49 protein-coding genes, 1 tRNA gene and 1 pseudogene are annotated in these 57,223 nt (G+C 39.6%); 39 read left to right on the top strand and 12 right to left on the bottom strand.

The genetic code is table 11. The features are described 5' to 3' along the window. Positions 1–237: 237 nt before the first annotated feature. The 5 genes from ubiG to purE all read right to left on the bottom strand — a co-directional run bounded on the left by ubiG (position 238) and on the right by purE (position 4,225). The gene (gene ubiG / locus B0183_RS05260) at positions 238–948 is read right to left on the bottom strand and encodes a bifunctional 2-polyprenyl-6-hydroxyphenol methylase/3-demethylubiquinol 3-O-methyltransferase UbiG (protein WP_021110821.1); all 711 of its coding nucleotides are present in this window, start codon (positions 946–948) and stop codon (positions 238–240) included. Positions 949–1,015: 67 nt separating this feature from the next. After that, positions 1,016–1,525 (bottom strand): peptidylprolyl isomerase, encoded by a 510-nt coding sequence (locus tag B0183_RS05255; protein WP_005711608.1) that lies wholly within the window; start codon positions 1,523–1,525, stop codon positions 1,016–1,018. 93 nt (positions 1,526–1,618) lie between these two features. Then, a complete protein-coding gene (purK, locus tag B0183_RS05250) occupies positions 1,619–2,713 on the bottom strand; it encodes a 5-(carboxyamino)imidazole ribonucleotide synthase (RefSeq protein WP_012621760.1) in 1,095 nt (364 codons plus the stop codon). 51 nt (positions 2,714–2,764) lie between these two features. Then, positions 2,765–3,730, bottom strand: coding sequence for an asparaginase (locus tag B0183_RS05245; protein WP_005711605.1), 966 nt, complete (start codon positions 3,728–3,730; stop codon positions 2,765–2,767). Further along, the gene (purE, locus tag B0183_RS05240) at positions 3,731–4,225 is read right to left on the bottom strand and encodes a 5-(carboxyamino)imidazole ribonucleotide mutase (protein ID WP_012621758.1); all 495 of its coding nucleotides are present in this window, start codon (positions 4,223–4,225) and stop codon (positions 3,731–3,733) included. A 381-nt stretch (positions 4,226–4,606) separates the two neighbouring features. Between purE and aceE the strand changes: the two genes are divergently transcribed. From aceE to B0183_RS05220, 4 genes are all read left to right on the top strand, one after another. Then, complete coding sequence (gene aceE, locus B0183_RS05235; protein ID WP_078208454.1) at positions 4,607–7,264, top strand: pyruvate dehydrogenase (acetyl-transferring), homodimeric type; 2,658 nt, start codon at positions 4,607–4,609, stop codon at positions 7,262–7,264. Positions 7,265–7,413: 149 nt separating this feature from the next. Beyond that, the gene (aceF, locus tag B0183_RS05230; protein ID WP_078208453.1) at positions 7,414–9,015 is read left to right on the top strand and encodes a pyruvate dehydrogenase complex dihydrolipoyllysine-residue acetyltransferase; all 1,602 of its coding nucleotides are present in this window, start codon (positions 7,414–7,416) and stop codon (positions 9,013–9,015) included. A gap of 117 nt (positions 9,016–9,132) precedes the next feature. Continuing rightward, complete coding sequence (gene lpdA / locus B0183_RS05225; RefSeq protein WP_005711597.1) at positions 9,133–10,557, top strand: dihydrolipoyl dehydrogenase; 1,425 nt, start codon at positions 9,133–9,135, stop codon at positions 10,555–10,557. A 130-nt stretch (positions 10,558–10,687) separates the two neighbouring features. Continuing rightward, positions 10,688–12,997 carry a Tex family protein gene (locus B0183_RS05220; protein WP_078208452.1) on the top strand — a complete coding sequence of 770 codons (2,310 nt, stop codon included), beginning with the start codon at positions 10,688–10,690 and terminating at the stop codon, positions 12,995–12,997. 181 nt (positions 12,998–13,178) lie between these two features. On the opposite strand, the gene B0183_RS05215 is transcribed toward B0183_RS05220, so the two are convergent. Continuing rightward, positions 13,179–13,718 (bottom strand): dimethyl sulfoxide reductase anchor subunit family protein, encoded by a 540-nt coding sequence (locus tag B0183_RS05215; protein WP_078208451.1) that lies wholly within the window; start codon positions 13,716–13,718, stop codon positions 13,179–13,181. Next, positions 13,682–14,041, bottom strand: a complete 360-nt coding sequence (locus B0183_RS05210; protein ID WP_021118971.1) for a twin-arginine translocation signal domain-containing protein — start codon at positions 14,039–14,041, stop codon at positions 13,682–13,684. The genes B0183_RS05215 and B0183_RS05210 overlap by 37 nt, the downstream gene beginning before the upstream one ends. Positions 14,042–14,291: 250 nt before the next feature. Here B0183_RS05210 and B0183_RS05205 point away from each other — a divergent pair, with 250 nt between their 5' ends. The 11 genes from B0183_RS05205 (at position 14,292) to B0183_RS05155 (ending at position 29,232) form a co-directional block, all read left to right on the top strand. Continuing rightward, complete coding sequence (locus B0183_RS05205; RefSeq protein ID WP_021113580.1) at positions 14,292–15,185, top strand: DMT family transporter; 894 nt, start codon at positions 14,292–14,294, stop codon at positions 15,183–15,185. 3 nt (positions 15,186–15,188) lie between these two features. Further along, positions 15,189–15,896 carry a SanA/YdcF family protein gene (locus B0183_RS05200; RefSeq protein ID WP_062924515.1) on the top strand — a complete coding sequence of 236 codons (708 nt, stop codon included), beginning with the start codon at positions 15,189–15,191 and terminating at the stop codon, positions 15,894–15,896. Between the two features lie 97 nt (positions 15,897–15,993). Next, positions 15,994–16,566 carry a Der GTPase-activating protein YihI gene (gene yihI / locus B0183_RS05195; protein WP_038513875.1) on the top strand — a complete coding sequence of 191 codons (573 nt, stop codon included), beginning with the start codon at positions 15,994–15,996 and terminating at the stop codon, positions 16,564–16,566. Between the two features lie 5 nt (positions 16,567–16,571). Then, complete coding sequence (locus B0183_RS05190; RefSeq protein ID WP_021110807.1) at positions 16,572–17,021, top strand: DUF2489 domain-containing protein; 450 nt, start codon at positions 16,572–16,574, stop codon at positions 17,019–17,021. Positions 17,022–17,023: 2 nt separating this feature from the next. After that, positions 17,024–18,391: an oxygen-independent coproporphyrinogen III oxidase gene (hemN, locus tag B0183_RS05185; RefSeq protein ID WP_016527834.1), complete on the top strand. Its 1,368-nt coding sequence runs from the start codon at positions 17,024–17,026 to the stop codon at positions 18,389–18,391. 67 nt (positions 18,392–18,458) lie between these two features. Further along, positions 18,459–20,792 (top strand): LPS assembly protein LptD, encoded by a 2,334-nt coding sequence (gene lptD, locus B0183_RS05180; protein ID WP_078208450.1) that lies wholly within the window; start codon positions 18,459–18,461, stop codon positions 20,790–20,792. 85 nt (positions 20,793–20,877) lie between these two features. Continuing rightward, on the top strand, positions 20,878–23,112 hold the full coding sequence (locus B0183_RS05175) for an ATP-binding protein (protein WP_021113576.1): 2,235 nt from the start codon (positions 20,878–20,880) through the stop codon (positions 23,110–23,112). A 158-nt stretch (positions 23,113–23,270) separates the two neighbouring features. Then, positions 23,271–23,633 carry a diacylglycerol kinase gene (locus B0183_RS05170; RefSeq protein ID WP_021110803.1) on the top strand — a complete coding sequence of 121 codons (363 nt, stop codon included), beginning with the start codon at positions 23,271–23,273 and terminating at the stop codon, positions 23,631–23,633. Between the two features lie 46 nt (positions 23,634–23,679). Further along, on the top strand, positions 23,680–25,326 hold the full coding sequence (gene ushA, locus B0183_RS05165; RefSeq protein ID WP_078208449.1) for a bifunctional UDP-sugar hydrolase/5'-nucleotidase UshA: 1,647 nt from the start codon (positions 23,680–23,682) through the stop codon (positions 25,324–25,326). A 392-nt stretch (positions 25,327–25,718) separates the two neighbouring features. Next, the gene (locus tag B0183_RS05160) at positions 25,719–27,200 is read left to right on the top strand and encodes a TonB-dependent siderophore receptor (RefSeq protein ID WP_327078127.1); all 1,482 of its coding nucleotides are present in this window, start codon (positions 25,719–25,721) and stop codon (positions 27,198–27,200) included. Between the two features lie 238 nt (positions 27,201–27,438). Next, complete coding sequence (locus B0183_RS05155) at positions 27,439–29,232, top strand: ABC transporter ATP-binding protein/permease (protein ID WP_078208448.1); 1,794 nt, start codon at positions 27,439–27,441, stop codon at positions 29,230–29,232. Positions 29,233–29,255: 23 nt separating this feature from the next. On the opposite strand, the gene B0183_RS05150 is transcribed toward B0183_RS05155, so the two are convergent. Beyond that, a complete protein-coding gene (locus tag B0183_RS05150) occupies positions 29,256–29,573 on the bottom strand; it encodes a helix-turn-helix domain-containing protein (protein WP_021112352.1) in 318 nt (105 codons plus the stop codon). After that, the gene (locus B0183_RS05145) at positions 29,570–29,902 is read right to left on the bottom strand and encodes a type II toxin-antitoxin system RelE/ParE family toxin (protein WP_021118189.1); all 333 of its coding nucleotides are present in this window, start codon (positions 29,900–29,902) and stop codon (positions 29,570–29,572) included. Before B0183_RS05145 ends, B0183_RS05150 begins: the two co-directional genes overlap by 4 nt. A 345-nt stretch (positions 29,903–30,247) precedes the next feature. Between B0183_RS05145 and pnp the strand changes: the two genes are divergently transcribed. The 4 genes from pnp to tadA all read left to right on the top strand — a co-directional run bounded on the left by pnp (position 30,248) and on the right by tadA (position 36,221). Further along, positions 30,248–32,377, top strand: coding sequence for a polyribonucleotide nucleotidyltransferase (gene pnp / locus B0183_RS05140; protein ID WP_078208447.1), 2,130 nt, complete (start codon positions 30,248–30,250; stop codon positions 32,375–32,377). A 73-nt stretch (positions 32,378–32,450) separates the two neighbouring features. Beyond that, positions 32,451–33,374: a lipoprotein NlpI gene (gene nlpI, locus B0183_RS05135; protein ID WP_021115998.1), complete on the top strand. Its 924-nt coding sequence runs from the start codon at positions 32,451–32,453 to the stop codon at positions 33,372–33,374. Between the two features lie 380 nt (positions 33,375–33,754). Further along, positions 33,755–35,587 (top strand): DEAD/DEAH box helicase, encoded by a 1,833-nt coding sequence (locus B0183_RS05130; RefSeq protein WP_021118186.1) that lies wholly within the window; start codon positions 33,755–33,757, stop codon positions 35,585–35,587. 97 nt (positions 35,588–35,684) lie between these two features. Further along, on the top strand, positions 35,685–36,221 hold the full coding sequence (tadA, locus tag B0183_RS05125) for a tRNA adenosine(34) deaminase TadA (protein WP_043895712.1): 537 nt from the start codon (positions 35,685–35,687) through the stop codon (positions 36,219–36,221). Here the strand turns inward: tadA and yfbV are convergent. Further along, on the bottom strand, positions 36,203–36,637 hold the full coding sequence (gene yfbV / locus B0183_RS05120) for a terminus macrodomain insulation protein YfbV (RefSeq protein ID WP_078208446.1): 435 nt from the start codon (positions 36,635–36,637) through the stop codon (positions 36,203–36,205). The two genes, tadA and yfbV, sit on opposite strands and share 19 nt — an antisense overlap. Before the next feature lie 178 nt (positions 36,638–36,815). Between yfbV and B0183_RS05115 the strand changes: the two genes are divergently transcribed. The 5 genes and pseudogenes from B0183_RS05115 to B0183_RS13105 form a co-directional block, all read left to right on the top strand. After that, entirely contained in the window at positions 36,816–37,544 is a 729-nt protein-coding gene (locus B0183_RS05115) for a hypothetical protein (protein ID WP_078208445.1), read from the top strand. A gap of 8 nt (positions 37,545–37,552) precedes the next feature. After that, a complete protein-coding gene (locus tag B0183_RS05110) occupies positions 37,553–38,116 on the top strand; it encodes a septation protein A (protein ID WP_005711560.1) in 564 nt (187 codons plus the stop codon). Further along, the gene (gene yciA, locus B0183_RS05105) at positions 38,100–38,540 is read left to right on the top strand and encodes an acyl-CoA thioester hydrolase YciA (RefSeq protein ID WP_005711558.1); all 441 of its coding nucleotides are present in this window, start codon (positions 38,100–38,102) and stop codon (positions 38,538–38,540) included. The genes B0183_RS05110 and yciA overlap by 17 nt, the downstream gene beginning before the upstream one ends. Before the next feature lie 11 nt (positions 38,541–38,551). Then, positions 38,552–38,848 carry a YciI family protein gene (locus tag B0183_RS05100; RefSeq protein ID WP_021110790.1) on the top strand — a complete coding sequence of 99 codons (297 nt, stop codon included), beginning with the start codon at positions 38,552–38,554 and terminating at the stop codon, positions 38,846–38,848. A 92-nt stretch (positions 38,849–38,940) separates the two neighbouring features. Continuing rightward, positions 38,941–39,060, top strand: a pseudogene (locus B0183_RS13105) (NAD-dependent epimerase/dehydratase family protein); the annotation flags it as partial. A 140-nt stretch (positions 39,061–39,200) separates the two neighbouring features. Here B0183_RS13105 and B0183_RS05090 read toward each other — a convergent pair. Then, positions 39,201–41,477 (bottom strand): DNA internalization-related competence protein ComEC/Rec2, encoded by a 2,277-nt coding sequence (locus B0183_RS05090; RefSeq protein WP_043896234.1) that lies wholly within the window; start codon positions 41,475–41,477, stop codon positions 39,201–39,203. Between the two features lie 314 nt (positions 41,478–41,791). Between B0183_RS05090 and uspA the strand changes: the two genes are divergently transcribed. The 14 genes from uspA to B0183_RS05020 all read left to right on the top strand — a co-directional run bounded on the left by uspA (position 41,792) and on the right by B0183_RS05020 (position 53,801). Further along, positions 41,792–42,217 carry a universal stress protein UspA gene (gene uspA / locus B0183_RS05085; RefSeq protein WP_021112353.1) on the top strand — a complete coding sequence of 142 codons (426 nt, stop codon included), beginning with the start codon at positions 41,792–41,794 and terminating at the stop codon, positions 42,215–42,217. Positions 42,218–42,441: 224 nt separating this feature from the next. Further along, a complete protein-coding gene (alaS, locus tag B0183_RS05080; RefSeq protein ID WP_078208444.1) occupies positions 42,442–45,066 on the top strand; it encodes an alanine--tRNA ligase in 2,625 nt (874 codons plus the stop codon). 63 nt (positions 45,067–45,129) lie between these two features. After that, positions 45,130–45,315: a carbon storage regulator CsrA gene (csrA, locus tag B0183_RS05075; RefSeq protein ID WP_021109569.1), complete on the top strand. Its 186-nt coding sequence runs from the start codon at positions 45,130–45,132 to the stop codon at positions 45,313–45,315. 180 nt (positions 45,316–45,495) lie between these two features. After that, complete coding sequence (galU, locus tag B0183_RS05070; RefSeq protein WP_021112344.1) at positions 45,496–46,383, top strand: UTP--glucose-1-phosphate uridylyltransferase GalU; 888 nt, start codon at positions 45,496–45,498, stop codon at positions 46,381–46,383. 112 nt (positions 46,384–46,495) lie between these two features. Continuing rightward, positions 46,496–47,521 carry an outer membrane-stress sensor serine endopeptidase DegS gene (gene degS, locus B0183_RS05065; protein WP_078208455.1) on the top strand — a complete coding sequence of 342 codons (1,026 nt, stop codon included), beginning with the start codon at positions 46,496–46,498 and terminating at the stop codon, positions 47,519–47,521. Between the two features lie 9 nt (positions 47,522–47,530). Further along, positions 47,531–48,196, top strand: a complete 666-nt coding sequence (gene cmk / locus B0183_RS05060) for a (d)CMP kinase (RefSeq protein WP_010786906.1) — start codon at positions 47,531–47,533, stop codon at positions 48,194–48,196. 96 nt (positions 48,197–48,292) lie between these two features. Further along, on the top strand, positions 48,293–49,960 hold the full coding sequence (gene rpsA / locus B0183_RS05055; RefSeq protein WP_012621740.1) for a 30S ribosomal protein S1: 1,668 nt from the start codon (positions 48,293–48,295) through the stop codon (positions 49,958–49,960). A 65-nt stretch (positions 49,961–50,025) separates the two neighbouring features. Beyond that, the gene (locus B0183_RS05050) at positions 50,026–50,307 is read left to right on the top strand and encodes an integration host factor subunit beta (RefSeq protein ID WP_005711533.1); all 282 of its coding nucleotides are present in this window, start codon (positions 50,026–50,028) and stop codon (positions 50,305–50,307) included. Positions 50,308–50,371: 64 nt separating this feature from the next. Next, positions 50,372–50,656 (top strand): LapA family protein, encoded by a 285-nt coding sequence (locus tag B0183_RS05045; protein WP_005711531.1) that lies wholly within the window; start codon positions 50,372–50,374, stop codon positions 50,654–50,656. Beyond that, a complete protein-coding gene (gene lapB / locus B0183_RS05040) occupies positions 50,656–51,849 on the top strand; it encodes a lipopolysaccharide assembly protein LapB (RefSeq protein ID WP_021113561.1) in 1,194 nt (397 codons plus the stop codon). The genes B0183_RS05045 and lapB overlap by 1 nt, the downstream gene beginning before the upstream one ends. A gap of 15 nt (positions 51,850–51,864) precedes the next feature. Beyond that, on the top strand, positions 51,865–52,557 hold the full coding sequence (pyrF, locus tag B0183_RS05035; protein ID WP_021109565.1) for an orotidine-5'-phosphate decarboxylase: 693 nt from the start codon (positions 51,865–51,867) through the stop codon (positions 52,555–52,557). A gap of 31 nt (positions 52,558–52,588) precedes the next feature. Beyond that, positions 52,589–52,888 (top strand): stress response translation initiation inhibitor YciH, encoded by a 300-nt coding sequence (gene yciH / locus B0183_RS05030; protein WP_021109563.1) that lies wholly within the window; start codon positions 52,589–52,591, stop codon positions 52,886–52,888. Then, a complete protein-coding gene (moeB, locus tag B0183_RS05025; RefSeq protein ID WP_021109562.1) occupies positions 52,885–53,634 on the top strand; it encodes a molybdopterin-synthase adenylyltransferase MoeB in 750 nt (249 codons plus the stop codon). Before yciH ends, moeB begins: the two co-directional genes overlap by 4 nt. 91 nt (positions 53,635–53,725) lie before the next feature. Next, positions 53,726–53,801 (top strand) — tRNA-Asn (locus B0183_RS05020). Between the two features lie 123 nt (positions 53,802–53,924). Here the strand turns inward: B0183_RS05020 and argE are convergent. Beyond that, the gene (argE, locus tag B0183_RS05015; RefSeq protein WP_078208443.1) at positions 53,925–55,067 is read right to left on the bottom strand and encodes an acetylornithine deacetylase; all 1,143 of its coding nucleotides are present in this window, start codon (positions 55,065–55,067) and stop codon (positions 53,925–53,927) included. Positions 55,068–55,302: 235 nt separating this feature from the next. Here argE and B0183_RS05010 point away from each other — a divergent pair. Beyond that, on the top strand, positions 55,303–57,223 hold a 1,921-nt coding region (locus B0183_RS05010; protein ID WP_268762563.1), incomplete at its 3' end, for an ESPR-type extended signal peptide-containing protein.

Below are 57,223 nucleotides of genomic sequence, written 5' to 3'. Positions count from 1 at the left end.
AGAAAAGGTTTTATGACAGGACGAACAAAAGTACCTCTATTATTTTTCTTTCCATGCTTTTGGATATTGTTCTTAAGGCAAAAAGGACAGTTTTTTATTCATATTTCAAAAAGTGAGTTAAAGCCTTGTACTATAAGGCTTTAGCCCACTTTTTACCAACACTTTTGTCTACTATGCCTTTTATGCTATTGACTTAATACTGTATCATTTCTCTTTTTGCCATTACTATAGCTAGTTTTAGTTATTTTGTAGTACGGCAATATAATTACAATTTATATCCTTATTGATCCAAAAATTCTTTGTTAAAGGATTAAAATGGTATCCGACGATTTCTTTACATTCAAAATCTTCTTGAGAGCACCATCTTAGCAACTCCGAGGGTTTAATAAATTTTTCGAAATTGTGAGTGCCTTTAGGAAGCATTTTGAGAACATATTCTGCGCCTATAATAATCAACATGTATGCTTTCGCTGTTCTATTAATGGTTGAAATAAAGAGTAAACCATCTTCCTTTAATAAATTCTTACAACTCTGAATAATAGAATGAGGATTGGGTACATGTTCAAGCACCTCCATACAGGTAATAATATCAAATTTTTCAGTATCCGTTATACAATGTTGTTTTAGAAAGTCTTCTACAGTAATTTGCTGATAGCAAATATTTAAGTGATTAGATTCTGCATGTTGTCTAGCAACTAGTAGAGCATCTGCTGCCATATCAATGCCAGTGACAATAGCTCCTAAACCAGCCATTGATTCGCTTAGAATTCCTCCCCCACATCCGATATCAAGTACTTTTTTTCCAAATAGCCCATTTGTTTTGTCATTGATATAGGCAAGCCTTAGTGGATTAAGTAGATGAATAGGCTTAAAGTCTCCTTGAGGATCCCACCAAGTTTTTGCCATTTTTTCAAATTTCTCCACTTCTTGTTGATCAATATTATTCATAAATTACTCACGATTATTTTAAAGTAGAAAATAATTAGATTGAGAGAGGAATAGAGGACATTGTGATTTATTCAATACTTACAGAAGTAATGACTATATCATGTTTAGGGACATCAGTATGCCATCCATAATTATGTGTAGAGATAACTTTTATTTTATCTACAATATCCATACCATCTACAACTTCTCCAAAAACAGCATACCCCCATTCTTGAACTACAGTTTTGCCAAATAGTTCTTTTGTTCGGTAGTCTAAGAAAGCATTATCTACAACATTAATGAAAAATTGTGAGGTGGCTGAATGAGGATCTGCTGTACGAGCCATCGCAATACTACCCCGTTTATTACTTAAACCGTTACTTGCTTCATTTTTAATTGGTTCTCTGGTTGGTTTTTCTATCATTCCTACTTCCATGCCTCCACCTTGAATCATGAAATTATCAATAACACGGTGGAAAATAGTATTATTGTAAAAACCTTCTTTACAATAAGACTCAAAATTTGCAGAAGTAATAGGTGCTTTCTCAAAATTTAGCATAATTTTGATATCACCAAGATTAGTATGTAATATAACCATTTTTATTCCTTAAATATGAAATGTAAGTAGAAGTACAGTATATTATTATAAGTTTTGGCGAAATTACAAAAACTTTCTTAATGGCTAACGAAATTACGTATGTTCGATGATATTTTTTACCCAATCCAACCCCGAATAAAAATCCTCAGAGAGATAAGGTTTGAGTTTTTGCAAGTTTTCAATGATAACGGTTTTATCAGGGTGGCAAAGGTTAATATGCCCCAATTTTCTGCCTGCTCGAACTTCTTTTCCATACCAATGCAGTTGGCTAAATGGAATATCTAACCATTCATTATGATGTTCGATCCCAATAAGGTTCACCATTACACTTGGTGCAATAGGTTTAAGCTCTGGGGTTGGTAAATCAAGTAATGCACGCAAATGCAATTCAAATTGACTGATTGAACAGCCTAACTGCGTCCAATGTCCACTATTGTGTACGCGTGGAGCGAGTTCATTTATCAGCAGTTTTTCGCCTACTACAAAACATTCCATTGCCATTACACCAACATAATTGAGTTCGTGCATAATCGCAGAGAGCATTTGTTCTGCTTGTTGTTGGAATATTTGTTGATGGGGTAGCGTGATATCCGCAACGCTGTAACGCAAAATGCCGTTTTGTTGTAAGTTATGGGTTACAGGGTAGAAGTGAGTTTCGCCATTACGGAACCTTGCACCCACTAAGGAAACTTCGCCATCAAAGGGAATAAATTTTTCTGCAATTACGTCACCAAATAAATCAGAGGTAATTTGTTCGACATTATCTTTAGTGACAATCCACTGCCCACGACCGTCATAGCCCCCTGTACGACGTTTCACTACCACTTTTTCACCAATGTTTTCAAAGACTTGCTGCCATTGCTCAGGAGAACTTAATAACTGCCAAGGCGATGTAGAGAGATTAAGCTGATCGAGCAATGATTTTTGGGTAAAACGGTCGGCAAGTTGTCTGAAAACGGAAAGATTGACAAAGTTTTTATGGTTGCTTAATAAATTTGTTAAAGGCGTTTCTGCCCAGCGTTCAATTTCAGCGGTAATCAAACTGTTTTCTGCAAGATCGAATACGGGATCATCAAAGGCTAATGGCTGAACTTCAATGTCTAATGGCATACCTGCATAACGTAACATTCTGCCAAGTTGCCCGTTACCAAGAACATAAATAGGGGGGTAGAGTGTGCTTTTTTGCATAGTTATCCTTAATAGTAGGGACACACGCAGTGTGTCCCTACGTTTAATTATTTAAAAATATTCCGCCAACGGTTTTTCCAACGTTTGATTCAACAAAACCATCAACTTAATGCGAGCTTTCTGTCCGCTTAATCCTTGGGTGAAAATGACCCCTTGTTGTTTCAGTTGCTTACCGCCACCAAGATAATCATACACATCTTGCGTAATACCGTTAAAGGCACGGGACACCAATACCACTGGGATATTTGCATTTAATAGGGCGGAAATCCCCGCTAGACAAGATGGCGGTAGGTTTCCTGCCCCTAAAGCTTCAACCACTACGCCGTCACAACGGCTTTGAGCCAGTTGTTCTAGTAAGAAGCTATCCATACCGACATAGGCTTTGACCAGTTGAATGTTTGATTTTTCCAAACGATCAATCGGAAAGCGTTCGTAAGCGGTCAGATGTTGGAAATAAATTGCACGGTTTTTGGTAACCAAACCACAAGGCCCAAATGTGGGCGTTTGGAAGGTTGCTACGTTAGTGGTATGAGTTTTGGTCACAAATTTGGCATTATGAATTTCATCATTCATCACCACCAAAACACCTTTGTTTTGGCTTTCATCACTTAATGCCACCAAAATAGCACTTTGTAGGTTAATTAAACCGTCAGAGCCTAATTCATTGCTAGAACGCATTGCCCCTGTAATGGCAACGGGAACATTCACTTTCAAGGCTAAATCAAGGAAATAGGCTGTTTCTTCTAAGGTGTCTGTGCCGTGTGTAATCACGATGCCATCATAACCTTCGGCTAACACTGCCTGTTCGATCCGATCTTTTAGCAACTGCCAATGTGCCAAGGTAATATGGGGCGAAGGAACGTGCAAAATCGCTTCTTGATAAAGTTGAGCAGGGTGATTGAGTTTAGCTAACGCCGTTAAAAGTGGGTTTTGAGCTGAAGGCGATACTTTGCCGTCTTCGCCTTCGCTCATTGAAATAGTTCCACCTGTGTGGAGAATTAATAATTTTTTACTCATTTAAATTCGTGGGTCTGGATTGTCTAACACAGATTGTGTTTGTTCATTGCGGAAAGATCGTAATTTTAGTGCAATTTCAGGGTTAAATGCACCTAAAATTTGTGCCGCTAATAATCCTGCATTTGCAGCCCCAGCTGGACCAATAGCAAGGGTGCCGACAGGAATGCCTTTTGGCATTTGAACGATAGAGTAAAGACTATCCACGCCACTGAGCATTGAGCTTTTTACAGGTACACCCAAGACAGGAACAATGGTTTTCGCTGCAATCATACCAGGTAGATGAGCCGCCCCGCCAGCTCCTGCAATAATCACTTTGTAACCTTTTTGTTCTGCGGTTTCGGCAAATTCAAACAGTTTATCGGGCGTACGATGAGCTGAAACGACTTCAACGTGATAAGGAATGTTAAATTGATCGAGAATTTGGGTTGCTTCGGACATAGTTGCCCAATCGCTTTTTGAACCCATTACAATGGCGATTTCGATGTTGGTTGTCATTTTGTACCTTTGGATTGAGTGTAATACAAGCGGTGAGGAGTGTATCACAAAAAGCAAACGTTTGCCTAAAGAAATAATCTGTGATGAAGCTAACATTTTAGGCTTTGAAAAATAGACAAAATAAGTGGTTTTTGCTATCTTGAGGTCAAATTTGTCTATAAATTTTCAACAATTTTTGATAAATCAAAAAAAAGTCGTTGAAAATCAAGGCGATAGACGCTTTCCTAAAAGTAGCTCTACGAATATCAGTAGGGCTATTTGCCGTGTTTTATTGATCTAAAACAAAAATAAATAACGGACTTTTGGTTAAAGTTTCAACGGTTGGCAAAATTGTAACAATTTTGCAATGTTTTATTCATCAGAGAAAAAAAGGAAAAGACTATGTCAGAAATGTTAGCACATGACGTAGATCCATTCGAAACGCAAGAATGGTTAGACTCAGTAAACTCTTTAGTTAAAGAAGAGGGCACTGAGCGTGCTCAATTTATTATTCAACAAGTAATGCAACATGCTCGCACTCAGGGTGTAGGGCTTCCATCAGGCGTAACAACTGATTATGTAAACACCATTCCAGTGTCTGAACAGCCTGTTTATCCAGGAAATCAAGAAATTGAGCGTCGTATTCGTTCAGCAGTTCGCTGGAATGCGATTGCGATGGTGTTGCGTAGTCAGAAGAAAGATTTGGATCTCGGCGGTCACATTTCAACCTTCCAATCTGCTGCAACCATGTATGAAGTGTGCTTTAACCACTTCTTCAAAGCAGCAACAGATAAAGACGGCGGTGACTTAGTTTATTCTCAAGGTCATGCCGCACCAGGTATCTATGCACGTTCTTTCTTAGAAGGTCGTTTAACCGCAGAGCAATTAGATAATTTCCGTCAAGAAGCTTTTGCTGATGGTTTATCTTCATACCCACACCCGAAATTAATGCCTGAATACTGGCAATTCTCTACCGTATCTATGGGTTTAGGTCCGGTTAATGCGATTTATCAAGCACGTTTCTTAAAATATTTACAAAATCGTGGTATTAAAGATACATCAGGTCAAACCGTTTATGCCTTCTTAGGTGACGGTGAAATGGATGAAATCGAATCTAAAGGTGCATTAACCGTTGCAGGTCGTGAAAAATTAGATAACTTGATTTTCGTTATTAGCTGTAACCTTCAACGTTTAGACGGTCCAGTAAATGGTAACGGTAAAATCGTTCAAGAATTAGAAGGTTTATTTACAGGTACCGGCTGGGAAGTCATCAAAGTCTTATGGGGTAGCAACTGGGATAAATTATTCGCTAAAGATACGTCAGGTAAGTTAGCACAATTAATGATGGAAGTAGTTGATGGTGACTACTTAACCTTCAAATCAAAAGATGGTGCTTATGTACGTGAACACTTCTTCGGTCGTTATCCAGAAACTGCTGCATTAGTTGCTGATATGACTGATGATGAAATTTGGCACTTACGTCGTGGTGCGCACGATTCAGAGAAAATGTATGCCGCATTTGAGCGTGCGAAACGTTCAAATAAACCAGTGGTTATCTTAGCTCACCAAGTAAAAGGCTACAAAATCCCTGAAGCAGAAAGTAAAAATACGGCTCACCAATCGAAAAAAATGTCATTAAATAGCTTAAAAGGCTTCCGTGACTACTTCCATTTGCCATTAACGGACGAACAAGTAGAAAACTTAGAATATGTAACTTTCCCAGAAGGTTCAGAAGAGTACAACTACTTACACGGTCGTCGTAAAGAGTTAAATGGTTATTTACCAGCACGTAAACCGAAATTTACCGTAGAGTACAAAGTTCCTGCATTATCAGAATTCCAAGCATTATTAGATGTACAACCACGTGGCATTTCAACTACAATGGCATTCTCTCGTGTATTAAATATCTTATTAAAAGATAAAAATATCGGTCAAACTATCGTGCCAATCATTGCGGACGAAGCCCGTACTTTTGGTATGGAAGGTTTATTCCGTCAAATCGGTATTTATAACCCACATGGTCAAAACTATGTGCCGTCAGACCGTGATTTAGTGGCTTACTACCGTGAAGCAACAGACGGCCAAGTGTTACAAGAAGGTATCAACGAGTTAGGTGCAACGGCATCTTGGGTTGCAGCAGCAACTTCATACTCTGTAAACAACCAACCGATGATCCCATTCTTCATCTACTACTCAATGTTCGGCTTCCAACGTGTTGGCGATATGATGTGGTTAGCCGGTGACCAATTAGCACGTGGCTTTATGATCGGTGGTACATCAGGCCGTACAACTTTAAACGGTGAAGGTTTACAACACGAAGATGGTCATAGCCATATCCAAGCAGGCGTTATCCCGAACTGTATCACTTACGATCCAGCATTTGCCTTTGAAGTGGCTGTTATCGTTCAAGACGGTATCAACCGTATGTACGGTGAAAAACAAGAAGATGTGTTCTATTACCTCACGACATTAAATGAAATTACCGAACAACCAGCAATGCCTGCAGGTGCGGAAGAAGGTATCCGTAAAGGTTTATACAAATTTGAAACGGTAGAAGGTAAGGGTAAAGGTCACGTTCAATTGTTAAGTTCTGGTGCAATCATGCGCCATGTACGTGAAGCGGCACAAATCCTTGCTAATGAATATGGTGTCACTGCAGATGTCTTCTCAGCACCTTCATTCAACGAATTAGGTCGTGACGGTGCGGATGCTGCTCGTTGGAACTTATTACACCCAACAGAAACCCCACGCGTACCTTATGTTTCACAAGTGTTAGCAGATTTACCAACAGTCGCTTCAACTGACTATATGAAACTTTACGCAGAACAAATCCGTGCGTATGTGCCAAGCAAGCACTACCATGTTTTAGGTACAGACGGTTTCGGTCGTTCAGACAGCCGTGCAAACTTACGCGAACACTTTGAAGTAGATGCACGTTATGTTGTTGTTGCTGCGTTAAGTCAATTAGCGAAAGAAGGCACAGTAGAAACCAAAGTGGTTGCTGATGCCATTGCAAAATTTGGCTTAAATGTAGATCGTATTAATCCGTTATACGCATAATCAAATCGTCGAATAAATGTAGGGACACACTGCGTGTGTCCGAGAAATTTGGCTTCGATATTCAACGGACGCACGCAGTGCGTCCCTACAAGTGGTGTGATTAAGTAAATTTTTTACAAATTTCACCGCTTATAAGAAGGATTACAAAAATGTCAAAACAAATTCAAATTCCAGATATCGGTGGTGATGAAGTTACCGTAACCGAAGTGATGGTCAAAGTGGGCGATACCATTGCTGCTGACCAATCTATTATCAATGTAGAAGGTGACAAAGCCTCTATGGAAGTACCAGCACCAGAAGCAGGTGTGGTAAAAGAAGTTTTAGTGAAAGTGGGCGATAAAGTGACCACAGGTTCACCAATGTTAGTTTTAGAAGCAGCAGGTTCAGCACCAGCACCACAAGCGGTCGCAGAAGCTGCACCAGCTCCAGCGGCAGCACCGATAGCGAGTGCAGTTGTTGATGTCAATGTACCAGATATCGGTGGCGATGAAGTCAACGTGACTGAAATTATGGTGAAGGTGGGTGATACTGTTGCCGTTGATCAATCTATCATCAACGTAGAAGGCGATAAAGCCTCTATGGAAGTGCCAGCACCAATCGCAGGTGTGGTAAAAGAAATTTTAGTGAAAGTCGGCGATAAAGTTTCAACTGGCTCATTAATTATGAAATTTGAAGTCGCAGGTGCAGCGCCAGCATCTGCTCCAGCTCCACAAGCGGCGGCAGCGCCTGCACCAGTTGCAGTGGCGCCAGCACAATCAGGTAATGTATCTGGTTTAAGCCAAGAACAAGTGGTTGCAAGTGCAGTTTATGCTCACGCAACCCCAGTGATTCGTCGCTTAGCGCGTGAGTTTGGTGTAAACTTAGATCGTATCAAAGGTACAGGTCGCAAAGGTCGTATCGTTAAAGAAGATATTCAAGCTTATGTGAAAACTGCGGTTCAAGTATTTGAAGATGTGAAATCAGGTAAAGCTCCAGCAGCAGGCAATGGCGTAGCGAACGGTGCAGGTTTAGGCTTATTACCGTGGCCGAAAGTCGATTTCAGCAAATTTGGTGAAATTGAAGAAGTTGAATTAAGTCGTATCAATAAGATCTCAGGTGCGAACTTACATCGTAACTGGGTGATGATTCCACATGTTACACACTTTGATCGTACGGACATCACAGATTTAGAGAATTTCCGTAAAGAACAAAACAAACTGGCTGAAAAACAAAAATTAGATGTGAAAATCACGCCAGTGGTGTTCATTATGAAAGCGGTAGCGAAAGCGTTAGAAGCGTACCCACGTTTCAACAGCTCAATTTCTGAAGACGGTCAAAAACTTACCCTTAAGAAATATATTAATATCGGCGTTGCAGTAGATACACCAAACGGCTTAGTTGTTCCAGTATTTAAAAATGTGAACGAAAAAGGCATTGTTGAGCTTTCTCGTGAATTAATGGAAGTGTCTAAGAAAGCGCGTGAAGGTAAATTAACTGCAGCAGATATGCAAGGCGGTTGTTTCACCATTTCAAGCTTAGGAGGTATCGGTACAACCCACTTCACACCAATCGTGAATGCCCCTGAAGTTGCAATTTTAGGCGTATCGAAATCAGAAATGATGCCACAATGGAACGGTAAAGAGTTTGAGCCACGCTTAATGCTTCCGTTATCATTATCTTTCGACCACCGTGTAATTGACGGTGCTGATGGAGCTCGTTTCTTAAGCTACATTAACGGTGTACTTGCGGACATTCGTCGTTTAGTAATGTAATTGATATAAGCGGTCAGATTTGCAAAATTTTCTGCAAAAAAGACCGCTTATTGTAGGGACGCAATGCTTGCGTCCGCGGACACACGTAGTGTGTCCCTACATAAGAGGAAAAATTTTATGAGCCAAGAAATTAAAACACAAGTAGTGGTACTCGGTGCAGGTCCAGCAGGTTATTCTGCGGCTTTCCGTTGTGCCGATTTAGGTTTAGAAACAGTCTTAGTTGAACGTTATTCAACCCTTGGTGGTGTGTGCTTAAACGTAGGTTGTATTCCGTCTAAAGCATTATTACACGTTGCAAAAATCATTGAAGAAGCAAAACGCGCAGAGCATAATGGTATTACATTTGGCGAACCAACCATTGATTTAGACACAGTGCGTGCAGGTAAAGAAGCGGTAGTTGCAAAACTGACTGGCGGTTTAGCAGGTATGGCAAAAGCGCGTAAAGTGACTGTTGTTGAAGGTCAGGCAACCTTTGCTGATCCACATACGCTAGTTGCTCGTGACCGCGATGGACACCCAACAACCATTAAATTCGACAATGCGATTATTGCAGCAGGTTCTCGCCCAATTCAATTACCATTTATCCCACACCACGATCCGCGTATTTGGGACTCAACAGACGCACTTAAATTAAAAGAAATTCCGAAAAAATTACTCATTATGGGTGGTGGTATCATCGGTTTAGAAATGGGTACGGTATATCAAGCCTTAGGTTCAGAAGTGGAAGTGGTTGAAATGTTCGACCAAGTTATTCCAGCAGCGGATAAAGACGTTGTAGCAATTTTCACCAAACGCATTGAGAAGAAATTCAAATTAATGCTTGAAACTAAAGTGACTGCAGTTGAAGCAAAAGACGACGGTATCTATGTTTCAATGGAAGGCAAAGCGTGCAACGATACTAAACGCTATGATGCAGTATTAGTAGCTATCGGTCGTGTACCGAACGGCAAACTATTAGATGCAGGTAAAGCAGGTGTGAATGTTGATGATCGTGGCTTTATCGCGGTAGATAAACAAATGCGAACTAACGTGCCACACATCTTCGCTATCGGTGACATCGTGGGTCAGCCAATGTTAGCACACAAAGGTGTTCACGAAGGTCACGTTGCTGCAGAAGTAATTGCAGGACAAAAACATTACTTCGATCCAAAAGTGATCCCATCTATTGCTTATACTGAGCCAGAAGTAGCTTGGGTAGGTAAAACTGAGAAAGAGTGTAAACAAGAAGGCTTAAACTACGAAGTGGCGAAGTTCCCTTGGGCTGCTTCAGGTCGTGCGATTGCGTCTGAATGTGCAGACGGTATGACAAAATTAATCTTCGATAAAGATACACATCGTTTACTTGGTGGTGCAATTGTGGGTACTAACGGCGGTGAATTGTTAGGTGAAATCGGTTTAGCGATTGAAATGGGCTGTGATGCAGAAGATATTGCATTAACTATCCACGCTCACCCAACTCTACACGAGTCTGTAGGTCTTGCAGCAGAGGTATTTGAAGGCTCTATCACAGACCTTCCAAATCCAAAAGCGAAGAAAAGATAATTAGAGCGCAATAAAACCTCTCGGAATGAGAGGTTTTATACTAATATGTAACCTCTTTTTTCTCAGAAATTTTCCCATTTCCCTGCTAAAATATGCCTTGTAAATTTAATGTGTTTTTACAGGATACCCAATGACAGAACTCAACCACCAAATCAGCCAAATTATTGCCGCAGAGTTAGCGGTGCGATCTGAACAAATTTTTGCAGCGATGACTTTACTTGATGAAGGAAATACCATTCCGTTTATCGCTCGTTATCGTAAAGAAGTCACAGGCGGATTAGACGATACTCAACTTCGCCATTTTGAAACTCGTTTACTCTATTTGCGTGAGCTAAACGACCGCCGTCAAACTATTTTGAAATCCATTGAAGAGCAAGGCAAGCTCACCGATGAACTGCGTGAGAAAATTGAACAAACGCAGAGTAAAACGGAGCTTGAAGATCTCTATTTGCCGTATAAACCAAAACGCCGTACTCGTGGGCAAATTGCGATTGAAGCAGGGCTTGAGCCGTTGGCGGATAGTCTTTGGAACGATCCTAGCCAAGTGCCTGAAACAGTCGCTGAAGCCTATGTGGACGCAGAAAAAGGTGTGGCAGATGTGAAATCTGCACTTGATGGGGCAAGATATATTTTGATGGAACGTTTTTCCGAAGATGCAGATCTGCTTGCAAAATTACGTCAATATCTGATCGCTAATGCCACCCTTGAAGCCAAGGTGATTGACGGTAAGGAAGAAGAAGGCGAGAAATTCCGTGACTATTTTGCTCACAGTGAGCCGTTGAAAAATGTGCCGTCACATCGTGCCTTAGCGATGTTCCGTGGGCGTAATGAGGGTATTTTGTCGCTCAATTTGAATGCCGATCCTGATGCGGAAGAAGGTAGCCGTTCAAGTTATTGTGAAGAGATTATTCGTGAGCATTTAGGCGTACAACTTCGTCAGCAACCGGCAGACAGCTGGCGTTCGCAGGTGATTGCGTGGACATGGAAAATCAAAGCCTTGTTGCACCTTGAAACGGAATTAATGGGGGCATTGCGAGAAAAAGCGGAAGAAGAAGCGATTGATGTGTTTGCACGTAATTTATCCGCATTATTAATGGCTGCACCTGCAGGGGCAAGAAATACGATGGGATTAGACCCAGGTTTGCGTACTGGAGTGAAAGTGGCTGTGGTCGATAATACGGGTAAATTATTGGATACCGCCACGATTTATCCTCATACGGGACAGATGGACGTTGCAATGGTGACCATTTATAAGCTGATTAAACAGCATAATGTTGATTTAATTGCGATTGGTAACGGCACGGCTTCTCGTGAAACGGAGCGTTTTGCCAAAGAAGTGATTAAAGAGATCAAAGAGAATAAACCGCAAACTGTGGTGGTAAGTGAGGCAGGGGCATCGGTTTATTCGGCTTCAGAATTAGCGGCGGCGGAGTTCCCTGAACTTGATGTATCCTTGCGTGGTGCAGTGTCGATTGCTCGCCGTTTGCAAGATCCGTTGGCGGAATTGGTGAAAATTGAACCTAAAGCGATTGGTGTAGGGCAATATCAGCACGATGTCAATCAGTCGCAACTGGCGCGTAAACTTGATGCGGTGGTCGAAGATTGTGTAAATGCGGTAGGCGTGGACTTAAATACCGCTTCTGCACCATTGCTTGCGCGTGTGGCGGGTATGACGAAAACCTTGGCTCAAAATATCGTGGCTTACCGTGATGAAAATGGGCGTTTTAATTCTCGTTCTGACCTGAAAAAAGTTGCTCGCTTAGGACCAAAAGCCTTTGAGCAGTGTGCTGGCTTTATGCGAATTTTAGGTGGAAAAAATCCGCTTGATGCCTCAAGTGTTCACCCAGAAGCTTATCCTGTGGTGGAAAAAATCTTACAGGCAACCGCTTCTACCTTGGGTGAGTTGATGGGTAACTCAACGAAAATTCATAGTTTGAACGCCAAAGATTTTGTTGATGAACAGTTTGGCTTGCCAACGGTAAACGATATTTTCAAAGAGCTTGAAAAGCCAGGGCGTGACCCTCGTGGTGAGTTCAAAACGGCGATCTTTATGGACGGCGTAGAAGAAATCAGCGATTTGAAAGTCGGTATGATTTTAGAAGGCACTGTCACTAACGTAACGAACTTCGGGGCGTTTGTGGATATTGGCGTTCATCAAGACGGTTTAGTGCATATTTCAATGTTGTCGAACAGCTTTGTTGAAGATCCGCACCAAGTGGTGAAAACGGGTGACGTAGTCAAAGTGAAGGTATTAGAAGTTGATGTGGCTCGTAAACGTATTGCCTTAACGATGCGTTTGGACGATAAGCCAACGGATAAACGTGATACAAGCGGTGAGAAACGCAAAGAGTTTGGCAAATCCGACCGCTCGCAAAAGTCTGAACGTCAAAGTTTTGGCAACAATGCTTTTGCAGATGCGTTGAAGGGGTGGAAGAAGTAATCTACTTTTTTGGTCGGGACGATGACAAAGTAATTTGGAGCGTTCTTACCACCATCTCACTTTGCCTTTGCTTCTGTCAAATTTTTCTTGTTTAATTCAAGTATCTTTGACATGTTATCAGGTTATGCTATTCCACCTTCCCTCGTAAGAGGGAAGGGAAGTGAAAGAAATGCTATATAAGTTAGCCCCCTAACGCTTTCAATCCTACCGTCATATGTAATCCGTAAAACAAGGTTCTACCAAGTAATTCGCCGATCAGGATTAACGCAAATCCGCTGAAGCTGATGAGTGTAGTGCGTTTTTTCAGTGCTACTAGCAATAAGACAATATCGACAATAATCAATCCAAAGTGGATAAAGGTGATAGTGAGATAATCAGGTACGAGATCTAATGCAGTGAATATCGCCGTTTTTACCCCTAAGAGATATTGATAGTTCAAGTAGGTGCTAATTGCAGTGGCAATCGCCCCAACGATTGCAATACCAACCAAGGTTTTTTGTAAATACTCACCGCAACGTACCGCTTGTAATAAGCCGACTGCCAAAGCAGAACCAGCTAATATAACCGTTAAGAAAAACGATACTGGCGTATGGACGCTATTCCACGTTGGCACAGTTGGGATTAGGTAGAGTTTTGCCATTGCCCCGATAAAAATTAAACCTGAAATAGCAACCACTACACGCCCTAACGGTTGCCACGCTGTTGGTAGTTTGTGTTCAATAGATGAAACAAAGCTAACAAGCGGTAAGCACGCACTTGGTGGAAATCGCCGTAATTGTCTAAACCAAGATTATCAGTTTCTACATATTTAATCACTCCATCTTGAACGTGCATACGCAACGGGCAACGGCTGTGGCAGTTTACGGTACAAGCACTCCAAACAAGTTTTTCATTCGCTGTAGAAGCGGTTGGTTTTGGATTAGCTTTTGCAATTGGAATTTGAACAGCACTTGCTGCAAGTGCCGCCCCACTTAACGCAGCACCACCTTTGAGAAACGAACGTCGTTCTGCCGAAAAATGGCTGCTGTCTGATTGATGTTTCATATAATTTCCTCACAAAATAGAAAATTGACCCGATTAAGTCGTTCGTAGGGAATATAGAGATTTCCGTTGATGAAGTTTTGACGATTATCAAATTGCTCAGGAAGTTAGACGATAACGCTTTAGGTTGAGATTATTACGTTATTTACTATGTTATGTATCGATTGGTAATGTGTAACCTGAAAATCAAACTTGCAATTTATTATAGCTCGGCTATGCTAGTGGCTTATTTTGTTTTCATTTTTAAGTAGTTATGTCACATCACCACCCCGTCAAAGGCGCTATTGCAATTATTACCGCAGGCTTTTTATTTGCTTGTGTCAATACGCTTATTCCTAAATTAACTTCCGTTTCAACAATTGATGCCAGTGTTATTGCTCTGGTGCAATACCTTGTTGCTTTTGTCTTTTTAATGCCAAGTATGGCAAATATGGGCTTTTTTCAGTCGTTGAGGACGAAGCATTTTGGTATGCACTGTTTTCGGGTGTTTTTGTCGGCAATCGGTATTCAGTGTTGGACAATGGCTTTAGCTTATCCTATTCCCATTTGGCAGGGGATTGCGTTGTTGATGACATCGCCTCTGTTTGTGACTATTGGCTCAGGGCTGTTTTTGAAAGAGAAGGTGGATACAAAACGCTGGATTGCGACCTTCTTGGGATTTGTGGGGGCGATGATTATTTTAGAACCTTGGTCAGAAAATTTTGAGTGGGTGGTGTTATTGCCTGTTGCTGCCGCATTTTTCTGGGCGTGTTATTCGTTGATGGTGAAAAAGCTCTCTAGCGAAGATTCGCCAACCACAATGGTAGCCTATCTATTTATTTTAATTACCCCATTTAACTTGTTGATCGCATTGACGAATTTAAGCCCTGAAGGATTTAGTTTGCCATCATTTAGTGATTTTGGTTTCTTAATTTTATTGGGATTTTTTACCGCATTGGCACAGCTTGCTGTCGCTAAAGCCTATAGTTTGGCCGATGCTTCTTATATTCAACCTTTTGATTTTATTAAGTTGCCATTGAACGTTTTGGCAGGTTGGCTTGTCTTTAACTGGGTGCCGCCAGGTAAGCTATGGTTAGGGGCAGCAATTATTATTGGGGCGACGATGTATATTACACACGCCGAAGCGAAACAATCTCAGCAGAAGTAGATGATGGCGGAACAATCTCAAACAGAGCAATCGACAGCAAAAACAACGGGGAGACGTTGGGTAGCTCGCGTAAGCATTTGGCTGATGAAAGGCATATTGGGATTGTGCTTTCCTCTTTTTTTGCTGATGTTTGCTATTGATTTTGCAACAGGCTATTGGGTGCGAGATCAAATTTATATTGATGTACGACAATTACCCCAACGGGAATATGCGTTGGTTCTGGGAACCGCAAAATATTATCCGTCAGGCTCGCCTAATCTTTACTACAAATATCGTTTAGATGCAGCTAAAGCGGTATTTGAGCATAACAAGGTCAATTATTTATTAGTTAGCGGTGATAATAAGACCGCTTACTATAATGAGCCCAAAATGATGACCCATGATTTACGCCAAATGGGGATTCCGTGGCAGCGAATTAGACAGGATTATGCTGGTTATAATACGTTAGATTCGATTATTCGGGCGGATAAAGTGTTTCAATTACAACCCTTTATCATCATTTCTCAGCAGTTTCATTGTGAACGAGCCTTATTCATTGCAAAATTTCACCAAATTGAAGCGGTCTGTTTTACGGCAAAATATCCAGATGCTCACTATAAAGTGCGGATTCGTGAATTTTTTGCACGAAGTGCGATGGCGGTGAGTTTATTGTTAGGGAAAGAGGCGACAACCTTGGAACCTTCACAGATGAAGATGATAAAAAATAATTAAATTCCTGAGTATAGGCATGGATTGATTTATATCACCCTTTTCTATTTTTTCCAGTTAGTGATACAATCTGAATTTATTTTTATTCACTAATTACATTATGAGTCGTCAAAAGAAAAGTCGTCGTCTTACCGACATTATGCCTGCAAGAAAGGCAGATAAACCCTTACAACCTAAAGCAAAAGTGTCTAAGGGCCGTAAACCAACACGTTATGAATTAGATTTAGCTGCGCGTGAGGAAAAGAAAAAACGTAAACATAAAGGTTTGCCGTCAGGCTCTCGCACTAATGAAGGGAATGAGCAAAAACAAAAAGTAGAGAAAGAGGTAAAAGATCCGCGTATCGGTAGCCGTAAAAAAGTGCCGTTAATGGTGGAATTTATTAATCAACCAGAAAAAGACCGTGTTATTAAACCTGTGCCAATTGAAGTTGAGAAACCTCGTTTAAGTCCAGAGCAAGAGTTAGAACAGTTAGAAAATAATGAATGTTTAAATCAGCTATTAGACGATTTAGAAGCAGGTAAAACATTGTCTGCACAAGATCAGAAATTTGTTGATGAATGTTTAGATCGCGTTCACGAATTAATGACTGAGTTAGGGATTCAAGATGAAGAAGACGAATCAGAAGATTTGCTGCGTCAATTTGAAACGATGGACATTAATAATTTCCGTTAAAAATGATGATGCGATTTTTTCTAATTATTTTGGCAATTTTGATTGTGCTGTCGATGGCAGGTTACGCAATTTCCTTATGGCTTAAATTAAAAAAACAGAAAAAACAGTTAAAAGAGGCACAACTTAATCGCTATCGTTCGATTATCGAGAGCATTGATGTCATTGGACGAGCAATGTTAGCTGAGCAATGTGGTTTTTCTGAAGGGGTATTACGATTAAAACCATTACTTGATGTACTAGGCAAAAAATTAAGTCAATATCCAGCAATGTGGTCATTGTATCAAGTGGTTGAATCAATGCCAATTTTAGAGGCTCGTAAGGAATTAAAACGTAATGAGCGAATGAGGCTTGACTTAGAGCGTGAATCAAAAGAGGCAGAGTTATCTGAGCAGATTAAGCAAGAACTTCATCAATTATTAAGCGAAATAGAGCAATTTAAACAAGAGTTAAAATAACAATGACAGACATTATTTGGGATATTAATCTTATCCAAAAATATAATCAATCAGGACCTCGCTATACCTCTTACCCAACAGCGTTAGAGTTTAATGAGTCTTATAATGATGATGATTTCAAAGCTGCTGCTGCACGTTATCCTAATAAGCCACTTTCACTTTATGTGCATATTCCATTTTGCCATAAACTCTGTTATTTCTGTGCTTGTAATAAAATCATTACACGCCACCAGCATAAAGTCGATATTTATCTGGATTATTTAGAAAAAGAGATTAAATACCGTGCGGATTTATTTAAGGATAGAACAGTAACTCAAATCCACTGGGGCGGTGGTACGCCAACCTATCTTGATGAAGAACAGTCGCTACGTCTAATGGCGATGTTACGCAAACATTTTAACGTAATCGATGATGCGGAAATCAGTATTGAAATGGATCCGCGAGAGATTGAGTTGGAAATGCTCGATCATTTGCGTGAAATTGGGTTTAACCGAATTAGTATGGGGATCCAAGATTTCAATAAAGAAGTTCAGAAGCTGGTTAATCGTGAGCAAGATGAAGAGTTCATTTTTTCCTTAATGAAACGTGCAAGAGAGCTAGGTTTTACCTCAACTAATATTGATTTGATCTACGGTTTACCGAAACAAACAGTAGAAAGTTTTATGTTTACCTTAGACCGTGTGATTGAGTTAAATCCTGATCGAATGAGCGTGTTTAACTATGCTCATTTACCAAGTCGTTTTGCAGCACAAATCAAAATTAAAGATGAAATGTTGCCAGCCCCTGAAACGAAGCTCGAAATTTTACAGAAAACGATTGAAACTTTAGGTAACGCAGGTTATAAATTTATCGGTATGGATCACTTTGCAAAGCCTAATGATGAATTGGCGATTGCTCAGGCAAAAGGGGAATTACACCGTAATTTCCAAGGCTATACTACCCAAGAAGATGCGGATTTGTTAGGCTTAGGGGTATCGGCAATTAGTTTACTGGGGGATAGCTACGCTCAAAACCATAAAGAGCTGAAACAGTATTATACCGAGGTGGAAATGCGTGGTATTGCATTACACAAAGGTTTGAGTATGACTAAAGATGACTGTTTACGCCGTGATGTGATCAAAGCCCTAATTTGTAATTTTAAGCTAGAATATGACCGCTTTGAGCAAGATTATCAGATTGATTTTAATCAGTACTTTGCAGAGGATTTATTATTATTAGCACCGTTAGAAAAAGATGGTTTGCTTGATATTGGTGCAAAGGGTATTGTTGTTTCGCCTCGAGGGCGTTTATTGATCAGAAATATCTGTATGTGCTTTGATATTTATTCAAGACAACAAGCAAAACGACAACAATTTTCAAGAATCATTTAATGATAATGTTTGCAAATAAGGCAGTTACATAGGCTTATTTGTTTACAAATGTGAGTAGAATCAAATTATGAAACCATATCGCTATAGTTTACTTTCTATTGCTATTGTTGCAGCTTGCTGTAGTCAATATGTAATAGCAGATTTGAGAATGCAATGTTTACAAGGAATTCCTACTTTTCAGGGGGATATTATACAAGGTGATCAGACTCTTCTACCTGTGTATATTGAGTCAGATCGTATGGAAATGAATTATCCTTCTGAGGCAACATATTTTGGTGAAGTTAGTGTTAAGCAAGGTAATCGTTCTCTTATTACAGAAAAAGCTAAGGTAGAACAGAATAACGAACAGATGCGTTTTGCTTATTTAATCGGTAAATTCGATTATCGGGATAATTTCATTAATGCGATAGGTAATAATGCAAAGATTAATTTGAACAACTATGATGCTCAGTTAGGCAGGGTCGATTACCATTTAGTTGATCGACAAGGAAGAGGTATTGCTGATGAAGTCATGATAACTGAACAAGCCCGTCGAATGAAAAATGCAACTTTTACAGCTTGTTTACCTCATGATAACTCCTGGGCTATTGAAGCTAATGAAATGGTTCAGCATGTTGAAGAGGAATATGCTGAAGTATGGCATGCGCGTTTTAAAGTATTGGGTATACCTATTTTCTATTCTCCTTATTTGCAATTTCCAATAGGGGATCGTCGTCGTTCTGGTTTATTGGCTCCGAGTGTTGGTCATTCAAGACGAGATGGTTATATATATGCACAGCCAATATATTGGAATATTGCTTCTAACATGGATATGACATTTGTACCAACATACTATTCAAAACGTGGTTGGCAGATTGCACCTGAACTGCGTTATTTAACTTATTTAGGAGAAGGTAAAATAGCCGGTGAATATTTAGGTAAGGATCGACTTGAAAATTGGGCAAATCATAGTAAATCTCGTTATATGCTATTTTGGCAACATGATATGAGTTTTTTTAATAATTGGAGATTAGCTGTTGATTATAAAAGAGTTAGTGATAGTCGGTACTTTTCTGATTTTAATTCTATGTACGGGAATAGTACTGATGGTTATGCGGTACAGCAGTTTAAATTAGGGTACTATCATTCAGATTATAATTTTTCTATTTCAGGAAAAAAATTTCAGTCATTTTATGTAGAAAATGATAGCACTACCTATCATGTGTTACCAAAGATTGAGCTTAATTACTATAAAAATAATTTAGTTTCTGATGTTGATTTCAAGATGTTTGGGCAGATGGCGCATTTTGTTAATCAAAATAAACTCATGCCATCAGCGTGGCGTTTTCATTTAGAACCTAGTTTAAATGTTCCTTTTGTTAACCGGTTAGGAAGTTTAGCTTTAGAAACTAAGCTATATACCACCTATTATTTACAGAAAATGGGGCAAGCACAAGTAATACCGATAGAGTCACATATACTCCGGGTATTACCTCAATTTAAGTTGGATTTTAAAACTGTCTTGGAAAAGGAAAGACCTTTGTTTAATGGGTTTTCACAAGTTTTTGAGCCAACAATACAATATTTATATCGTCCATATAAAAATCAAGGAAATATTGGAGTTAGAAATCCTAAATATTTAGGTTTAGGTTATGACTCCGTTTTATTGCAGCAGGATTATTACTCTTTATTTAATGAGCGTAGTTATAGTGGGTTGGACCGCATTGCCTCTGCTAATCAGGTTACGTTAGGCGGTACTACACGATTTTTTAGCGACAAAACAGGAAAAGAAGTATTTAACTTTAGTGCAGGACAGATTCAATATTTATCTCCTTCAAGAGTTGATAGTGAGTCGTTAAATAGCGATACAAAACACTCATCTTCTTGGTCATTAGAATCTAACTGGAAATTTCATTCAAACTGGAATTGGCATGGAAGTTATCAATATGATACACGTCTAAACGAAACATCGTTAGCAAATGTTTCATTACAATTTAAGCCTAAAAATAATAACGTGATTCAGCTTAATTATCGTTATGCAAGCAAAAACTATATAGATCAAAATTTAAGTGATAATCGCTATGGGCAGGATATTAAGCAAGTTGGAGGTATTATAGCTTGGTCATTGAGCAATAATTTATCAATAGTAATGAGCCACTATCAAGATATTGCTTTAAAAAAACCGGTTGAGAGTCAATTGGGTTTAAATTATAGCACTTGTTGTTGGAGTGCAAAATTTTATACTTCTAGACATTTGATTTCAACTCCGATGGGGAAAAGCGATACGATAAACGATTTCTACTATGATAATCGTTTTGGTATTAATTTTGAAGTTAGATTTAATGGAAATTATGAACATACCGTGCCTAAGATGCTTAAAAAAGGAATTCTCCCTTATATTGAAGCGTTTAATATCAATTAAATTTTTTAGCCTCTTTGATGAATTAAAAGAATCAATCAACTAAGATTGGTTCTTATGAGTAGTGGCGAATATTGATGAGGTAATAATGAAAAATCCAAAGCAATATGCCCAGCGTTATGTCAATTGGGTATTACGTTTAGGTAAAGGGAAATCCGCATTATTGGGTTTGATTATTTTAGCGGTGTTTGCAATTTTTACACAAAGCCTATTGAGCTGGATATTTACTGGGAGCATAAATACTAGCGATATTTTTCGTTCTATTATTTTTGGTCTAACATCGGCTCCTTTCGTGATTTATTTTTTTAATCTAATTTTAGAAAAACTTGAACGTTCTCGTATTCGTTTGGAGCAATCGTTGAATGATCTTTCCTTGTTACGTGAACAAGATGCTCGTTTAAATGTAGAGTTAGAACAACAGGCTGAATTTTTACGTTCTTTCTTCGATGCTTCTCCAGATCTTGTTTTTTATCGTAATCAACATGGGGAGTTTCTCGGATGTAATAGGGCAATGGAAGTTTTAACGGGACGTTCAGAAAAAGAGTTACTTCATCTTACTCCAAAAGATATTTATCCTAAAGAAACCGCTAAATTAATTCTAGATACAGATAGAGATACTCTAATTAGTAATACTGGAGTTACTTACGAACAGTGGATTCGCCATTCTAACAATAAACTTTCCTGCTTTGAAATTCGTAAGGTGCCTTACTATGATAGAGTAAATGAATGTCACTGTATTATGGGGTTTGGAAGAGATATTACTGAGCGTAAAAGATATCAAGAAATGATTGAAAAAAATAGCCGAGATAAGTCAACGTTGATGGCTACAATCAGTCATGAGTTACGAACACCTCTAAATGGTATCATTGGCTTAAGCCGTATTTTATTAGAAGGTGAATTATCTGCACAACAAAGAGAGTATTTAAAAACAATTAATATTAGTGCTGTATCGTTAGGGCATATTTTCAGTGATATTATTGATTTGGAAAAAATTGATAGTCGCCGCATTGAGTTATTTCGTAGTGAAGTAGAATTCTCACAATTAATCAGTAACATCAGCCATTTTGCTAATTTAATGGCAGAGCAGAAAAAAATTAAATTTACAATTCAGTACGATGATAATTTACCTGATTTTGTCTGTGTAGATAATGCTAGACTTAGTCAAATTTTATGGAATCTAGTGAATAATGCCGTCAAATTTACCCCTTCTGGGGGAGAGATTTCACTAAAAGTGGAACGTCGAGATCATGATCATTATGCTTTTATTTTGAAAGATTCAGGGATTGGCATAAAGAAAAGTGAGCAGCGTAAAATTTTTGCAATGTTTTATCAATCAGAAAATTCCCAGGGTAAGAAAGCTCAGGGAAGTGGTATTGGTTTAGCAATATCGAAACGTATAGCTCGCTTAATGGGCGGAGATTTAACTGTTGAGAGTGAATTAAATCAAGGTTCTGTTTTTACTCTTATCATTCAAGCTGATGAAGCAAATCATTATAAAGAAGTAGCAATAAATACACATGCACTAAAAGTATTACTGGTAGAGGATATTGAAGTCAATATTGTCGTCGCAAAAGCTATGTTGGATAAGTTTGGGTGTAATGTTGATGTTGCAATGACAGGAGCAGAAGCATTTGAGTTATTTGATAAAAATAGTTATGACTTAATTTTATTAGATATTCAGTTGCCTGATACTACGGGAGTAGAAATAGCACAAAAATTACGTCAGAGGTATGAGGACGGAGATGTTGATTATCTGCCTTTATTAATTGCTTTGACAGCAAATATTATGCAAACCAAAGCTGAATATCAGCAACAAGGAATGGATGATGTTTTACGTAAACCACTATCATTAGAGGCTTTATCTGAATGCTTAAATAGATATTTTGATGAAGGGTTTTTAGAGGAATCCTCGGACGATGTAGTCTTGTTAGAACCGATAAGTAAAATGTCTTTTGATCCTAAAATGCTTCAAGAGTTGGTTGAGGTAATGGGTAAAAAGAATGTGTTATCAACATTAGATCTCTTTACCAACTTAATGCCTAATTATTTAGAGAATTTAAATGATTATTTACAGGATTGGCAAGAGACTGGTGATATACAGAAACGTAAATGTGTTGCGGATGAAGCGCATAAAATCAAGGGGGCATTGGCATCTGTGGGCTTGGTTCATTTACAACAAATTGCGCAATTAGCTCAAAGTGATAATGGAAATGAGTGGGAAAATAATCTCGTTTCTTGGGTTGAATTATTGAAAGATTGGAGGGAAGATTGGAATGAAGCGGTTAGGTGGGTTAGCAAAATAGATAATGTGGAAAAATTATAGGAATTTCTGCTTTTAATACAAATTAATATGTAATATCAAGCACTGGTTAGATTTCCATTGCAAAAATAAATACATATTCACTATTAAATGAATTGTTTCCATAAACCGGTAATTGCGTTAGAATAAGACTAATTAGTCTTATTCTATTTATAAAGTTAATGAAACCTGAAAACAAAGCAAATTTTCAACGTATTGTCCGTGCTACAGGCTATTCAATGAAAGGTCTGAAAAGTGCATATATTCACGAAGCCGCATTTCGTCAAGAAGTGTGGCTTTCTTTTTTTCTCATTCCTGTCGGTTTATATTTAGGCAATGGGGCAATCGAAAAAATTCTATTAGTCGGTTCGGTGTTGCTTGTGTTAGTGGCTGAGCTACTCAATAGTGCTGTAGAGTCTGTGGTGGATCGTATCGGGTCTGAATATCATGAATTATCAGGTCGTGCGAAAGATATTGGCTCTGCCGCTGTTTTTGTTGCAATGCTTATCACAGGGCTTACTTGGTTACTGATTTTATGTTTGTAATCCAGTGAGTTTTTCACTTATTTCTGTCAAAACTAAAGGATCTTATATGAAATTTAATAAAACTCTACTTGCTTTGGCTCTTATGGGAGCTACTACTGCGATGGCGTATGAAGCGGATAAAACCTATAAGTTTACCGTATTACACGTTAATGATACCCACGGTCATTTCTGGAAAAATGATAAGGGTGAATATGGATTTGCTGCTCAAAAAACCTTGATCGACAAAATCCGTAAGGAAGTGGCTGAAAAAGGCGGTGAGGTTGTTTTACTTCATGCAGGTGACTTCAATACGGGCGTACCTGAGTCTGATATGCAAAATGCAAGACCAGATATTGAAGGCTTGAATATGCTTGGTTTTGATGTGGCAGTGTTGGGTAATCACGAGTTTGACTTCCCTCTGCAAGTGCTTGATATGCAAGAAAAATGGGCTAAATTCCCGTTCATTTCTGCAAACGTTATCAACAAAAAAACAAACAAACACCTTGTAAAACCTTATGTTACGCTTAATAAAGGTGGCTTGAAATTTGCGGTAATCGGTTTAACTACAGAAGATACGGCAAAACTTGGTAACCCTGATGTGACTGAAAATGTGGTGTTTAATGATCCAATTAAAACCGCAAAAGAAACCCTTGCCCAAGTGAAGAAAACCGAAAAACCAGATGTAAGTATCGCGCTTACCCATATGGGCTACTACTTTGATGAACAACACGGTATGAATGCTCCAGGCGATGTATCTCTTGCTCGTGGCTTGGATAATGGGGCTTTTGACTTGATTATCGGCGGACATACTCACGATACCGTTTGTGTTGATGAGAAAGGCGTATTTAAACTCAAATATACACCAGGTGAAGAGTGTAAACCTGATTTCCAAAACGGTACTTGGATCGTTCAAGCAGGTGAATGGGGTAAATTCTTAGGTCGTGCTGATTTTGAATTTAAAAATGGTAAAACGAAGCTAGTCAAATATGAGCTTATCCCTGTCAATCTTAAACAAAAAATTAAGTTAGCTGACGGTAAGAGCGAGTATAAACTGTATCAAGAAGAGATCCCTGAAGATAAAGCTGTATTTGAGCACTTGAAAAAATATCAAGATGAAGGCGATAAATCATTGGGTGTGAAAGTCGGTGAAGTGAAAGGTGGTATCCTTGAGGGTGATCGTAAAGTTATCCGTTTCCACCAAACGAATTTAGGTCGCTTAATTGCTCAATCACAAATGGAACGTGTGAAAGCGGATATTGGTATTATGAGCTCTGGCGGTATCCGTGCTTCAATCAATGAAGGTGAGGTCACTTACAAAAATCTGCTTACTGTTCAGCCGTTCGGTAATATGATTGCAACCGTTGATTTAACAGGTAAAGAGTTAATTGATTACCTTAATGTTGTTGCCCTAAAAGAAGTCGATATGGGAGCGTATCCACAATTTGCTGGCGTGTCTATGGTTGTTGATCGTACTGCAAAACAGGTGTCTGATGTGAAAGTCGGTGGTAAACCTCTTGATCTCAATAAAACTTACAAAGTGTCTGTACCTGATTACTGTGCAGCAGGTGGCGATGGTTATCCAATCTTGAAAAAACACCCAAGCTATGTGAATACAGGCTTTATTGATGCTGAAATGTTGAAAAAATACTTTGAAGAAAATTCACCAATTGATGCCTCAAAATATGATCCAAAAGATGATGTGATCTTTAAATAAAAATTTACAAAACAATACTATGTAATAATCTGCGACAAAGTTATTTTTAACTTTGTCGCTTTTTTAATGTAATAATTACTGTAAAGCAATGTTTGTTTTTAGAATTGAATTTAAAATCAATGTAAAATATAGTTTGCTAAAAGGATTTAGCTGGAGATCTTTATTCAAAAGTATTGTATTGTTTCGACGATTTGAGAATTATTTTCAAGAAGATTTATTTTACCTTTACAGAGAGCAAATCTATGAAATTCAAATACAATGTTCTTTATGCAGCACTGTTTTCTGTTCCTACCTTTGCTATTGCTGAAACAAGCACCCTAGCGGAAGTGAATGTAAATGCAACAGCATAATTAGAAGATAACCGTGGTAGTTATCAATCTCGCCAAAGCAATATTGCTAATAAAGACACGACCCCGTTAATTGATTCTCCGCAAACAGTAAATGTGGTCAATCGCCAATTAATCGAAGATCGTAAACCTCAAACACTTGATGAAGCATTAGCGACTATCAGTGGTATGACACAAGCCAATACCCTTGGTGGTTTAATGGATGCGGTGTTAAAACGTGGTTTTGGTGCAAACCGTGATAACTCCATTTTACGCAATGGTGTTGTCGCTGGTCCTTCACATAACTTTTCAGCAACCACAGAACGCGTTGAAGTGTTAAAAGGTCCTGCATCTGTGCTTTATGGGATTCAAGATATCAATGTAGTGACGAAAAAACCACAACAAGAAGCGAAATATGTGCTAGGTGCTTCTATGGGGAGTAATAATGCTTGGGGCGTAAATCTTGATGCCACAGGTGGCTTAGGTAATGGCTTTGCCTACCGTTTTATTTTCGACCAAAATGATAAAGATTATTGGCGTAATTTTGGTGAAATTAAGCGTACTTTATATGCACCATCTCTCGCTTGGCAAAATGATAAAACCGAAATTATTGTAGGTTATGAACATCAAGAATATACCGATCCATTCGACCGTGGTACTTATGTTATCGCTAACGGTACAGGCAAAGGGAGTATCGTCAATATTCCAAAAGAACGCTGTTTAGACGAGCCATTTAATGAAGCAATGGGTAAAGTTGATGCTGTTTCTGTAAAAGCAACACAAAAATTAAATGATGCTTGGACACTGAATACAACCTATGGCTATACCAAAGATACCTACAATTATTGGCAAGCGCGTGTAACGGCAATTAATTTAAACAGAGAGCGTGTCACTCGCCGTTTAGAAGGTATTCAAGGCTCAGAACAGCGTAACCACAGTGGAAGTATCAATGCGGTTGGCGAATTTGCCACGGGGAATGTTGCACATCGTGTCGTTGCTGGGGTAGATCTTGCTCGCACTACATTAGATATTGCTCGTTATCAAGGCGGTAATAGCAATATTTCATTAAGCAACCCAGTTTATAATACCGCCAGCGTGGCAAATATGCCGCTAGCGACCAATAATGGTCATCAATTTGCAACATTAAAAACGGCTGGTATTTACCTTCAAGATTCTGCCTATTTAACCGATAAATTGATTTTATCGGGTGGTATTCGTTATGAATACTACGATCAGGAAGCAGGTCGTGGCGGTTCAACCGTTGCGGATCGTTTATATACAGATGGACACGGCGGTAAATTCTTATATCAAGGTGGTTTAGTCTATAAATTTACGCCTGACTGGGCTGTTTATGGTAACTATGCACAATCTTTCCGCCCACATTTAAGCCGTTCAGCAATCACTGAATCAGGTTTAAAACCAGAACAAGGCGAGTCCTTTGAAGTGGGGACAAAATATGAAAATGCCTTCTTCAGCACCAATTTAGCACTGTTCAATATCAATAAGAAAAATGTGGCAGTTACGGTAACGGACGTGAATTTTTGTTGAACGCAAAAGTTGAGTTTTAATGTAACAAGCGGTGCGATCTTGGCGGATTTTTACATGCTGTAGGGACACACTGCGTGTGTCCGCTAAAATGTCTTCATATGTACGGACACGTTGCGTGTGTCTGTTAGCGTGTTCATATACGGACACACGCAGTGTGTCCCTACATTTTTCTATAAGTTTCCACCGCTTGTCTCTTTCTATCTCAGGGCGACATTCGCCCTTTTGTCGTAAATGAATTATGAACAACTGGCAAACAGAAGTTAATAACAGCGTCTATTGGTTGATAATCGCACTCGCTTGCGTGTCTATCGGACTATATCTAACAGGTAAACTCGTTGGGCGAACTGCTTTCGGACAAAAATTTTGGCATATCACCAAACCTTGCTGGGAGAAATCCAACAAAATCAAAACAGTCGGCTTAGTACTATTGTTATTATTAATGGTGTTAATGGAAGTTCGCATTAGCGTACTCAACACCTTTTTCTACAACGGCTTGTACAGCTCGCTACAAAAACAGCAAGCTGATGCCTTCTGGTTTTTTGCGATCATTAATTTAATGTTGGTGATTGTGAAAATTATCCACGCCATCATCAACTATTTCTTACAGCAAGTCTTTGAAATTCGTTGGTTAGAAAAGCTCAACCACGAAATGCTTGACCGCTGGTTAGCCAATAAAAATTACTATCTCGTGAAGTATGAAAAAGAGTTGCCCGACAACATCGATCAACGTATCGAACAAGACGCGACAGAGTTTATCGGTGGAACGCTAGATGCGGTGCGCGGGGTGATTAATGCGGTCGTTTCCACCATTGAATTTACCATTATTTTGTGGGGACTATCGGGGATCTTGGCGATCTTCGGCATAGAAATCCCGAAAGGTGTAGTGTTCTTTATCTATATTTTTATTATTGTCGCTACCTTGCTTTCTGTAATTATTGGTCGCCCGCTGATTGCGTTGAACTTCAATAAAGAGAAGCTACAAGGGGATTACCGTTACTCGCTCATTCGTGTGCGAGATAATGCCGAAAGTATCGCCTTTTATTCGGGAGAAGCCAAAGAACGCCGAAATTTACAGGCAAAATTTTCTGCGGTGATTGATAACCGTTGGAAAATTGTCCAAAAAATGTTGGGCTTAGACGGCTTTAACACAGGGGTAACGCAGATTGCAATGATTTTACCGCTGATGTTGCAGTCGCAACGCTTTTTTGCAGGGCAAGTAACCCTAGGTGATATGCACCAAACGGTACAATCTTTCAACCGCTTAATGCGTGCTTTGTCGTTTTTCCGTCTGTTCTATGATGAATTTACCCTGTATCAAGCACGTTTAAACCGTCTGTACGGTTTCTTTACCACCCTTGATCATCTAGACGAAATGCCAGTCCACCAGCCATATCCTTGCACCACAGGATTTATGCTGAAAGATTTTGGTATGAAAGATGCAAGCGGTAATATTCTGATGAAAAATATCAACATTGACATAAAACGTGGCGAAGCCTTGCTAATTCAAGGTGCTTCAGGCACAGGCAAAACGTCGTTGCTGAAAGCGTTGGCAGGTATTTATCCTTTTGAAACCTTTGGCACAGCCGAGCACCCGTGTAGCGAACAGCCGTTGTTCTTACCACAACGCCCATATATGCCACAGGGAACATTGCGAGAAGCCATCTGTTATCCACATATTGAAGCGACAGACGAGCAGATTAAACAAGCAATGGAAAAATGCTGTTTGGATAAATATACCCACGCACTTGATGACGACAACGACTGGCAACTCACCCTTTCTCCAGGTGAATTACAACGGGTTGCTTTTGTGCGAATTTTACTCAGTAAGCCTGAATTAATTTTCCTTGATGAAACAACCTCAGCCCTCGATGAGCCAACGGAGTCTATTCTTTATCGCACTATTCGGGAAGAGTTGCCAAATAGTACTGTTATTAGCGTTGGACACCGTTGCACCTTGTACCCTTATCATAACAAGCGGATTAATCTTAATGCAGGTTGTTGTGGGGTAGAAGAGTGTTGTATGAATAAATAGAGAACAGGGCGAAAGCCCTGTTTTTATGTGATAGAAAATTGAATGGTTTTTCCTGTTTTGTTTATCATCATAAACAACGCGTCTAGTGTAAATTTTTCAATTTTATGATTAACTACGTCAGAAACTCTTGGACGTGTAATACCAAGAATTTTTGCAGCATCTGCCTGCTTGAGATTATTTGCATTAATCCATTCTGTCACATTATTCATTAAAGAGATTTTAGCTTCAATGAGAGCTTGGCTTGCTTGTTTTAGGCGTTCTGCTTCTTCTGGCTCAAAGCCAAGATCACTGAAAATGTTATCTGTGGGTAAAGTAATATGACGAATTTCAGTATCAATCATGATTTTTCTCCTTGATGAATAGCTTTAAATCTAGCTTTAATGATTTCTATATCTCGTTTAGCGGTTTTTTCACTCCTTTTCTGAAAGGCGTGTAAACAATAAATCGCATTATGATATTTCGCAACATAGACCAAGCGATAAGCACCCGATTGCTCTTTGATTCGAATTTCAAGGATTCCACTACCAAGATTCTGCATAGGTTTGAAATCTCTTGGTTCTAACCCTTGCTGAACAAGGTCAAGATCATGACCTATTTCTCTTTTAATATGATCAGGGAATAACCTAATATCATCTAGGGTTGAGCCTACCCATAGAACAGGCTTACGCATTATATTCATTTTGTATCAAATTTTATACCAAAAGTAATAAATATCAAGGAAAATAGGATTATTGATTCGTTTTATATTTACACAAGCAGAAAAAACACATTTTTCGACGAGCATCACAAAAATAAGAGCTGATCGAAACAAGCGGGCACTTTGCGTAAATTTCTTACAAATTCCGAAATAACAGGCGATTTTTCAGAAAATCTCTGTATAATAGCCAAGTTTTATTTCTTCGCATTCTAAGAGGCGGCTATCAAAAGTAATTTGATGTGTGAGATTACTTTTGCTAGTCGCAATTTTTAGGAAATAAAACAACAATAAATCCAAAAATTCATAAGGAACATTCAAATGACTCCAATCGTCAAACAATTTAAATACGGTCAGCATACCGTAACTTTAGAAACAGGGGCTATTGCTCGTCAAGCAACGGCAGCAGTAATGGCAAGTATGGACGACACTACCGTTTTTGTTACTGTGGTGGCAAAAAAAGAGGTGAATGAAGGTCAAGACTTCTTCCCATTAACTGTGGATTATCAAGAGCGTACTTACGCGGCAGGTCGTATTCCGGGTGGTTTCTTCAAACGTGAAGGTCGTCCATCTGAAGGCGAAACCTTAATCGCGCGTTTAATTGACCGTCCAGTTCGTCCACTTTTCCCTGAAGGTTTCTTCAACGAAATTCAAGTGATTGCAACAGTGGTTTCTGTTAATCCACAAATCAGCCCAGATTTAGTGGCGATGATCGGTGCTTCAGCAGCATTATCTCTATCTGGCGTGCCTTTCAATGGTCCAATCGGTGCGGCGCGCGTTGGTTTCATTGATAACCAATTTGTGCTTAACCCAACTACATCAGAACAACGTTTAAGCCGTTTAGATTTAGTAGTGGCTGGTACAGACAAAGCGGTATTAATGGTTGAATCTGAAGCAGATATTTTAACTGAAGAACAGATGTTAGCGGCAGTGGTATTCGGTCACGAGCAACAACAAGTTGTGATTGAAAACATCAAAGAATTTGTGAAAGAAGCAGGCAAACCACGTTGGGACTGGGTTGCTCCAGAGCCAAATACGGATTTAATCAATAAAGTTAAAGCATTAGCAGAAGTTCGTCTTGGCGATGCTTACCGTATCACTGAAAAACAAGCACGTTATGAACAAATTGACGCAATCAAAGCGGACGTTATCGCTCAATTAACTGCAGAAGATGAAACCATTTCAAGCGGCAAGATTGTAGATATTATTACCGCATTAGAAAGCCAAATCGTGCGTAGCCGTATTATCGCAGGCGAACCACGCATTGACGGTCGTACAGTGGATACCGTGCGTGCATTAGATATTTGCACAGGCGTTTTACCTCGTACGCACGGTTCAGCGTTGTTTACTCGCGGTGAAACACAAGCATTAGCGGTTGCGACATTAGGGACAGAGCGTGATGCACAAATTATTGACGAATTAACAGGCGAAAAATCAGATCGCTTCTTATTCCACTACAACTTCCCTCCATATTCAGTAGGTGAAACAGGTCGTATCGGTTTGCCGAAACGTCGTGAAATCGGTCACGGTCGTTTAGCGAAACGTGGCGTGTTAGCAGTAATGCCAACGGCAGAAGAGTTCCCATATGTTGTGCGTGTGGTTTCTGAAATTACCGAGTCAAACGGTTCTTCATCAATGGCTTCTGTATGTGGTGCTTCTCTTGCGTTAATGGATGCAGGTGTACCAATCAAAGCGGCTGTTGCTGGTATCGCAATGGGCTTAGTGAAAGAAGAAGAGAAATTTGTGGTACTTTCAGACATTTTAGGTGATGAAGACCACTTAGGTGATATGGACTTTAAAGTAGCAGGTACTCGTGAAGGTGTAACTGCATTACAAATGGACATCAAAATTGAAGGGATCACCCCTGAAATTATGCGTATCGCATTAAATCAAGCAAAAGGTGCGCGTATGTACATTTTAGGCGTAATGGAACAAGCGATCCCTGCACCACGTTCAGAAATTTCTGACTTCGCACCTCGTATTCATACAATGAAGATCGAACCGAAGAAAATCAAAGATGTGATCGGTAAAGGTGGTGCGACAATTCGTGCATTAACCGAAGAAACCGGCACATCAATCGACATTGATGATGACGGAACAGTGAAAATTGCGGCAACAGACAACAACGCCGCGAAACGTGTGATGGAACGTATCGAAGAGATCGTTGCAGAAGTCGAAGTGAATGTAATCTACAAAGGTAAAGTAACTCGTGTGGTTGATTTCGGTGCATTCGTGTCTATCCTTGGCGGTAAAGAAGGTTTAGTGCATATTTCTCAAATCACGGAAGCTCGTGTAGAACGTGTTGCGGATTACTTATCTGTTGGTCAAGAAGTTCAGGTGAAAGTGGTAGAAATCGATCGTCAAGGTCGTATCCGCTTAACTATGAAAGATCTGAATGGTGATGCAACTGCAACAGAAATTGTTGAAGAAATTCAAGAATTAGCAGAATAATCACATCTATCTCTTCCTCGAACAGGGGAAGGGATCTTCATTTTAAGAATGATAAATACCTAAGGTTTTATTAATGCCACAACGTTTTAAGTTGTTTAATTTTCGTTTTTGCTGGTTAGTTTTGGTAATGATTTTTTTGACAGGCTGTGTGAACAGAGTGTCAGATATGATTGCCCCGACAAAATTACCTTTATCGGAACTCAATCCTCAGTTACGTTTTGAACAGGAAGTAATGCTTGTTCGTTTAACGCAAGTGTTGCAAGAAGCGAAATTAAGCCAAGCTGAACGTGCCGAATTACATTTTGAAAGAGGCGTTATTTACGACAGTTTAGGACTTTGGTCGTTGGCTCGTTATGATTTTACGCAAGCGGTTGAATATGCACCTAAAATGGCAGCTGCCTATAATTATTTAGGGTTATATTTATTGCTTGAAGATGATTATGACAGTTCTATAGATGCTTTTAATGCCGTGTTGGAACTCGATCCAAATTATGATTATACCCGTTTAAATCGTGGTTTAGCATTTTACTATAGTGGTCGTTATTCTGAGGCAGAACGTGATTTATTGCGTTTCTATAAAGCAGATAAGTCCGATCCTTACCGTGTATTATGGTTATATTTCAATGAGTTAGAATTAAACCCAAGTGATGCAAAAGCAAATTTGTTAAAACGTGCCAAGCATTTGTCAAAAGACTTTTGGGGGACACATTTAGTGTCTTACTTGCTAGGGGATTTTACTCTTGAACAACTTCGTTTAAAAATGATTGCTCAAGCTGAACCGAATACGGTAGCTTATGCAGAGATTTTAACCGAAACATATTTTTATCTTGCAAAACAAACACTCAAAATGAATCAGCTTGAAGAGGCTAAAAGCCTTTTCCGTCTAGCTATTGCAAATCAAGTATATAACTTTGTTGAGTATCGTTTTGCGTTGTTTGAATTAGCTCAATTACATCAAAGAGCAAAACAAACAGATCCCGTTGTTGGGAAAAATTAGGACGATTTAAGCGGTAGGTTTCGCAAAATTTTTTGCAAATCAAACCGCTTACACTGTGTGACAAGTTATATAAAGCATTGGTTTGCTTTCTATTTATTTTTCTTACCTAAAAAGCTCAACAATATAATTTTTATTTTTTAGTGAAATGTTGGATTGATCCGCTCCCCATCTTTTCTAAAGATGGGTTGCCAAATTCTGATAAATGGTGCTCTGTAGGGACACACTGCGTGTGTCCGATTGCCTAATTTTTATGTGAATTTGATAGCTTGCGGACACACACAGTGTGTCCCTACAATGAACCTGATAACCTTGCTTTTCTAAAGAGGGGGATCAGTTTTGTGGAAAAACACATTCCCTAAAATAACCAATTTTGGAATTTTATGACTGAAACAACTTTAACTTTCGCCGATTTAGGCTTACCACAATCTATCCTTAACGCTGTAAATGAAATGGGTTTTGTAACCCCATCACCGATCCAGCAAGCCTGTATTCCACACCTTTTAAATGGTCGTGATGTGTTAGGTATGGCACAAACAGGAAGTGGTAAAACAGCGGCATTCTCTTTGCCTATTTTGGCTCAAATTGATCCAGAACAGCGTCACCCACAAATGTTGGTGATGGCGCCAACCCGTGAATTAGCAATCCAAGTGGCAGATGCTTGTGAGCAGTTCAGCAAAAATATGAAAGGTATTCGCACGGTCACGATTTATGGTGGTCAGCGTTATGATATTCAAATCCGTGCTTTAAAAAATGGTGCGCAAGTTGTGGTAGGAACACCAGGGCGTATTCTTGACCATATTCGCCGTGGCACCTTAGATCTTTCTATGTTGAAAGCGATTGTATTAGATGAAGCAGACGAAATGTTGCGTATGGGCTTTATCGAAGACGTTGAAACGGTTATGGCGGAATTACCTGAAGATCACCAAACGGCACTTTTCTCTGCCACAATGCCAGAGCCAATTCGCCGTATTACCAAGCGTTTTATGAAAGATCCGCAAGAGGTTAAAATTCAGGCAACCCAACGTTCTGCACCAGATATTGCGCAAAGCTACTGGTTAGTGAACGGCTTCCGTAAAAATGATGCGTTATTGCGTTTCTTAGAAGTAGAAGAGTTTGATGCGGCGATTATTTTTACTCGTACCAAAACGGGTACCATTGATATTGCTGAACTCTGTGAGCGTAATGGCTATCGTGCAGCCGCATTAAACGGTGATATGACTCAACAAGCGCGTGAACAAGCATTGGAAAAACTAAAATCAGGTCGTTTAGATGTGATTGTGGCAACGGACGTGGCGGCTCGTGGTATCGACATTGAGCGTATCAGTTTGGTAGTAAACTACGACATTCCACTTGACGCAGAATCTTATGTTCACCGTATCGGTCGTACAGGTCGTGCTGGTCGTTCAGGTCGTGCATTATTATTTGTAGAGCCGCGTGAACGTCGTTTATTGAAAAACATTGAACACTTAATCAAAAAGCCGATTGATGAAGTGCCAGTACCAAATCACGAAATTTTAATGGAAAAACGTCGTGAGAAATTTAAAGCACGCATTTCATTACAATTAGAACATCACGATTTAGAGCTTTATCGTGAATTATTAGAAGATCTATTCACGGCAGACCAAGATCACGAAGAATTAGCTGCAGCAATGATGATGTTGTTGCAAGAAAAACAAAAACTTATTCTTCCGCCAGATCCTGAAATTCGCCCTTCTCGTGCTGAGCGTGGAAAAGGACGTGAAAATCCACGTTCTGCGGAACGTCGTGGTGGCGGTCGTGAGCATCGTGATAACAACGGCGTTACGATGGATCTCTATCGTATCGAACTTGGTCGTGAAGATGGTGTTGAAGTGCGTCACATTGTTGGAGCGATTGCCAACGAGGGTGATATTAACAGCCGTTATATCGGACATATCAAGTTACACGATAAATACTCAACCATTGAATTACCACAGGGTATGCCGAAACATTTAGTGCAACATTTCGCACAGAAAGCACGAGTGTTAAGCAAACCAATGCAAATGTCTTTCTTAGGTCCTGTGGGCAGTACAACTAATGCTAACTCTTATGAAGATAAAGGCGGACGTGGTAAAGGTCGTGGAGACCGTCACGAACGAGGTGGCAGAGAGGGCCGCCGTGAAGAACGTGGCTTTAAAGACCGCAAAGAAGGTGGATTTAAAGAAAAACGTTTTAACGAGCGTGGTCGTCGATAATCTGATGCGTAGGGACACACTGCGTGTGTCCGCTACTTGTACCTAAAATTGTGATTTATGGACACACGCAGTGTGTCCCTACCATTTTAATTAAATTATGTTTATCCAACCCACCCAATCCCATTGCGATTTAACCTTAACCGAACAGGATGTTTACTTTATGCAATACGCCTTATCCCTTGCAGATAAAGCCGAAGCAGAAGGGGAAATTCCCGTTGGGGCAGTGTTGGTCGATAAAACAGGCAATATTATCGGAGAGGGGTGGAACCGTGCAATTATTCTCTCTGATCCAACCGCTCACGCAGAAATTCAAGCAATCCGAATGGGGGGACAACAGATACAAAACTATCGCCTATTAGATACAATCCTTTATGTGACCCTAGAGCCTTGTACAATGTGTGCTGGAGCGATTTTACATAGCCGTATTGGGCGGTTGGTATTTGGAGCCTCGGATTACAAAACAGGGGCGCTAGGCTCTCGCTTTCATCTTTTTGAAGACTATAAAATGAACCATTTTCTGCAAATTCGAGGTGGCGTGATGGCTGATGAGTGTAGCCAAAAAATCAGTGCTTTTTTTAGAAAGAGAAGGGAAGAGCAGAAAAATCAGCATGTTAACTACAACTCATCAAAATAGCTCTGTCCCCACGTCTTTTCAGCTAATTGCAACAAATTCGCAAAATCTTGATAAGAAGGAAACGCTTGGTTAGCGATATTATGTTGCTCACTGATCAACTTTTGACGAAGTTCTTCATACCATTGCAACAACCCCAAGGGTAGCGGCGATTTCGCCCGTCGCCCAAGCCAAAATAACCCTTGAAATGGGATACTCAATGCAAACAACGCCGTTAAGGTTGCATTGGCTAGAATGGATTGTTCAGGATCGTGGAAAAAGTATTGCCAAACTAACGCAAAACAAGCAAAAGCAGGCATAAAATGTGACGAAAATTTAACTAAGCGGATTAAACGATAATCGGGCATAAACAGTCCGAGTTTCTTCTGATTTGGGAAGGTATTGAGGTAACGCTGTCCTGCTTGCAAGGTGTGATACATAATTTGCCTTTATCGTTAAATAATTCAAGTTACATTCTACTCATCTCTACAAAATCTACAATAGCGAATTATCACAACAGTTGCTATACTTTCCATATAGTTACGCAGAATGATGTAGCAAATGCTATACCATACTGTATTATGTTGAATTTTCACCACATTAATTTAAGGAAGTCAAATGCCGATTAAATTTCCAAGTTTGTTACAAGATAGTTGGAATTTTATCCGTAATCAAGGGAGCTTTACGCTTACGGGTACCGCATTATTAATTTTATTACAATTATCCACCATTTTTCTCTTTCCTAGAGTAGAAATACAGGCAGGAAATACATCAAATCAAGAGATGTTAACTTTACTTACATCACAACTTGCCCCAACCATTATTTCTGCTTTGATTAGTGTATTTATCAATATATTATTGATTTTAAACATTAAATCTATCAACAGTGGCACTTATCAACATTTCAGCCAAAATATCGGGGCAACTCTCAAAGCCTTTTTTCCAATCATTTTGTTGTCGATCTTTATGGTAATGCCACTTTCAATCGGTATCTCATTTGGTGGCACCGTCGGGCAACAAGGCAATCTTGCTATAATGATCTTACTGCTTATGGCAACAGGTATCTATTTGTTTATCAAACTTAGCCTTGTCGTCTATGTCTATTTACTTGAAACCCCACAAGGCATTATGCAAACCTTACGTTTTACTTGGGGATTAAGTCGAGGCAGAATGGTGCCGCTTTTCCTATTTTGTATCTTAAGTTATTTCTTTCCTAGCTTGTTAGGTTCATTAATCGGTAGAATTGGCGAAGATGTCGGGATTATTCTTTCACAAGTGGTCGGAGCCTTTATCAGCTTATTTGTTGTTGTATTTGGTTTCCGTTTCTATCAAGTGTATCGCCAATAGGATTGACAATGAAACAGTTACTTGAATTTATTCCACTGATCCTCTTTTTTGTCGTCTATAAAACCTATGGCGTACAAGAAGCAGCATTAGTGCTAGTTGCCGCTACCGTGGTTCAATTTATCGCTTTACAGTTGCTTTATAAAAAAATCGAAAAAAATCAATGGATTATGGGAATAGCGGTCGTTTTCTTCGGCTTACTTACCGCTTACTTTAACGACCTGGCATTCCTTAAATGGAAAGTCACCATTGTCAATGCCATTTTTGCGGTAGCGTTACTCGTTAGCCAATACGTATTCAAAAAGCCTCTTATCCAAATGTTACTTGGCAAAGAACTCAAACTGCCACAAAACGTATGGGAAAAGCTCAATTTAGGTTGGGCAGGCTTTTTCATCTTCTGTATGATCATCAACATCATCATCAGTGAGTTCTTCTCTGACGATGTTTGGGCAAATTTCAAGGTGTTCGGTTTAACAGGATTAAGCCTCATTGCCGTTATCGGCACAGGCTTATATCTCTACCCCCACCTAAAACAACTAGAACAAAAAGAGGAAAATAATGGAAACACAAACTAAACGCCAGCCTGAAGGCACATTAATTTTACGCACCCTCGCAATGCCATCAGACACCAACGCCAACGGCGATATTTTTGGTGGTTGGATAATGTCACAAATGGATATGGGCGGTGCGATTTTAGCAAAAGAGCTAGTTAAAGGCAGAGTAGTGACTGTTTCAGTAGATAAAATGTCGTTCTTACTGCCTGTGTCAGTCGGTGATGTGGTTTGCTGTTACGGCAAATGCACCAAAGTTGGACGCACCTCACTTCAAATCAAAGTCGAAGTATGGATCAAAAAAGTGTATGAAGGAATGAGAGAACGCCACTGTGTCACCGAAGCACTCTTTACCTTTGTTGCTGTAGATAGCAACGGCAAACCTCGTGTTATCCCACGAGAAAACAACCCAGATCTTGACCAAGCCTTAGCTTTAATTGAACCTTAATGGAGGACATTATGTACTATGTAATTTTTGCTCAAGACATACCAAACACCCTTGAAAAACGTTTAGCCGTGCGTGGAAAACACCTCGAACGTCTAAAACAACTTCAAGCCGAAGATCGCCTTTTAACCGCAGGTCCAAACCCAGCGATTGATGATGAAAACCCAGGTGAAGCAGGTTTTACAGGTTCAACTGTTATTGCAAAATTCAATTCACTTGAAGAAGCAAAACAGTGGGCAAGCCAAGATCCTTATGTGGAAGCAGGGGTTTATGGCGAAGTGATTGTGAAGCCGTTTAAAAAGGTGTTTTAGTTTAATTAATATAGATTCAATTCAGATAAGAAACCAAGTAATGTTATTATTTGGGTGCTTATCTAATTGAGATATAGTCGATAAACAGTTGCTATGGCATATCAAAATATATGGTGGAACGGATTTTAGAAGATACCGTTAAGGCTAATCCACAATTCTCTGCAGCGGTATTACGTTATTTCAATCCAGTTGGAGCTCACCCAAGTGATTTGAAAAGCGTGGGAAAAGTTAGGCTGGAAAACTGAATGTGATTTGCCACAGATGATGAAAGATACGTGGCATTGGCAAAAGAACAATCCGAATGGGTATCGTTGATGTAAAATTAGCTTATCCGCAGGCTACAAAACTCAATTTATTCATTTGCCCCTATCCCCTGATACCAAGGACTAAAGCGGTTTCTTGCGGTGGAAATGTTGTAATTATCTGAATAAAAATCGACTTGGATCATTCCCACTTGAGCAGTATTAAGCCACTTCACTTGATACTGCTCAAGCCGTTGAATAACTTGACTATTTGGCATTTTCCACGGGTTCCAACGCCCAGCCGAAATAATCGCCCAAGTGGGTTGGATGTGAGCTAACAAAGTTTGGCTGGTACTGGTTTTACTGCCGTGGTGTCCTACTTGAAGAAAATCGATCTTACCGATCTGGCTTGCATATTGTCGTTCTTCCGCAATCCCACTATCCCCAGTAAGAAGCAATCTATATTGCCCTATCGACACTCGTAATACACAAGAGTGTTCATTTTTAGCTCGCTCGCTCAGTTGTAAAGGATAAATCGCTTCAAGGTGCATTGTGCTGAACTGCCACTGATTGCCTGCTATACAAGGCTCGGCGACTTGGTTACTATAATGATTTTTACCCGAAAGGATCAACCGTGCATTTGGGTAGGCTTGTAGTAATGGCAAAACGCCCCCAGCGTGATCGTTATCATCGTGGCTAACAAAAATAGCTTCGACCACTATCCCTTCACGGCGTAAATAGGGCAGTATTTCCAATTCCGCCATTGTACCACCTTGCCACGCAACGCCTGTATCATAGAGAATGGCTTTCTGTTTACCTTGGTGTTGATAAATCAATCCCATTGCCAACCCTTGCCCCACATCAAAATTCACCCATTTTACAAGTGGTGGTTTAAGTGTATCTTTTACAAAATGAAATCCGATCCACAATGCTAAAGGCAATGCCACTGTTGCTAACCCATAATAGAGAGAAAAACGTTGCTGAAAAACACCATATAATCCTATTATAATCAATAGATTAAGGCATATTAATCCCCATTGTTGATCGACACTTAAATAGAGCCAATGATGGGAAAATGGCTCAATCCAATCAATCCCCCACTCTGCAAGTTGATGGCAAAGCCACCAAGTTTGAAATAGGTTATCTGTTAATAAACTAAATAAAATCAATGGGATAAGAATAAAGCTATAAAGTGGAACAATGATCAAATTGGCTAACAAAGCGAAAGGTGATGTGCCATCAAAAAAACTGAGTTGAATAGGCGAGAACACTAGCCAAATGCCTAACTGCAGATGAAACAACTCTAACAGCAACTTCATCACTCGATTTTGCATATTTTTGACAAAATCAAACCGCTTGAGTGGAAAAGCCTGATACCAAATAATTAGGCTAGCAACAGCCAAAACAGAGAGCCAAAAGCTATCGGAAAGTAACGTCAGCGGATCAAAGACGACTAATAGCACCACACCACGAAGCCATAACTGCCAAGGCGTATAATGACGACGAGCATATTGCACCAGCAAAACCAATGAAATCGCCACCATTGCCCGTACCGTTGGAATTTGGAAGCCTGCCAAAAAACTATATCCCAACGCCACACACCACCCTACTCCCCTTGCAAAATACAAGGACAACCCCACCGCTTTCAGATAACGAAATCGCAATAATAACCACTGCCCAGCTTTCGCCGTCCAAAAGGCTAACAGATAAACCAGAACAATATGCGAGCCTGAAATGGCAATCAAATGAGCAGTGGTTGTTTGCTGAAAGATCTCCCAATGGCTTTGACTTAACCAAGCCCGTTCACCAAAAGCAAGGGCAAGCAGTAACCCTTGCGTTGCAAAAGGGGCGGTCTGTTCTCGCATACGATCAAGCCAAATTGCACGCAAGCCTTGTTGTTCGTTCACTTTTACTGCTTTTTTGACCGTAGCTGTTGCTGAGATATGTTGAGCCACATACCATTTTTGTCGATCAAAATTGCCATCATTTAAGCGAGCGGACAAAGGCTTCAATGCCAGTTCCGCGTTATAACTTGCTTCCAGTATCAATGGCTCATCAGCTTGCCAATTGACATAAACATAGTCCCCATTAGCACGCTCTACAACGGCAGTTTGATATTCTTGCTGTTTTAAAATTTGCTTCACTAACACCCGCTCTTGCACCTTAACAGCGGTCTGTTCCTGATGTTTTTTTGCAAGTTGCATAATCTGGGCGTAACTCACCGCTAACACACCACCCAACAGCAAGATCCCCAATTTCCCACGCCATACTCCCCATAATGCAAGGGCAAGAGAAAATACCACCACATAGCCAAGCCACGAAGCAGGCAGAACAATCAACGGCAATAAACCGAAAAAGAGCATTAAACAGACACGATCAATAGACATCATCAACATACCTAATCAAAGAGATTACAGTATGCCAATGATGAAAAGAGAGAAAAGTAGAAAAATAATGTTTTTCGACAGGGATCACAAAAATAAATATTGGTATATCAAATTGTTTGTAGTTATGATTTTTAACACGATATCTTTTTAATTTAGATTAAAAAGTTAGATAAGAAATGCAAATAACTTGACAAATTTTTCAAAGAATTTTCAAAATTGAGAAGTAGTTCAAATTTTAACTACAAGGAGTGTGGTAGTATTAGCTCGAAAGCTGAGATGGCTCAGTTATTACTAAACACAACAAGGAGTATATTATGTATAAACATATTTTAGTTGCCGTAGATCTCTCTGAAGAAAGCCTTGTATTATTGCGTAAAGGTGCGAGTCTTGCTGAAAAATGTAATGCAAAATTATCCGTTATCCACGTTGATGTGAACTTTTCGGATCTCTACACTGGGTTGATTGATATTAATATGTCGTCTGTTCAAGATTCTGTGTCAGAAGAAACGATCAAAGCATTAGAGGAACTCTCTGGTAAAATTACTTACCCTGTTACTGAACGTTTAAATGGTAGTGGTGATTTTAGTCAAGTGCTGGAAGAAGCGGTAGAGGAGTATCAAGTGGACTTATTGGTCACTGGTCATCACCAGGATTTTTGGAGCAAATTTATGTCTTCTACTCGTCAAGTGATGAACAGTGTAACGGTAGATATGCTCGTTGTTCCTTTAGCAAGTGAATAACTCAAGCTATTGATTGGTAAATAAAACGTGAAAAAAGACCGCTTGTGTAGCTGAGTTATCGCATTCAGTTACTCTGGCGGTCTATTTTTTGACTTAATGTCAATAATTTATGCAGTAAAAAATACAAGTATTGAAAAAAATGTGTAAAATAGGTGTGTGAATTACTAATATACTTTAGTAAAAACATAGATATACAGTTTTTTATATCCATTTGAGTGACTTTAATGAAAACAACTTCAGAGATTAGACAAGCCTTTTTGGAGTTTTTCCAAAGCAAAGGGCATACGATTGTGCCAAGTAGCTCGCTTGTACCTGAAAATGATCCAACCTTGCTTTTCACGAATGCAGGAATGAACCAGTTTAAAGATGTGTTCTTAGGATTAGACAAGCGTAGTTATAACAGAGCAACCAGCTCTCAACGCTGTGTGCGTGCTGGCGGTAAGCATAATGACCTTGAGAATGTAGGTTATACCGCTCGTCACCATACCTTTTTTGAGATGTTAGGTAACTTTAGTTTTGGTGATTATTTTAAACCCGATGCGATTGCATTTGCGTGGGAATTTTTAACATCACCGCAGTGGTTAGCGTTACCAAAAGAGAAATTGTGGGTGACAGTCTATGAAACAGACGATGAAGCCTATGATATTTGGAATAGAGAGATTGGTGTGCCTGCTGAGCGTATTGTGCGTATTGGTGATAATAAAGGCGCGCCTTATGCGTCAGATAACTTCTGGCAAATGGGTGATACGGGTCCTTGTGGTCCTTGTACTGAGATCTTCTACGATCATGGTGACCATATTTGGGGAGGTCCACCAGGCTCAACAGAAGAAGATGGCGACCGTTTCATTGAAGTATGGAACGTGGTCTTTATGCAGTTTAATCGTCAAGCAGATGGTACTTTAAAGAAATTACCTAAGCCGTCGGTAGATACGGGTATGGGTTTAGAGCGTATCAGTGCGGTGTTGCAACACGTTAATTCAAACTACGAAATCGACATTTTCCAAGCGTTAATCAAAGAGATTGCTTCTTTGTTAAATGTGACAGATTTAGACAATAAATCGTTACGCGTAATTGCAGATCATATTCGTTCTTGTGCGTATTTGATCGCTGATGGTGTGATGCCGTCAAATGAAGGTCGTGGTTATGTGTTGCGTCGTATTATTCGTCGTGCGGTGCGTCACGGAAACATTCTTGGTGCGAAATCAGCGTTCTTCTATCAATTAGTGCCAACCCTTGCAAAAGCAATGGGGCAGGCTGGTGAGATTTTGACGCAGAAACAAGCGCATATTCAGAAAGCGTTAAAAGCAGAAGAAGATCAGTTTGCGCGTACCCTTGAGCGTGGTTTAGCGTTATTAGAAGATGCGTTAACCAAAGTAGAGAATAAGGTTTTATCAGGTGAAGTGGCATTTAAACTTTACGATACTTATGGTTTCCCACTGGATTTAACGGCAGATGTTTGCCGTGAACGTGGTATTACCATTGATGAAGCTGGCTTTGAGCGTGAAATGCAAGCTCAACGTGCAAGAGCGCAGGCAAGCAGTAATTTTGGTACAGATTACAATAATGTGATTAAAGTTAATGGCTCAACGGAGTTCAACGGCTATGAGGTCACAGAATGTGAAGCGACTGTCGTTGCGTTATTTAGCAATGGTAAGGCGGTTGAAGCTATTCAATCGGGGGAAAATGCAGTCGTTGTCTTGGATCGTACCGCTTTCTATGGAGAGTCGGGCGGTCAGGTTGGTGATAGCGGTGTGATTGCTTCAGAAATTTGCAATTTTGAAGTCAATGATACGCAAAAATATGGCCAAGTCTTTGGGCATATTGGTCAATTAGCTTCAGGCACTTTATCAGTCGGAGATAAGGTGAAAGCAGAAGTGAATACGACACGTCGTCACGCTATTACCTTAAACCATAGTGCAACTCACTTGTTACATTCGGTACTTCGTCAAGTGTTGGGTGATCACGTTGTACAAAAAGGTTCTCTTGTGTCAGAAAATTCACTTCGTTTTGACTTTTCTCAAGGTGAAGCGATTTCAAAAGCTGACTTAGAAGAGATTGAGCGTATTATTAATACGAAAATTCGTGAAAACATTGTAGTTACAACTGAAGTAATGGATCTTGAATCAGCGAAGCAAAAAGGTGCGATGGCACTGTTCGGTGAGAAATATGGAGATAGAGTTCGCGTTGTAGATATAACAGCATTTTCTGTAGAGCTTTGTGGTGGTACTCACGTTAAACAAACAGGTGAGATTGGCTTATTCAAAGTGGTATCTGAAGGTGCGGTTGCCGCAGGTGTTCGCCGTATTGAAGCGGTGACAGGCGAAAATGCAATCGGCTTATTACATCAGCAACAACAAATTCTTAACCAAAGTGCTGAGTTATTAAAAGCAGATACGGCAAGCCTTGTTGAGAAAATCCAACAACTACAAGAGAAAAGTAAGAAAGTAGAAAAAGAGCTACAACAGCTCAAAGATAAACTTGCAGCTCAAGCTGGTGGAGAATTAGCAAAACAAGCTAAACAAATCAACGGGGTTAATGTGGTTGTTCAACGTTTAGAAAACGTTGATGCAAAAGCATTAAGAACGATGGTCGATGACTTGAAAAATCAACTAGGTTCAGCGGTGATTGTCTTTGCAACAAAAACTGATGAAAAAGTTAATTTGATCGTAGGTGTAACAAAAGATCTTACAGACAAAGTAAATGCAGGCGAGCTTGTTGGGTTAATGGCTCAAGAAGTTGGCGGTAAAGGCGGTGGTAGAGCTGATATGGCAATGGCAGGCGGTAGCCAACCAGAAAATATAACCCAAGCCCTCAATGTTGCGACGAATTGGATTCAAGCAAAACTCTAATTATAAGAGGTAAGTTAGAATGACTTTGGCTTGCCCTGATTAAATCTAAAAGGAGAGATAGTTATGCTTATTCTAACCCGTAAGATTGGCGAAAGTTTATTGATCGGTGATGATGTAGAAATTACTGTCCTAAGTATTCGTGGTAGTCAGGTTAAATTAGGGGTGAAAGCACCTAAGGAAATTTCGGTTCACCGTGAAGAAATTTATCAAAGAATCAAAGCGTTAGCAGATGAGAATCCTTCAGAATAAGGTATATTGATATTTACTGAAGTTCTTGATCTAACGTAATGTGAATTTGATTCTTGAACCAAATGTCACAAACAGATAAATTGAAACGCAGTGTTCAATTTTTTGAAAAAATTTGTGCAAAACAGACCGCTTACTTAAGGTAGGCGGTTTACTTTATCTAAATATATTAAGGATTTTTCTATGAAAGTGATTATTCCTGTCGCAGGTCTTGGTACTCGTATGCTTCCTGCAACCAAAGCAATCCCAAAAGAAATGCTAACCATTGCAGACAAACCGTTGATTCAATATATTGTAAATGAGTGTGTGGCTGCAGGAGTAAGAGAAATTGTGCTTGTCACTCATTCATCTAAAAACGCTATCGAAAACCACTTTGATACATCGTTTGAACTCGAAACAATGTTAGAAAAACGAGTGAAACGTCAGCTATTAGATGAAGTGCGTTCGATTGTACCTAAAGATGTGACCTTGATGCACGTTCGTCAGGGGCAAGCGAAAGGATTAGGTCACGCGGTATTATGTGGTCGAGCTGTGGTAGGAAATGAGCCTTTTGCAGTGGTATTGCCTGATGTGTTATTGGCAGATTTTACTGCAGATCAAAAAACAGAAAACTTAGCAGCAATGATTCAACGTTTCAAAGAAACAGGCAAAAGCCAAATTATGGTTGCACCTGTGGCGAAAGAAAATGTGAGTAACTATGGTATTGTAGATTGCCAAGGTGCAGAATTACAACCTGCAGGTACAGCGAAGATTGCTAACATTATTGAAAAACCAAGTATTGAAGAAGCTCCGTCTAATTTTGCCGTTGTGGGACGTTATGTCTTCTCTGCAGAAATTTGGGATTTACTTGCCAAAACACCGGTCGGTGTGGGTGATGAAATTCAATTAACCGATGCGATTGATATGTTGATTGAACAACAAGAGGTGGAAGCCTTTCATATGACAGGTAAAACCTTCGACTGTGGTGACAAATTAGGCTATATGGAAGCCTTTGTAGAATACAGTTTGAACCACGATAAATTTGGTGGTGAATTTAAAGATTATTTGAAAAAATTATCGAAGTCGCTGTAATTAAATTTATATAAAATGTAGGGACACACTGCGTGTGTCCGTTCAAAATTTTTATTAATAATGGTTGGTGGACACACGCAGTGTGTCCCTACGCTAACAAGGAGCAAATGTGATCGTCAAAAAAATAGCACAAGCGGTAGGTTTTGGGCTTTTTTGTGCTGGCTTGATTCTTTATGTTGCCCCTTGGTTAAACAAAAGCACTCAAACAGAGATTATCAGCTTTCACGATGCGGTAAGAATTGCGTCGCCTGCGGTAGTCAATGTTTATAATCAGGCCTTTGATTCTACCCATTCTGATACAGGGGAGTTACAAGTAAACAATTTGGGATCGGGCGTGATTATGACCTCAACGGGTTATATTTTAACGAATAAACACGTTATCCAAAATGCAGATCAAATTTTAGTGGCACTGCAATCGGGGACGATTTCGAGTGCTACATTGGTAGGATCTGACACCTTAACTGATCTTGCTGTTCTCAAAATTCAAGCAGAAAACTTGCCTACAATTCCTCAAAATTCAAAACGCGTGGCTAAAATCGGTGATGTGGTTTTAGCAATTGGCAATCCGTTAAATTTAGGGCAGAGTATTACGCAAGGCATTATTGGTGCAACGGGGCGCAATGCATTATCTGAAATGGGTCGGCAAAACTTTATTCAAACTGACGTTTCTATTAATAAGGGTAATTCAGGCGGAGCTTTGGTAAATACGGCTGGTGAGTTGATTGGCATTAACACTTTAAGTTTAGGAAAAAACAGTGATGAATTGGCAGAAGGATTGAATTTTGCGATTCCGATTTCCTTAGCAAATAAGGTGATGGAAAAAATTATTCGTGACGGGCGTGTTATTCGAGGCTATTTTGGTGTTAATAGCTCGTTGTACTATACGGCTAAACAGCTAGGAGTCGGTGAAAAAGGGATCTTAATTACTACAGTAGCTGAAGGTGGACCTGCGGATAAAGCAGGGATTTTAGCTGGTGATTTGATTTTACGTTTAAATGATACAGAAGCCCAAACTCCAGCTCAAATGATGGAATTGATTGCAGAAATGAAACCAAATAGTAAGGTAAAGGTATTAATTTCTCGTCAAGGCATACAGAAAGAAGTTGAAGTGGTTATTGGTGAATTTCCAGAGCTATAAAGGATAAATATGGGTATTGTAATTACAGTTGATGGGCCAAGTGGTGCAGGAAAAGGAACCTTGTGTCACGCCCTTGCAGAGAAATTAGGCTTTGATTTTTTAGATTCAGGAGCAATTTACCGTATTTTAGCATTGGCTGCAGTAAAACAGGGAATTGCCTTTGAGAATGAAACGGCTCTTGCGCAGCTTGGGCGAAATCTTAATGTGAAATTTGTGCCTGAGAATAATGAAATTCAGGTCATTTTGGACGGTGAAAACGTTGGCGATCAAATTCGTACGGCACAAGCGGGTCAAAATGCGTCAAAAATTGCGGTTTATCCTCAAGTGCGTGAGGCTTTGTTACAACGTCAGAGAGATTTTAGAAGTCCTAAAGGATTAATTGCCGATGGGCGAGATATGGGGACTGTCGTCTTTCCAGAAGCTGAAATTAAGTTCTTTTTAGATGCAAGTGCAGAAGAACGCACAAAAAGACGTGTAAAACAGTTGCAAGAAAAGGGATTTAATGCTAACTTTGACGAGATTTTAGCCGAGATAAAAGAGCGTGATTTTCGGGACAGAAATCGCCCTGTTGCACCTCTTGTTCCAGCTAAAGATGCGATGATTTTAGATTCAACGCATTTATCCATTGAGGAAGTTATTCAACAAGCATTGGATTATATTGCTCAAAAATTGTAATTTTGTTTGCTTAACAAAGGATTGTTAAGTCGTTATCCCTAACCCCATTTAGATGGATGCTAAATGGACGTTTTATTTTATTTAAGAAGATTAATTATGACTGAATCTTTTGCTCAACTATTTGAAGAATCACTAAAAGGTCAAGAAACCCGTTTAGGTTCTATTGTTAAAGGTACTGTAGTTGCAATTCAAAAAGGCTATGTACTTGTAGATGCTGGTTTAAAATCAGAATCAGCGATCCCTGCTGAAGAGTTTTTCAACGCACAAGGTGAATTAGAAGTTCAAGTTGGTGATGTTGTTGATGTTGCTCTTGATGCAGTAGAAGACGGTTTCGGTGAGACCAAACTTTCTCGTGAAAAAGCGAAACGTAACGAGTCTTGGGCTGCGTTAGAGAAAGCCTTCGAAGAACAAGCAACCGTTGTTGGTTTTGTAAACGGTAAAGTAAAAGGTGGCTTCACTGTTGAGTTAAACGGTGTTCGTGCATTCTTACCAGGTTCATTAGTTGATACCCGTCCAGTTCGTGATTCTTTAAATCTTGAAGGTCAAACTTTAGAACTTAAAGTAATCAAATTAGACCAAAAACGTAACAACGTTGTGGTATCTCGTCGTGCAGTAATCGAAACAACAAGCTCTGCTGATCGTGAAGAAGTATTAGCGAACTTAGTTGAAGGTTCTGAAGTGAAAGGTACTGTGAAGAACTTAACTGACTACGGTGCATTCGTAGATTTAGGCGGTGTTGATGGCTTATTACACATCACAGATATGGCGTGGAAACGTGTTAAACACCCAAGTGAAGTTGTTGCAGTGGGTCAAGAAGTTACTGTTAAAGTACTTAAATTCGACAAAGAGAAAACGCGTGTATCATTAGGCTTAAAACAATTAGGTCAAGATCCGTGGGCAGCTATTGCACAAAACCACCCAGTAAACAGCAAATTATCTGGTAAAGTAACTAACTTAACAGACTACGGCTGTTTCGTTGAGATTTTAGACGGCGTTGAAGGTTTAGTTCACGTTTCAGAAATGGACTGGACAAACAAAAACATTCACCCATCTAAAGTGGTAAACGTAGGTGATGTGGTTGAAGTAATGGTACTTGAAGTTGATGAAGAACGTCGTCGTATTTCTTTAGGTTTGAAACAATGTAAAGCAAACCCTTGGGAACACTTCGCTGAAACTCACAACAAAAACGATAAAGTAAAAGGTAAAATCAAATCAATCACTGATTTCGGTATCTTTATCGGTTTAGAAGGTGGCATTGACGGTTTAGTTCATTTATCTGACATTTCTTGGAATATGGCTGGCGAAGAAGCTGTTCGTAACTACAAAAAAGGTGACGAAGTAGAAACTGTTGTATTACAAGTTGATGCAGTGAAAGAGCGTATCTCTTTAGGTATCAAACAATTAGAATCTGATCCATTCACAAACTTCGTTGAAGGCACTAAAAAAGGTGCAATCGTGAAAGGTAAAGCGGTTGAAGTTGATGCTAAAGGCGTTAAAGTTGAATTAGCAGACGGTGTAGAAGGTTATGTTCGTGCAGCTGAAGCAACCCGTGATCGTGTAGAAGACATCACAACAGTTATCTCTGTAGGTGACGAAATCGAAGCGAAATACACAGGTGTTGATCGTAAAGCTCGCATTGTAAACCTTTCTATTCGTGCGAAAGACGAAGCTGAAGAATCAGCAGCACTTGCACAAGTGAATAAGCAAGAAGAAGCTATTCCAAGTGCAATGGCTGAAGCATTCAAAGCAGCAAAAGGCGAGTAATTTACTCTCTTCGTAAGCGGATATGTGAAAGCATATCCGCTTCACCTATCGCATAAGGAGAAAATATGACTAAATCGGAATTAATAGCAAATCTCGTAGCTCAATATCCCTCTCTATCAGTTAAATCTGTTGATGAAAGTGTAAAAGAAATTTTAGAACAGATTATGGGGTCGTTAGAACAAGGTGAACGCATTGAAGTAAGAGGCTTTGGCAGTTTTTCTCTACATTATCGTCAGCCTCGTGTTGGACGTAATCCAAAAACAGGCGAAAGCGTTAAGTTAGATGCTAAGTATGTTCCGCACTTCAAAGCAGGCAAAGAACTGAAAGAACGTGTTGATTTAGCCTAATTCTCTGAAAGCGACACTGTGGTGTCGTTTTTTTATAAACTAATGTAATAATGGAGATACGCAGATGAAATATATTTTGGGCATCATTATTGTGCTTGCTATCATTCTTGTTGCCGTGACTATTGGGGCAAATAACGATCAGCTTATTACATTCAACTACATCATCGCAAAAAGCGAATTACGTTTATCTAGCCTTGTTGCCATTTTGTTTGGATTTGGTTTAATTTTAGGTTGGTTAATCACGGGATTTTTCTATTTAAAAGTGAAATTACAAAATATTGCCTTAAATCGCCGTGTAAAACGCCAAGCTCAACAAATTAGCGAACTTACTTTACCAAAGGCTGAATAATGCTGGAATTGTTGTTCCTTTTGTTGCCTATTGCAGCCTTGTATGGCTGGTATATGGGGCAACGTAGTGCAAAAAAGGATCAAGATGCAATTAATAACAAATTTTCCCGTGACTATGTCACGGGTTTGAACTTTCTTTTATCTAATCAGCAGGAAAAGGCGGTTGATCTTTTCCTTTCTATGCTACAAAAGCAGGAGTCTGAGAACCAGATTTCAACAGAATCACAATTTGAAGCCGAAATTACTCTAGGCAATTTATTCCGATCAAGAGGGGAAGTTGATAGAGCTTTGCGGATTCATCAAGGGATTGAAAACAGTCCTCACTATTCCTTTGAACAAAAATTACTAGCAAAACAACAACTTGCCAAAGATTTTATGGCTGCAGGTTTTTATGATCGGGCAGAAAATTACTATATTACCTTGCTTGATGAACCTGAGTTTGCAGTCAATTCATTAAGTCAGCTTGCTGTGATTTATCACAAAACACGAGAATGGAAAAGAGCGATTAATGTCGCTGAAAAAAGGCTTAGAATAGAGCCTGAAATGGATAAGATCCCTTTATCTCACTATTATTGTGAATATGCACAAGCGGTCAGATCGGACGATGAAAAAGCATTTTTAACAGCATTACAAAAAGCCCTTTCTTACGTTCCTCACTGTGCAAGAGCCTCAATACTCTTCGGGGATTTTTTCTTTGAAAAACAAGAAATGCGAACGGCATTACGCTATTTTGAAGCGGTATTAGAACAAGAACCGAACTACATCAGCGAAGTTTTACATAAAATTAAGCAATGTTATATTGCGTTAAATGAACAAAATAATTTTGAGCTGTTCTTAATCAAAGCCAACCAAATTAAACACAACAGCAGTGTTGATTTGGCGTTAGCTGAATTTATTGAACAAAAAGATGGTGTAGAAGCCGCACAATCACGGCTTTATCAACAAGTTAGACAATTCCCAAGTTTAATGACTTTCCATCGTTTTATTTACTATCAAGTAAATGAAGCGGAGGAGGGCAGAGGCAAAGAGAGTTTAGTTCTATTACATAAAATGGTCGGTGATCGAATTAAACAGGGATTTCAATATCGCTGTATTCATTGTGGTTATCAAAGTTACCGCTTGTCTTGGCACTGCCCATCTTGTCGAACTTGGGAAAGCATTAAACCGATGCAAAGTATTACAGAAGTGATTTAACATAGGAGAATTTAAATGGACAACAAAATTATCGTCGCCCTTGACTATGAAACAGAAGCCGAAGCCCTCAATTTCGTTGATCAAGTCGATCCGTCCCTTTGTCGCTTAAAAGTGGGCAAAGAGATGTTTACCACATTGGGTACACACTTTGTGAAACAGTTACAAGACCGCAAATTTGATGTCTTTTTAGATTTAAAATATCACGACATTCCTAACACCGTTGCAAGAGCCGTGCATTCGGCGGCAGATTTGGGGGTGTGGATGGTGGATTTACACGCCTGCGGCGGTTTACGAATGATGGAAACCGCAAAACAAATTTTAGAGCCTTACGGCAAAGATGCACCATTATTGATTGGTGTGACTGTGCTAACCAGTATGGAAGATTTAGATTTATTACAAATCGGGATTAATGCGTCACCGATGGAACAAGTTATTCGTCTTGCCCATTTGTGCCAACGTGCAGGGTTAGATGGTGTAGTCTGCTCTCCACAAGAAGTTGAGGTATTAAGAACTCACTGTGGCAAAGATTTTAAACTTGTCACGCCAGGTATTCGTCCTGAAGGGAGTGATTTTGGCGATCAGCGTCGTGTGATGACTCCAAAACAAGCGATTGAAACAGGATCAGACTATTTGGTGATCGGTCGTCCTATTACCCAAGCCACTGATCCTCTTGCAGTATTAAAATCAATTAATCAATCTATCGCCTAATAAGCGGTTCGTGTAGAAGGAAATTTTACAAATGACTTTAGTGTATTCCACAGAAATTGGTCGAATTACACCAGAAAAACCGAAGGCTGAACGTCCGAAAGGTGATGGCATTGTGCGTATTCAACGCCAGACAAGCGGTCGTAAAGGGAAGGGCGTTTGCGTAATTACAGGTGTTGATTTAGATGATCGTGGTTTAGTGGCACTAGCTTCTGAACTTAAACGCAAAACAGGCTGTGGTGGTTCAGTTAAAGATGGTGTGATTGAAATCCAAGGTGATAATCGAGATCAGCTTAAGCAAATGTTGGAGCAGAAGGGATATAAAGTTAAATGACAATGCTGAATTCAGAAATATTACGATATAATCGTCAGATTATATTGAAAAGCATTGATTTTGATGGGCAAGAAAAGTTAAAAGCAAGCCGAGCCTTAATTGTTGGATTGGGTGGATTAGGTTGTGCAGCGAGCCAGTATTTAGCAAGCAGTGGTATTGGATATTTAACCTTAGTTGATTTTGATACGGTTTCACTTTCTAATTTACAACGACAGGTACTACATTCTGATGCAACTATCGGCATGCCAAAAGTAGAATCGGCTAAAAAGCGTTTACATGAACTGAATCCCCATATTCAAATCGAAACCATTAATGCGTATTTAGAAGAAGATGAATGGGCTAAATTGATTCCCCAATTTGATGTAGTTTTGGATTGTACAGACAATATGACAATCCGTAATACACTCAATAAAATTTGTTTTAATGTAAAGAAACCGCTTGTATCAGGCTCAGCTATTCGTTTTGAAGGGCAAGTGAGTGTTTTTCTTTACCAAAAACAAGATCCCTGTTATCACTGCTTAAGTCAGTTGTTTGGAGAAAACACTCTTAGTTGCGTTGAAGCTGGGGTCATTGCTCCTATTGTCGGTATTATTGGCAGCTTGCAAGCATTAGAAACAATTAAAGTTTTACTTAATATTGGTCAAATATTGTCTGGACGGCTTTTAGTAATTGATGGTTTAAATTTTTCTATACGAGAAATGAAGTTGCTTAAACAGTCAAATTGTTATATATGTAGTAAAGAATAAGGTTAAAATTCGCTCATTGTTCAAGAATTGAAAAGTTTGGTTTAGACATTTGACGATGTCAGAGATTTTCCCTACTATGCAAGCGTTATGTTCCTCCTTAGTTCAGTCGGTAGAGCGGCGGACTGTTAATCCGTATGTCGCTGGTTCAAGTCCAGCAGGAGGAGCCAAACGATTTCCTCCTTTAGTTTTTTGCTTTTGGTCTTGTTTTATTTGTCTCCTTTTATAAAACAGTAATTCATACCTCCTAGAATTAGATCAAAAGAGTTGCCCCGTACAGGGGCTTTTTTTATCTAGCAAAAATGGTGAATTAATTTTGCTAATAATTCTCTTGTGGGTTCAATGAATTTTGCATCTAAATATTCGTTAGGTTGGTGAGCCTGTTCAATGTTCCCAGGGCCTAAAATTAGTGTTGGGCAGAGTTGTTGAATAAAAGGTGCTTCAGTGCAGTAATTAACTGCTTTACATTCTTCTCCTAATAATTTTTCAACCACCTTTACGATCTGGGCGGAATGTTCGCATTCATAGCCAGGAATACCCGCATGTAAGGCTTTAACTTGAATGCGATCCCCCCAAGTCTCAATAAGAGGCGCAAGATATTGTCGCACTAAATCCTCTGCATCTTGGATGGCTAAATTAGGTAATGGTCGAACTTCTAGTTGTAGCTCACAGCAAGCACAAATACGATTTAGGGCATCACCACCATGAATATTTCCGAAGTTGAGGGTAGGATAAGAAACACAGAATAACTCATTATGGTATTTTTGTTTTAAGCTATTTTTGAGTTGAAGTAAGTTACCCACCACCTCATACATAATTTCAATAGCATTAATTCCACTGGCAGGATTACTGGAATGGCCAGATTTACCAATAACCTGAACTGTTTGAGCAAGATGGCCTTTATGTGCTCGGATAGGTTTAAGAGAAGTAGGTTCTCCAATGATCGCACAATCTGGGCGAATATGTGCATGTTGTGAAAAGGTTCTTGCACCAAGCATCGTTGTTTCTTCATCCGCAGTAGCTAAAATCCGTAATGGCTTTTTAAGTTTTGCTAAATCAATTTGATTGAGAACATCAACCACGAAAGCAAAAAAGCCCTTCATATCTGCAGTACCTAATCCGTAGAATTTCCCTTCTTTTTCTGTAAGCTGAAAAGGATTGAAATTCCAGAGCCCCTCATCATAAGGCACAGTATCTGTGTGCCCAGCCAGTAATAAGCCACCATCTCCTTTGCCATAAGTTGCAAGTAAGTTATATTTTTGATGAGAGCCGTTAATGGCGATGATTTCCGTTTTAAATCCTAAATCACTAAACCAATAAGCCAATAACTCAATCAATGCTTTATTGGATATGTCATATTTTTCATTCAGGCTACTTATGGTAGGAATTTGAATTAATTGGCGATAACGCTCAATAAAAGAGAGATGTATTGTCATTTATTGATCCTTTCTTGAGAAGAGTATAGAAACACAGCTTGTTAGTATTTTAAGGAAAGTAAGTATAATCATATCAATATTTAACTCATCTTTTTCAAAAAAACGAAAAATCACACGTAATATAATTTAACCCATTGTTTTTTTTTACAATAGCGTCAGGGCACATTTGTGCATCCTGAAAATGTAAATAAAGGTTTACGATGTTTTATTAGGAAAAACAGTAGAGAAGGTTATTATGAATAAAATATTTAGAGTTATTTGGAGTCATGCTCAACAGGCTTGGGTAGTTGTGTCTGAGTTAGTAAAGTCTTATACCAAAACATCCACTTGCACGGATAAAAGAGCTCAAGTATGCACCTCACATTATTTTTTAGATAAACAGCAAGATAAATTTAAATTAAGTCTTTTAAGTCTAGTATTACTAAGTATATTTTTTAGTCCAGTAGGTTTAGCTGTATTTATTCAAGATGGTTCTACTAATGTAGCGCCTCACTATGACAACGGTGTTATTGGTATTGGTTTCGGCAGTTATGCTGGGAATAGTTCTGTTGTTATCGGTAAGTATGCAGAAGGTAGAGATACTGTTGCTGTTGCGATAGGTTATAGTGCTCAAGTGGTCGGACATGATGGCGTAGCCGTTGGGCCAAACGCACAAGCACGCTATCGTTCTTTGGCTTCTGGTTATTATGCAAAAGCGTTAGGTCAAAGATCGGTTGCGATTGGTGATAGTGCCGAGGTAAATAGTGGTGCTACTAGAGCAATCGCACTTGGTCACAATTCGATTGTTACCGTTGCCGGTGGTGTGGCATTGGGTTATGGTTCAAGAGCAGAAACGAAAGGGGGTATTGAAGGAGCAAAACAAACTCATTCAGTTGTTACTGATGAGAAATCGGAAGCTAATGGCTTTAAATCAACAGAAAAGGTTAGTAATAATGCTATTGGTGCGGTTTCTGTGGGTAATGACAACATCAAACGCCAAATCATCAACGTTGCGGCAGGTAAAGAAGATACTGACGCAGTAAACGTGGCTCAGCTTAAATCTTTGACGATGAAAATTAGTGGTGATACCAGTGATGATCAGCCAAAAGTGGGGTTGTGGGATGGTACGCTCAAGGTAAAAGGAGAAAATGGTCTTACTTCCCATGCTAAGGACGATACGATTACGGTTAAATTAACCGATGATACTAAAAGCAAAATTGATAAGATTGATGAATTAGAGACTAAAACAAATCAAGGTATTACTTTTAAAGGAGATCAAATTACTCAAACTGATTCAATTAAGCTAGGGGAAACACTAGAAGTTATCGGAAAAAATAATGAAACGGTCGTTACTGCAAAAAATAAACAACTTATTATAGGTTTAGATATTAATGTTATAAATCAACCGGCTCAGATTGACGCTAAAATGTCATCCTTTAAGATTAAAACGAATAACACTGAAGCTACAATTCAGAATGGAAATACGATCCAGTTTACTGCAGGAAGTAATATTAAATTAGAACAAACGGGCGGAAATATTACGATTTCTACGATTGGTAAGTTAATTAAAGAGACTAAAATAGTAGATGGTAATTTGCAAATTACTTATACGGATGGCTCCCATGATACTATTACTAAGGGGAAAGACGGTAAAAATGGTGAGAAAGGTGATAGAGGGGAACAAGGCCCTCCAGGGCCTAGAGGCGAAGCTGGTCCTGCTGGAGCAACAGGACCACAAGGTCCAGCAGGACAAGCAGGACCTGCGGGTCCAACCGGTGCTCAAGGTCCAGCAGGGGCTAGGGGTGAACAGGGTCTAAAAGGAGATACAGGTCCAGTGGGGCCTGCTGGTCCAAAAGGAGATAATGGAGCTCCAGGTGCTAGGGGAGAGAAAGGTGAAACTGGCCCTGCGGGTCCAGTAGGTCCAGCTGGACCACAAGGTGTACCTGGTCCTGCAGGTCCAAAAGGAGAGGCAGGACCAAAAGGAGAGGCAGGACCAGTGGGCCCTCAAGGTCCTGCGGGTGCAACTGGTCCTAAGGGGGATAAAGGCGATCCAGGACAAGCGGGTCCTAAAGGAGATACAGGTCCAAAAGGCGATAGAGGCGAAGCTGGTCCAATGGGGCCTGCTGGTCCAAAAGGAGAAACTGGCTCTGCGGGCCCAGCAGGTGCTGACGGTACAA

This window comes from Glaesserella parasuis, from assembly GCF_002015085.1.
In the GTDB taxonomy this organism is placed as follows: Bacteria; Pseudomonadota; Gammaproteobacteria; order Enterobacterales; family Pasteurellaceae; genus Glaesserella; species Glaesserella parasuis.
Note: the sequence above shows the minus strand (reverse complement) of the source record. Positions and strands in the feature narration are given on the sequence as shown.

Bases quoted from the DNA above. Each gene is read 5' to 3' on its own strand.
- yihI (WP_038513875.1), top strand. From the start codon at position 15,994: ATGAGTCGTCAAAAGAAAAGTCGTCGTCTTACCGACATTATGCCTGCA.
- pnp (WP_078208447.1), top strand. From the start codon at position 30,248: ATGACTCCAATCGTCAAACAATTTAAATACGGTCAGCATACCGTAACT.
- uspA (WP_021112353.1), top strand. From the start codon at position 41,792: ATGTATAAACATATTTTAGTTGCCGTAGATCTCTCTGAAGAAAGCCTT.
- B0183_RS05200 (WP_062924515.1), top strand. From the start codon at position 15,189: ATGGCGGAACAATCTCAAACAGAGCAATCGACAGCAAAAACAACGGGG.
- cmk (WP_010786906.1), top strand. From the start codon at position 47,531: ATGGGTATTGTAATTACAGTTGATGGGCCAAGTGGTGCAGGAAAAGGA.
- lptD (WP_078208450.1), top strand. From the start codon at position 18,459: ATGAAACCATATCGCTATAGTTTACTTTCTATTGCTATTGTTGCAGCT.
- rpsA (WP_012621740.1), top strand. From the start codon at position 48,293: ATGACTGAATCTTTTGCTCAACTATTTGAAGAATCACTAAAAGGTCAA.
- B0183_RS05130 (WP_021118186.1), top strand. From the start codon at position 33,755: ATGACTGAAACAACTTTAACTTTCGCCGATTTAGGCTTACCACAATCT.
- B0183_RS05205 (WP_021113580.1), top strand. From the start codon at position 14,292: ATGTCACATCACCACCCCGTCAAAGGCGCTATTGCAATTATTACCGCA.
- moeB (WP_021109562.1), top strand. From the start codon at position 52,885: ATGACAATGCTGAATTCAGAAATATTACGATATAATCGTCAGATTATA.
- B0183_RS05100 (WP_021110790.1), top strand. From the start codon at position 38,552: ATGTACTATGTAATTTTTGCTCAAGACATACCAAACACCCTTGAAAAA.
- B0183_RS05190 (WP_021110807.1), top strand. From the start codon at position 16,572: ATGATGCGATTTTTTCTAATTATTTTGGCAATTTTGATTGTGCTGTCG.
- B0183_RS05175 (WP_021113576.1), top strand. From the start codon at position 20,878: ATGAAAAATCCAAAGCAATATGCCCAGCGTTATGTCAATTGGGTATTA.
- B0183_RS05150 (WP_021112352.1), bottom strand. From the start codon at position 29,573: ATGATTGATACTGAAATTCGTCATATTACTTTACCCACAGATAACATT.
- B0183_RS05170 (WP_021110803.1), top strand. From the start codon at position 23,271: ATGAAACCTGAAAACAAAGCAAATTTTCAACGTATTGTCCGTGCTACA.
- tadA (WP_043895712.1), top strand. From the start codon at position 35,685: ATGTTTATCCAACCCACCCAATCCCATTGCGATTTAACCTTAACCGAA.
- purE (WP_012621758.1), bottom strand. From the start codon at position 4,225: ATGACAACCAACATCGAAATCGCCATTGTAATGGGTTCAAAAAGCGAT.
- B0183_RS05090 (WP_043896234.1), bottom strand. From the start codon at position 41,477: ATGTCTATTGATCGTGTCTGTTTAATGCTCTTTTTCGGTTTATTGCCG.
- yciH (WP_021109563.1), top strand. From the start codon at position 52,589: ATGACTTTAGTGTATTCCACAGAAATTGGTCGAATTACACCAGAAAAA.
- B0183_RS05245 (WP_005711605.1), bottom strand. From the start codon at position 3,730: ATGAGTAAAAAATTATTAATTCTCCACACAGGTGGAACTATTTCAATG.
- argE (WP_078208443.1), bottom strand. From the start codon at position 55,067: ATGACAATACATCTCTCTTTTATTGAGCGTTATCGCCAATTAATTCAA.
- B0183_RS05220 (WP_078208452.1), top strand. From the start codon at position 10,688: ATGACAGAACTCAACCACCAAATCAGCCAAATTATTGCCGCAGAGTTA.
- B0183_RS05050 (WP_005711533.1), top strand. From the start codon at position 50,026: ATGACTAAATCGGAATTAATAGCAAATCTCGTAGCTCAATATCCCTCT.
- ubiG (WP_021110821.1), bottom strand. From the start codon at position 948: ATGAATAATATTGATCAACAAGAAGTGGAGAAATTTGAAAAAATGGCA.
- nlpI (WP_021115998.1), top strand. From the start codon at position 32,451: ATGCCACAACGTTTTAAGTTGTTTAATTTTCGTTTTTGCTGGTTAGTT.
- aceE (WP_078208454.1), top strand. From the start codon at position 4,607: ATGTCAGAAATGTTAGCACATGACGTAGATCCATTCGAAACGCAAGAA.
- B0183_RS05115 (WP_078208445.1), top strand. From the start codon at position 36,816: ATGCCGATTAAATTTCCAAGTTTGTTACAAGATAGTTGGAATTTTATC.
- lpdA (WP_005711597.1), top strand. From the start codon at position 9,133: ATGAGCCAAGAAATTAAAACACAAGTAGTGGTACTCGGTGCAGGTCCA.
- aceF (WP_078208453.1), top strand. From the start codon at position 7,414: ATGTCAAAACAAATTCAAATTCCAGATATCGGTGGTGATGAAGTTACC.
- B0183_RS05145 (WP_021118189.1), bottom strand. From the start codon at position 29,902: ATGCGTAAGCCTGTTCTATGGGTAGGCTCAACCCTAGATGATATTAGG.
- ushA (WP_078208449.1), top strand. From the start codon at position 23,680: ATGAAATTTAATAAAACTCTACTTGCTTTGGCTCTTATGGGAGCTACT.
- B0183_RS05045 (WP_005711531.1), top strand. From the start codon at position 50,372: ATGAAATATATTTTGGGCATCATTATTGTGCTTGCTATCATTCTTGTT.
- alaS (WP_078208444.1), top strand. From the start codon at position 42,442: ATGAAAACAACTTCAGAGATTAGACAAGCCTTTTTGGAGTTTTTCCAA.
- B0183_RS05110 (WP_005711560.1), top strand. From the start codon at position 37,553: ATGAAACAGTTACTTGAATTTATTCCACTGATCCTCTTTTTTGTCGTC.
- yciA (WP_005711558.1), top strand. From the start codon at position 38,100: ATGGAAACACAAACTAAACGCCAGCCTGAAGGCACATTAATTTTACGC.
- purK (WP_012621760.1), bottom strand. From the start codon at position 2,713: ATGCAAAAAAGCACACTCTACCCCCCTATTTATGTTCTTGGTAACGGG.
- B0183_RS05255 (WP_005711608.1), bottom strand. From the start codon at position 1,525: ATGGTTATATTACATACTAATCTTGGTGATATCAAAATTATGCTAAAT.
- galU (WP_021112344.1), top strand. From the start codon at position 45,496: ATGAAAGTGATTATTCCTGTCGCAGGTCTTGGTACTCGTATGCTTCCT.
- csrA (WP_021109569.1), top strand. From the start codon at position 45,130: ATGCTTATTCTAACCCGTAAGATTGGCGAAAGTTTATTGATCGGTGAT.
- hemN (WP_016527834.1), top strand. From the start codon at position 17,024: ATGACAGACATTATTTGGGATATTAATCTTATCCAAAAATATAATCAA.
- B0183_RS05155 (WP_078208448.1), top strand. From the start codon at position 27,439: ATGAACAACTGGCAAACAGAAGTTAATAACAGCGTCTATTGGTTGATA.
- yfbV (WP_078208446.1), bottom strand. From the start codon at position 36,637: ATGTATCACACCTTGCAAGCAGGACAGCGTTACCTCAATACCTTCCCA.
- pyrF (WP_021109565.1), top strand. From the start codon at position 51,865: ATGGACAACAAAATTATCGTCGCCCTTGACTATGAAACAGAAGCCGAA.
- lapB (WP_021113561.1), top strand. From the start codon at position 50,656: ATGCTGGAATTGTTGTTCCTTTTGTTGCCTATTGCAGCCTTGTATGGC.
- B0183_RS05210 (WP_021118971.1), bottom strand. From the start codon at position 14,041: ATGAAACATCAATCAGACAGCAGCCATTTTTCGGCAGAACGACGTTCG.